Annotated in this window: 53 protein-coding genes and 1 pseudogene (2 of these 54 cut by a window edge); 27 read left to right on the forward strand and 27 right to left on the reverse strand. The window is 71.2% G+C overall.

The window, feature by feature from the left end:
- Nucleotides 1-244 carry the beginning of a sensor histidine kinase gene (locus AQJ84_RS14245; protein WP_053191703.1) on the reverse strand. The gene continues 953 nt to the left of window position 1, outside the view, so only the first 244 of its 1,197 coding nucleotides appear in the window; the start codon lies at nt 242-244; its stop codon lies off the left edge, out of view.
- 152 nt (nt 245-396) lie between these two features.
- Here AQJ84_RS14245 and AQJ84_RS14250 point away from each other — a divergent pair, with 152 nt between their 5' ends.
- Nucleotides 397-978: a hypothetical protein gene (locus AQJ84_RS14250; protein ID WP_030042667.1), complete on the forward strand. Its 582-nt coding sequence runs from the start codon at nt 397-399 to the stop codon at nt 976-978.
- On the forward strand, nt 975-1,172 hold the full coding sequence (locus tag AQJ84_RS14255; protein ID WP_030042666.1) for a DUF5708 family protein: 198 nt from the start codon (nt 975-977) through the stop codon (nt 1,170-1,172). Before AQJ84_RS14250 ends, AQJ84_RS14255 begins: the two co-directional genes overlap by 4 nt.
- 6 nt (nt 1,173-1,178) lie before the next feature.
- Here the strand turns inward: AQJ84_RS14255 and AQJ84_RS14260 are convergent, their stop codons facing one another.
- Nucleotides 1,179-1,751, reverse strand: coding sequence for a cob(I)yrinic acid a,c-diamide adenosyltransferase (locus tag AQJ84_RS14260; protein WP_030042665.1), 573 nt, complete (start codon nt 1,749-1,751; stop codon nt 1,179-1,181).
- 13 nt (nt 1,752-1,764) lie between these two features.
- A pseudogene (locus AQJ84_RS40855) lies at nt 1,765-2,003 on the reverse strand (ABC transporter permease); the annotation flags it as partial.
- A 426-nt stretch (nt 2,004-2,429) separates the two neighbouring features.
- Here AQJ84_RS40855 and AQJ84_RS14270 point away from each other — a divergent pair.
- From AQJ84_RS14270 to AQJ84_RS14280, 3 genes are all read left to right on the forward strand, one after another.
- A complete protein-coding gene (locus AQJ84_RS14270) occupies nt 2,430-3,278 on the forward strand; it encodes a 3-hydroxyacyl-CoA dehydrogenase family protein (protein WP_030042663.1) in 849 nt (282 codons plus the stop codon).
- Nucleotides 3,279-3,429: 151 nt separating this feature from the next.
- Entirely contained in the window at nt 3,430-3,753 is a 324-nt protein-coding gene (locus AQJ84_RS14275; protein ID WP_030042662.1) for an STAS domain-containing protein, read from the forward strand.
- 256 nt (nt 3,754-4,009) lie between these two features.
- Entirely contained in the window at nt 4,010-6,553 is a 2,544-nt protein-coding gene (locus AQJ84_RS14280) for an ATP-binding protein (RefSeq protein ID WP_053191701.1), read from the forward strand.
- 73 nt (nt 6,554-6,626) lie between these two features.
- On the opposite strand, the gene nucS is transcribed toward AQJ84_RS14280, so the two are convergent.
- Nucleotides 6,627-7,298: an endonuclease NucS gene (nucS, locus tag AQJ84_RS14285; protein WP_030042660.1), complete on the reverse strand. Its 672-nt coding sequence runs from the start codon at nt 7,296-7,298 to the stop codon at nt 6,627-6,629.
- A 246-nt stretch (nt 7,299-7,544) separates the two neighbouring features.
- Between nucS and AQJ84_RS14290 the strand changes: the two genes are divergently transcribed.
- Nucleotides 7,545-7,937: an SCO5389 family protein gene (locus tag AQJ84_RS14290; RefSeq protein WP_030042659.1), complete on the forward strand. Its 393-nt coding sequence runs from the start codon at nt 7,545-7,547 to the stop codon at nt 7,935-7,937.
- An 83-nt stretch (nt 7,938-8,020) separates the two neighbouring features.
- Here AQJ84_RS14290 and AQJ84_RS14295 read toward each other — a convergent pair whose 3' ends face one another.
- Nucleotides 8,021-9,049: an LLM class flavin-dependent oxidoreductase gene (locus tag AQJ84_RS14295; RefSeq protein ID WP_030042658.1), complete on the reverse strand. Its 1,029-nt coding sequence runs from the start codon at nt 9,047-9,049 to the stop codon at nt 8,021-8,023.
- Between the two features lie 222 nt (nt 9,050-9,271).
- On the opposite strand from AQJ84_RS14295, the gene AQJ84_RS14300 reads away from it, so the two are divergent.
- Nucleotides 9,272-9,613, forward strand: coding sequence for a hypothetical protein (locus AQJ84_RS14300; protein WP_053191699.1), 342 nt, complete (start codon nt 9,272-9,274; stop codon nt 9,611-9,613).
- Nucleotides 9,614-9,624: 11 nt separating this feature from the next.
- Here AQJ84_RS14300 and AQJ84_RS14305 read toward each other — a convergent pair whose 3' ends face one another.
- The 7 genes from AQJ84_RS14305 to mce form a co-directional block, all read right to left on the reverse strand.
- Nucleotides 9,625-10,494 (reverse strand): ABC-2 transporter permease, encoded by an 870-nt coding sequence (locus tag AQJ84_RS14305; RefSeq protein ID WP_030042656.1) that lies wholly within the window; start codon nt 10,492-10,494, stop codon nt 9,625-9,627.
- Nucleotides 10,491-11,822: an ABC transporter ATP-binding protein gene (locus AQJ84_RS14310; RefSeq protein ID WP_053191698.1), complete on the reverse strand. Its 1,332-nt coding sequence runs from the start codon at nt 11,820-11,822 to the stop codon at nt 10,491-10,493. The genes AQJ84_RS14305 and AQJ84_RS14310 overlap by 4 nt, the downstream gene beginning before the upstream one ends.
- A gap of 111 nt (nt 11,823-11,933) precedes the next feature.
- Nucleotides 11,934-12,704, reverse strand: a complete 771-nt coding sequence (locus AQJ84_RS14315; protein WP_030042655.1) for an ABC transporter permease — start codon at nt 12,702-12,704, stop codon at nt 11,934-11,936.
- 2 nt (nt 12,705-12,706) lie between these two features.
- Nucleotides 12,707-13,663 (reverse strand): ATP-binding cassette domain-containing protein, encoded by a 957-nt coding sequence (locus AQJ84_RS14320; protein ID WP_030042654.1) that lies wholly within the window; start codon nt 13,661-13,663, stop codon nt 12,707-12,709.
- Between the two features lie 259 nt (nt 13,664-13,922).
- Complete coding sequence (locus tag AQJ84_RS14325; RefSeq protein ID WP_030042653.1) at nt 13,923-14,858, reverse strand: coiled-coil domain-containing protein; 936 nt, start codon at nt 14,856-14,858, stop codon at nt 13,923-13,925.
- A gap of 183 nt (nt 14,859-15,041) precedes the next feature.
- On the reverse strand, nt 15,042-18,956 hold the full coding sequence (scy, locus tag AQJ84_RS14330) for a polarized growth protein Scy (RefSeq protein WP_053191696.1): 3,915 nt from the start codon (nt 18,954-18,956) through the stop codon (nt 15,042-15,044).
- A 233-nt stretch (nt 18,957-19,189) separates the two neighbouring features.
- Nucleotides 19,190-19,630 (reverse strand): methylmalonyl-CoA epimerase, encoded by a 441-nt coding sequence (gene mce, locus AQJ84_RS14335; protein ID WP_030042358.1) that lies wholly within the window; start codon nt 19,628-19,630, stop codon nt 19,190-19,192.
- 148 nt (nt 19,631-19,778) lie between these two features.
- Between mce and AQJ84_RS14340 the strand changes: the two genes are divergently transcribed.
- From AQJ84_RS14340 to AQJ84_RS14350, 3 genes are all read left to right on the forward strand, one after another.
- Nucleotides 19,779-20,981 carry an acetyl-CoA C-acetyltransferase gene (locus AQJ84_RS14340; protein ID WP_030042359.1) on the forward strand — a complete coding sequence of 401 codons (1,203 nt, stop codon included), beginning with the start codon at nt 19,779-19,781 and terminating at the stop codon, nt 20,979-20,981.
- A 38-nt stretch (nt 20,982-21,019) separates the two neighbouring features.
- Nucleotides 21,020-21,976: a methylmalonyl Co-A mutase-associated GTPase MeaB gene (meaB, locus tag AQJ84_RS14345; RefSeq protein WP_030042360.1), complete on the forward strand. Its 957-nt coding sequence runs from the start codon at nt 21,020-21,022 to the stop codon at nt 21,974-21,976.
- Between the two features lie 201 nt (nt 21,977-22,177).
- On the forward strand, nt 22,178-23,455 hold the full coding sequence (locus AQJ84_RS14350) for an MFS transporter (RefSeq protein WP_030042361.1): 1,278 nt from the start codon (nt 22,178-22,180) through the stop codon (nt 23,453-23,455).
- A gap of 57 nt (nt 23,456-23,512) precedes the next feature.
- On the opposite strand, the gene AQJ84_RS14355 is transcribed toward AQJ84_RS14350, so the two are convergent.
- Nucleotides 23,513-24,211 carry a PepSY domain-containing protein gene (locus tag AQJ84_RS14355; protein ID WP_030042362.1) on the reverse strand — a complete coding sequence of 233 codons (699 nt, stop codon included), beginning with the start codon at nt 24,209-24,211 and terminating at the stop codon, nt 23,513-23,515.
- Between the two features lie 144 nt (nt 24,212-24,355).
- Here AQJ84_RS14355 and AQJ84_RS14360 point away from each other — a divergent pair, with 144 nt between their 5' ends.
- The gene (locus AQJ84_RS14360) at nt 24,356-25,024 is read left to right on the forward strand and encodes a response regulator transcription factor (RefSeq protein WP_030042363.1); all 669 of its coding nucleotides are present in this window, start codon (nt 24,356-24,358) and stop codon (nt 25,022-25,024) included.
- Entirely contained in the window at nt 25,021-26,454 is a 1,434-nt protein-coding gene (locus AQJ84_RS14365; RefSeq protein WP_030042364.1) for a sensor histidine kinase, read from the forward strand. The genes AQJ84_RS14360 and AQJ84_RS14365 overlap by 4 nt, the downstream gene beginning before the upstream one ends.
- A gap of 42 nt (nt 26,455-26,496) precedes the next feature.
- Here the strand turns inward: AQJ84_RS14365 and AQJ84_RS14370 are convergent, their stop codons facing one another.
- The 4 genes from AQJ84_RS14370 to AQJ84_RS14385 all read right to left on the reverse strand — a co-directional run bounded on the left by AQJ84_RS14370 (nt 26,497) and on the right by AQJ84_RS14385 (nt 29,153).
- The gene (locus AQJ84_RS14370) at nt 26,497-26,973 is read right to left on the reverse strand and encodes a MarR family winged helix-turn-helix transcriptional regulator (protein ID WP_030042365.1); all 477 of its coding nucleotides are present in this window, start codon (nt 26,971-26,973) and stop codon (nt 26,497-26,499) included.
- 95 nt (nt 26,974-27,068) lie between these two features.
- The gene (locus AQJ84_RS14375) at nt 27,069-27,866 is read right to left on the reverse strand and encodes an AIM24 family protein (RefSeq protein ID WP_030042366.1); all 798 of its coding nucleotides are present in this window, start codon (nt 27,864-27,866) and stop codon (nt 27,069-27,071) included.
- A gap of 2 nt (nt 27,867-27,868) precedes the next feature.
- Nucleotides 27,869-28,519, reverse strand: coding sequence for an AIM24 family protein (locus AQJ84_RS14380; RefSeq protein ID WP_030042367.1), 651 nt, complete (start codon nt 28,517-28,519; stop codon nt 27,869-27,871).
- Nucleotide 28,520: 1 nt separating this feature from the next.
- Nucleotides 28,521-29,153, reverse strand: coding sequence for an AIM24 family protein (locus AQJ84_RS14385; RefSeq protein ID WP_030042368.1), 633 nt, complete (start codon nt 29,151-29,153; stop codon nt 28,521-28,523).
- A gap of 149 nt (nt 29,154-29,302) precedes the next feature.
- On the opposite strand from AQJ84_RS14385, the gene AQJ84_RS14390 reads away from it, so the two are divergent.
- From AQJ84_RS14390 to AQJ84_RS14410, 5 genes are all read left to right on the forward strand, one after another.
- On the forward strand, nt 29,303-29,647 hold the full coding sequence (locus AQJ84_RS14390) for a DUF3817 domain-containing protein (protein WP_030042369.1): 345 nt from the start codon (nt 29,303-29,305) through the stop codon (nt 29,645-29,647).
- A complete protein-coding gene (locus AQJ84_RS14395; protein WP_030042370.1) occupies nt 29,644-29,937 on the forward strand; it encodes an MTH1187 family thiamine-binding protein in 294 nt (97 codons plus the stop codon). The genes AQJ84_RS14390 and AQJ84_RS14395 overlap by 4 nt, the downstream gene beginning before the upstream one ends.
- 122 nt (nt 29,938-30,059) lie before the next feature.
- Entirely contained in the window at nt 30,060-30,569 is a 510-nt protein-coding gene (locus AQJ84_RS14400) for a MarR family winged helix-turn-helix transcriptional regulator (protein WP_030042371.1), read from the forward strand.
- Nucleotides 30,570-30,612: 43 nt separating this feature from the next.
- Nucleotides 30,613-30,951 (forward strand): DUF3817 domain-containing protein, encoded by a 339-nt coding sequence (locus AQJ84_RS14405; protein WP_030042372.1) that lies wholly within the window; start codon nt 30,613-30,615, stop codon nt 30,949-30,951.
- A 75-nt stretch (nt 30,952-31,026) separates the two neighbouring features.
- Entirely contained in the window at nt 31,027-32,727 is a 1,701-nt protein-coding gene (locus AQJ84_RS14410; protein ID WP_053191693.1) for an acyl-CoA mutase large subunit family protein, read from the forward strand.
- Nucleotides 32,728-32,773: 46 nt separating this feature from the next.
- Here the strand turns inward: AQJ84_RS14410 and AQJ84_RS14415 are convergent, their stop codons facing one another.
- Complete coding sequence (locus AQJ84_RS14415) at nt 32,774-33,433, reverse strand: TetR/AcrR family transcriptional regulator (protein WP_051870087.1); 660 nt, start codon at nt 33,431-33,433, stop codon at nt 32,774-32,776.
- 238 nt (nt 33,434-33,671) lie between these two features.
- Between AQJ84_RS14415 and AQJ84_RS14420 the strand changes: the two genes are divergently transcribed.
- The 5 genes from AQJ84_RS14420 to AQJ84_RS14440 all read left to right on the forward strand — a co-directional run bounded on the left by AQJ84_RS14420 (nt 33,672) and on the right by AQJ84_RS14440 (nt 38,745).
- Nucleotides 33,672-34,655 carry a tetratricopeptide repeat protein gene (locus tag AQJ84_RS14420; RefSeq protein WP_053191691.1) on the forward strand — a complete coding sequence of 328 codons (984 nt, stop codon included), beginning with the start codon at nt 33,672-33,674 and terminating at the stop codon, nt 34,653-34,655.
- A 650-nt stretch (nt 34,656-35,305) separates the two neighbouring features.
- Nucleotides 35,306-35,950: a DUF6230 family protein gene (locus AQJ84_RS14425; protein WP_030042376.1), complete on the forward strand. Its 645-nt coding sequence runs from the start codon at nt 35,306-35,308 to the stop codon at nt 35,948-35,950.
- 190 nt (nt 35,951-36,140) lie between these two features.
- On the forward strand, nt 36,141-36,737 hold the full coding sequence (locus AQJ84_RS14430; protein ID WP_030042377.1) for a DUF6114 domain-containing protein: 597 nt from the start codon (nt 36,141-36,143) through the stop codon (nt 36,735-36,737).
- Entirely contained in the window at nt 36,727-38,058 is a 1,332-nt protein-coding gene (locus tag AQJ84_RS14435) for a hypothetical protein (protein WP_030042378.1), read from the forward strand. Before AQJ84_RS14430 ends, AQJ84_RS14435 begins: the two co-directional genes overlap by 11 nt.
- Nucleotides 38,059-38,196: 138 nt before the next feature.
- Nucleotides 38,197-38,745 (forward strand): hypothetical protein, encoded by a 549-nt coding sequence (locus AQJ84_RS14440; RefSeq protein WP_053191689.1) that lies wholly within the window; start codon nt 38,197-38,199, stop codon nt 38,743-38,745.
- A gap of 107 nt (nt 38,746-38,852) precedes the next feature.
- Here the strand turns inward: AQJ84_RS14440 and pyk are convergent, their stop codons facing one another.
- The 3 genes from pyk to pta form a co-directional block, all read right to left on the reverse strand.
- Nucleotides 38,853-40,283 carry a pyruvate kinase gene (pyk, locus tag AQJ84_RS14445; protein WP_030042380.1) on the reverse strand — a complete coding sequence of 477 codons (1,431 nt, stop codon included), beginning with the start codon at nt 40,281-40,283 and terminating at the stop codon, nt 38,853-38,855.
- A gap of 73 nt (nt 40,284-40,356) precedes the next feature.
- Nucleotides 40,357-41,565, reverse strand: a complete 1,209-nt coding sequence (locus AQJ84_RS14450; RefSeq protein WP_030042381.1) for an acetate kinase — start codon at nt 41,563-41,565, stop codon at nt 40,357-40,359.
- The gene (gene pta, locus AQJ84_RS14455; RefSeq protein ID WP_030042382.1) at nt 41,562-43,664 is read right to left on the reverse strand and encodes a phosphate acetyltransferase; all 2,103 of its coding nucleotides are present in this window, start codon (nt 43,662-43,664) and stop codon (nt 41,562-41,564) included. The genes AQJ84_RS14450 and pta overlap by 4 nt, the downstream gene beginning before the upstream one ends.
- A gap of 222 nt (nt 43,665-43,886) precedes the next feature.
- Between pta and AQJ84_RS14460 the strand changes: the two genes are divergently transcribed.
- Nucleotides 43,887-44,912: an ATP-dependent 6-phosphofructokinase gene (locus AQJ84_RS14460; protein ID WP_030042383.1), complete on the forward strand. Its 1,026-nt coding sequence runs from the start codon at nt 43,887-43,889 to the stop codon at nt 44,910-44,912.
- Nucleotides 44,913-44,963: 51 nt separating this feature from the next.
- Here AQJ84_RS14460 and AQJ84_RS14465 read toward each other — a convergent pair whose 3' ends face one another.
- Complete coding sequence (locus AQJ84_RS14465; RefSeq protein WP_030042384.1) at nt 44,964-45,671, reverse strand: helix-turn-helix transcriptional regulator; 708 nt, start codon at nt 45,669-45,671, stop codon at nt 44,964-44,966.
- 186 nt (nt 45,672-45,857) lie between these two features.
- Here AQJ84_RS14465 and AQJ84_RS14470 point away from each other — a divergent pair, with 186 nt between their 5' ends.
- Nucleotides 45,858-46,307: a PPOX class F420-dependent oxidoreductase gene (locus tag AQJ84_RS14470; RefSeq protein WP_030042385.1), complete on the forward strand. Its 450-nt coding sequence runs from the start codon at nt 45,858-45,860 to the stop codon at nt 46,305-46,307.
- Nucleotides 46,308-46,448: 141 nt separating this feature from the next.
- On the opposite strand, the gene AQJ84_RS14475 is transcribed toward AQJ84_RS14470, so the two are convergent.
- A complete protein-coding gene (locus AQJ84_RS14475) occupies nt 46,449-47,150 on the reverse strand; it encodes a response regulator (RefSeq protein ID WP_030042386.1) in 702 nt (233 codons plus the stop codon).
- Nucleotides 47,147-48,910, reverse strand: coding sequence for a sensor histidine kinase (locus AQJ84_RS14480; RefSeq protein ID WP_051870088.1), 1,764 nt, complete (start codon nt 48,908-48,910; stop codon nt 47,147-47,149). Before AQJ84_RS14480 ends, AQJ84_RS14475 begins: the two co-directional genes overlap by 4 nt.
- A gap of 154 nt (nt 48,911-49,064) precedes the next feature.
- Between AQJ84_RS14480 and AQJ84_RS14485 the strand changes: the two genes are divergently transcribed.
- The gene (locus AQJ84_RS14485) at nt 49,065-50,459 is read left to right on the forward strand and encodes a cation:dicarboxylate symporter family transporter (protein WP_030042388.1); all 1,395 of its coding nucleotides are present in this window, start codon (nt 49,065-49,067) and stop codon (nt 50,457-50,459) included.
- 141 nt (nt 50,460-50,600) lie between these two features.
- Here AQJ84_RS14485 and AQJ84_RS14490 read toward each other — a convergent pair whose 3' ends face one another.
- Nucleotides 50,601-51,233: a TetR/AcrR family transcriptional regulator gene (locus AQJ84_RS14490; protein ID WP_030042389.1), complete on the reverse strand. Its 633-nt coding sequence runs from the start codon at nt 51,231-51,233 to the stop codon at nt 50,601-50,603.
- Nucleotides 51,234-51,359: 126 nt separating this feature from the next.
- Between AQJ84_RS14490 and AQJ84_RS14495 the strand changes: the two genes are divergently transcribed.
- Complete coding sequence (locus AQJ84_RS14495; RefSeq protein ID WP_030042390.1) at nt 51,360-53,036, forward strand: MFS transporter; 1,677 nt, start codon at nt 51,360-51,362, stop codon at nt 53,034-53,036.
- A 33-nt stretch (nt 53,037-53,069) separates the two neighbouring features.
- On the opposite strand, the gene AQJ84_RS14500 is transcribed toward AQJ84_RS14495, so the two are convergent.
- A complete protein-coding gene (locus AQJ84_RS14500; protein WP_030042391.1) occupies nt 53,070-53,510 on the reverse strand; it encodes a MarR family winged helix-turn-helix transcriptional regulator in 441 nt (146 codons plus the stop codon).
- Between the two features lie 89 nt (nt 53,511-53,599).
- Between AQJ84_RS14500 and AQJ84_RS14505 the strand changes: the two genes are divergently transcribed.
- Nucleotides 53,600-54,247, forward strand: a complete 648-nt coding sequence (locus AQJ84_RS14505; RefSeq protein ID WP_053191687.1) for a maleylpyruvate isomerase family mycothiol-dependent enzyme — start codon at nt 53,600-53,602, stop codon at nt 54,245-54,247.
- A gap of 81 nt (nt 54,248-54,328) precedes the next feature.
- On the opposite strand, the gene AQJ84_RS14510 is transcribed toward AQJ84_RS14505, so the two are convergent.
- Nucleotides 54,329-55,121 carry the 3' portion of an aldo/keto reductase gene (locus AQJ84_RS14510; RefSeq protein WP_030042394.1) on the reverse strand. It continues 98 nt past the right edge of the window, so 793 of the gene's 891 nt are visible here — the last part of the coding sequence; its start codon lies off the right edge, out of view; it ends in the stop codon at nt 54,329-54,331.

The raw sequence follows: 55,121 nt of genomic DNA on the forward strand, positions 1-55,121 counted from the left end.
TGTCCAGCGTCAGGGTGAGCGTGCCGACGATCAGCGCCGTGCGCGGGGCGACGCGGCGCAGCAGCTCGCAGCCCGCCATCACGAACAACGGCAGCAGGATCGGCCAGCGGCCGTCGAGCAGCACGATGGGCTCGTCGGCCGGCCGGGTGCCCAGTCCGATGCCCCACAGGAGCAGCCCACCGGACAGCCCACCTGCCGCGACGTACACGTCGAAGCGGTGCGGGCGGGGGAGTCGCAGGGCCATGACTCCATCCAACACGGCCCGCGCGCCCGACGCGTGCTTCGCGCGAACGGTCCCGAACTGCATCTTTCGATGTACCGGCACTTCGTCACCGCCGACGACGATCCCGCGGGCCCGGCACGGAAGCCTGGAAGGGTGACCGAGAGGAGCGAACCGTGATCGTCACGTTGATCATCGCCTGCGAGGTCGGCTTCTGGGTGCTGCTGGCACTGGGCCTGGCCGTCCGCTACCTGCTGAAGTGGCGCCGGACCAGTGTGGTGCTGCTGCTGTGCGAGCCCGTCCTGGAGCTGGTCCTGTTCGTCGCCACGGCGATCGACCTGAAGAACGGTGCCGAACCGGGCTGGGAGCACGGGCTGGCCGCGCTCTACATCGGCTACACCGTCGCCTTCGGCCACTACACGATCCGCTGGCTCGACGGCCACGCCGCCCACCGCCTGGGCGGCGCCCCGCCCCCGCCGAAGCCGCCCCGCTACGGCCGCGCCCGCGCGCGCCACGAGGCCCGGCTGTGGCTGCGGGCGGTGTACGGGGGCGCGGTGGCCCTGGCCCTGCTCCAGCTCGCCGTCTGGTACGTCGGAGACTCCGGCGACGTCGGTTCCCTGCGCGCCTTCCAGTGGGTGGCCCTTCGCACGGTCGGCATCTACGGCCTGATCGCCCTGTCGTACACCGTCTGGCCGCGCAAGGCCCCCACCGGACAGCCGCACCATGACGAACCCCGGAAGGAGAGCGTCAGCCGATGAGCCGCGCGTCGAGGAATCTGCTGGAAGGCGCCGCCACCTTCGGCACCGGCCTGCCGCTGTGGCTGTTCGCCGGGGGAGTGGAGGTCCCGGTGGTCACCCTCACCAAGGTCGGCGTCGTCCTGATGTGCGTCGGCGGCGCGCTCCTGGTGACGGGCCTGTACCAGGCGGCCCGCACGTCGACCGCGTCCCGCTAGGGCGCCTCAGCGCTCCCCGCCCGGCACCCACAGGACGTCCCCGACCTCCTTGTTCGCCGTGCGCGCCAGGATGAACAGCAGGTCGGACAGACGGTTGAGGTAGGTCGCGGTGAGCGGGTTCATCGTCTCGCCGTGGACCTCCATCGCCGCCCAGGTGGAGCGCTCCGCACGCCGGACGACGGTGCAGGCCTGGTGGAGCAGGGCGGCGCCCGGGGTTCCCCCCGGGAGGATGAAGGAGCGGAGCTTCTCCAGCCGCTCGTTGAAGCGGTCGCAGTCCGCCTCCAGCCTGTCGACGTAGAACTGCTCGACCCGCAGGGGCGGGAACTCCGGGTTCTCCACCACCGGCGTCGACAGGTCCGCGCCCACGTCGAACAGGTCGTTCTGCACACGGGTGAGGACCTGGACGATCTCGTCGTCCAGCCCGCCCAGCGCGATCGCCGTGCCGAGCACCGCGTTCGCCTCGTTGGCGTCGGCGTACGCGGAGATCCGCGGGTCGGTCTTGGCGACCCGGCTCATGTCGCCGAGGGCGGTGGTGCCCTGGTCGCCGGTCCTGGTGTAGATGCGCGTCAGATTGACCATGAGGCCAGCGTAATTACGCGCCGGCCGTCCGGAAGACCCGTGTGCCCACTGTCACGGACAGCGCGGTGAGGCCGACGGCCACCAGGACGCCGCAGCAGCAGGGGAGCGGTCGTGTAGGAGCCGACGTACGTCTCCCGCACCGCGTCCACCAGACAGCGGAACGGCATGAGGTGGGAGAGCACGTCCAGCCAGGCCGGGGCCAGGGTCATCGGCAGCATCAGGCCGGACAGCAGGCATGGACGGCATGTCCAGGACGCGCCGCCGCCGCGCTCCCGGCTGTGGAGCCTCCAGCAGGAGATTGGCGACCCCCTGGAGGCCACCCTGCGCGAGGAGACCGGCGCGGACCCCGCCGACGCCCTGCCGGGTCTGATCACCGGTCAGATCGCCTGGATCCGCCACACCGTCTTCGTCTCCGTCGGCTGTGAGATGGTCTCGAGGTGCAAACCGGACGAAGTGTCACGAGAGGTGCTCGTGCTTCTCGACGACATCGAGGAGCTGTTGGGCGACAGGGTGGTCAACTACGCCGTACGGGGCGAGCAGTGAGCCGTGCCGGTGTGATGTCCGTCAGATGAGACGTGACGCGCATTACTTACCGGTCACACGGCCCCTCACTGGCGCTAGGGTCCGCCGGAGAGCAGCTAAACAGGGTGTAAGGCGTTTCAAAGGGGAGTCGCAACAGTGGCACGGAAGCTTGCCGTCATCGGCGCCGGCTTGATGGGTTCCGGGATCGCCCAGGTCTCCGCGCAGGCGGGCTGGGACGTCGTCCTCAGGGACGTCACCGACGAAGCGCTCAAGCGTGGCACCGACGGCATCAAGGCCTCGTACGACAAGTTCGTCGGCAAGGGCAAGCTCGAGGCGCACGACGCCGACGCCGCCCTCGCCCGGATCACCGCGACCACCGACCTGGACGCCGTCGCCGACGCGGACATCGTCGTCGAGGCCGTCTTCGAGAAGCTCGAGATCAAGCACGAGATCTTCCGCGCCCTCGACAAGATCGTGCGGCCCGACGCCGTGCTCGCCTCCAACACCTCCGCCATCCCGATCACCAAGATCGCGGCGGTGACGGAGCACCCGGAGCGCGTGGTCGGCGCCCACTTCTTCTCCCCGGTCCCGATGATGCAGCTGTGCGAGCTGGTACGCGGCTACAAGACGAGCGACGAAACCCTCGCCACCACCCGGGAGTTCGCCGAGTCCGTCGGCAAGACCTGCATCGTCGTCAACCGGGACGTCGCCGGGTTCGTGACCACCCGTCTCATCTCGGCGCTCGTCGTCGAGGCGGCGAAGCTGTACGAGTCGGGCGTGGCCACCGCCGAGGACATCGACCTCGCCTGCAAGCTGGGCTTCGGCCACGCCATGGGCCCCCTCGCCACGGCGGACCTCACCGGCGTCGACATCCTGCTGCACGCCACCAGCAACATCTACACCGAATCCCAGGACGAGAAGTTCGCCCCTCCGGAGCTGATGCGCCGGATGGTTGACGCCGGTGACATCGGGCGCAAGAGCGGGCAGGGCTTCTACAAGCACTGAAACCGCACAGGCCCCTGGGGCATCACACCCATGGGTGAATTCGGTATCGGTTCGCTTACAGACGGCAACCTCTGACCGCCCTACGCAGTCAGAGGTTGCATCACCGGCCTTTCACTTCCGCGGAGCACGAGACGACGCACGGGGAGCGCATATGTTCATCAGGGGCGACCACGTCGAGCTGGTCGTCGGGGGCCGCCTCGACGTCCGCAGCGCGGCGGACGCCCGTACGGTCCTGCACTCGGCCGTCGACGACGGAGTCGGCGACCTCGTGCTCGACCTGTCCGAGCTCGACTCCTGGGACGCCACCGGCCTCGGGGTGATCATGGGAGCCCACCGGCGGGCCGGCCGCTGCGGCCGACGGCTCGTGCTGCGCGGCGTACCGCCGCAGATGCAGCGCCTGCTGGTCGCCACCCGGCTGCACCGGATCCTGGCGATCGAGGGCGGTATCGGGGTGGAGTCACTGCCCCGGGTGTGACACCCGGCACGGGTGGGGCGCGGGCAGTCGGGCGTTCCGTTCGCGAAGCACACGACGCGCGCAATCCTCACGAAGCTGTGACGTCTCGGACGGGTCGGGGCCCCGGGCTGTCGTAGATACTGTGCAAAGGTTTAGGGTTCGGTCGCCCGCTGCTGACAACCCTCGAGCGGGCCCGGACCAGAAGCGACAGCGCGGTGTGCAACAGGCCGGGAGGGGCCGGAGCTGGCACACGAACGCTTTTGGGGGGCTTGAACCTATGGACCCGAACAACCGGGAGCCCGGGGAGTACGGCCACGACGGTGACGGTCATGCGCCGCGCCCGCGCCCGCCCAGGGACTCCCTCACATCGGACTTCGGACAGCAGGCGCCCGCACTCGCCCGCACCGTGCAGCTCGTCGCGGGCGACTTCCTGCTCACCGTGAACCCCGTCGACGGCAGCGAGATCGAGGTGTGCCCTCCGGGCGAGCGCCCCGCCCGTCCCGAGAAGCTCGGCGCGGCCGAACGGGCGGAGATCGCCCGGGCGGCCAGACCGCCGGTCCCGCCCGGCCCGAACCGCCCCGAGCTGCCGCTCCTGGCCCGCCAGGAGGAGCGCGAGCGGCTGGTACGCCTGCTCGCCCGGGGCCGCTCCGTACGCCTCACCGGCCCGGCCGGATCCGGCCGAACCAGCCTCCTCGACGTGGTGGCCGGGGACTGCGCGGACCTCGCCCCCGACGGCGTGATCCACCTCAACGGCTTCCACCGCACCGCCGACGACCTGCTGTACGACCTGTTCTACGCCGTCCACAACGCGCCGCTGCACCGCCCGGACCGGGACGAGCTGCTCTCCCACGTCCGTGAGATCGGCGCGGTCGTCGTCCTGGACGACGTCGAGTTCGGCGGCACCGCCCTCGACGAGCTGCTGGACGCCACGCCCGAGTGCGCCTTCCTCGTCGCGGCCACACCCGACGTTCCCGCCCCGTCCGCCGACTCCGCCCTCGAGGAGGTCTTCCTCGGCGGCCTGGAGCGCGCCGACGGCGTGGAGCTCCTGGAGCGAGCCGTCGGCCGGGTCCTGACGGAGGAGGAAGCCAACTGGGCCGGCGACCTCTGGTTCGAGTCCGAGGGCCTTCCCCTGCGGTTCGTCCAGGCCGGGGCGCTGCTGCGGCAGCGCGACCGCCGGCGGGCCGGCACCAGCGCCGTCGACGAGTTCGGTGTCTTCGCGGACGCCGTGCCGGCCGACGCGGCCTTCGACCACCCGGTCGACCCGGACGACGGCGAGAGCCTGCCGCTGCCCGCGCTCGGTGAGGCCGCCGCGCCCGCCCCGCTGCTCGCCTCCCGGCTCAGCGACTCGGCCCGCGCCACCCTGCGCTTCGCCGTCGCGCTCGGCGGCGAGGTGCCGCACCAGGCGCACCTGCCCGCCCTGGTCGGCGACACCCACGCGGACGCCGCCCTGGGTGAGCTGGCCTCCTGCGGCCTGGTGACCCCGGTCGGCTCCCGCTACCGCCTCGCGGCCGGCGTCCAGACCCAGCTGGAGGCGGCCGGCTACGGCGACGGCATCGAGGCCCGCGCCCTGGCCGCCGCCCAGCACTACGCCTGGTGGGCCGGCCACCCCTCGGTCACCCCGGAGCGGGTGTGCGCCGAGGCGGACGCCCTGCTCGCCGCCCTCGGGCTGCTGGGGCCGGGCACGACACCGCCCGCAGAGGACGAGGAGAGCCCCACCGTGCAGCTGGCCCGCACGGCGGCGCCGGCGTTCGCCGCGGGCGGGCACTGGGGTGCCTGGGAGCGGGCCCTGCGCTCCGGGGCGGAGGCCTCCCGGCTCGCCGGGGACGTCTCCGAACAGGCCTACTTCCACCACGAGCTGGGCATCCTCGCGCTCTGCGGCGGTCAGCTCGACCGGGCCCGCGCCGAGCTGGAGGCCTCCATCGGCCTGCGCGGCGCCCTCGCCGACAAGCGCGGCACCGTCGCGGGCCGCCGCGCCCTGGCCCTCGTCTCCGACCGCTCGGGCACCGTGGCCGGCCTCGGCACCCTCGCCGCGACGGCGGGGGAGGAGGTGCCGGACGCCCGGTACGAGGAGTCGCAGTCGCCCCCCGGCGGCGTCCCGGTGGCGTTCCCCCAGCTCCAGCGGCCCGCCGACAGCTCCACGCTGGTGACCTATCAGACGGCGTCCCCGTCGGGCCCCGGGACGTCGCACAAGGCCCGCGGCGGCCTCAGGGGCCTCGCCCGGCGCAATCTCGTGGCGGCCGGCGCGGGCGCCCTGCTCGTGGCCGTACTCGGCACCGTTGTGACCCTCGGCGCCACCTCCGACAACGACCCCACCAACCCGTCCGACCAGGTCGGCGTCAACCCGTCCGCCAGCCAGGGCCTGAACGACGGCAGCCTCGGCGCGGACGTCCCGAAGAACGACGACGGCAACGGCGACACCGGCGCGGCCACCAGCCGGCCCACCGACCCCGGCCCGGACGGCACCTACGGCACGTCCGACGACCCGACGCCGACAGGCCCGGCCGAACCCTCCGACGACCCGAGCGGCACCCAGGGGCCGAGCAGTGGTACGTCGACCTCGCCGAAGCCGTCGGCCACGAAGCCGTCGACGTCGCCCAAGCCCTCGCAGACCTCGACCACGAAACCGCCGACGACGTCGACGAGCCCGACCCCGACGCCGACACCCACCGAGACCGAGCCGCCCACCCCGACGGACGACCCGACCCCGACGACCTCCGACTCGGCCGGCGGACCGGCCTCTTCCCCGGTGCAGACCACCAGCTCCGCCGCCCCGGCGACCAGCGAGGCCGGCTCGCCGAGCGGTGCACAGCCGGTGATCTGAACGCCCCTGCGGAAGTGACGCGGAAGGGCCCGGTCCGAACGGTCGGACCGGGCCCTCGCGCGTCGTGGTGACGTCAGAACAACCGCAGCTTGTCGTCCTCGATGCCCCGCATCGCGTTGTAGTCGAGGACCGTGCAGCCGATGCCGCGGTCCGTGGCGAGGACGCGGGCCTGCGGCTTGATCTCCTGGGCGGCGAACACACCGCGCACCGGGGCGAGATGGGGATCGCGGTTCAACAGCTCCAGGTAACGGGTGAGTTGCTCGACACCGTCGATCTCGCCGCGCCGCTTGATCTCGACCGCGACGGTCTGCCCTTCGGCGTCACGGCACAGGATGTCGACCGGCCCGATCGCCGTCATGTACTCGCGGCGGATGAGCGTGTAGCCCTCGCCGAGGGTCTCGATGCGGTCGGCGAGGAGCTCCTGAAGGTGTGCTTCCACGCCGTCCTTGATCAGGCCCGGGTCCACGCCCAGTTCGTGCGAGGAGTCGTGGAGAACTTCCTCCATCGTGATGATGAGCTTCTCGCCCGCCTTGTTGATGACGGTCCAGACGCCCTCATCCTCGCCGGAGCCCTCCTTCAGCGTGCAGGGCGGCGACATCCAGTTCAGGGGCTTGTAGGCCCGGTCGTCCGCGTGGATGGAGACGCTGCCGTCCGCCTTCACGAGGATCAGCCGGGGGGCCGAGGGGAGATGGGCGGTGAGCCGGCCCGCGTAGTCGACGGAGCATCGGGCGATGACGAGACGCATGGTCGGCAACGCTACTCGACGGGCAGAGGTGCACGCGATTCGGCCCGGAAAACCCCTGTTCGGTTGTGGCCGATTGTGTGCCTAATGAGGCCTGGCTATGTACGCATTCTCCTGGTGCCGTCACCGTCCGTTGCTTACCGTAGTAAACGGGAGGTCGCGAGTTGTGCACGCAGCGTGTTCGGTATCGCGAACTCCCTTTTCTGTCCGGCAACCCCTGACGACGTCGGGGGTGCGAGAGGAGAACCCATGTCGCTCGACGTCTCACCGGCCCTACTCGAACAGGCCGAGCGAGGCGAGGTCGACGAAGCTGCCTTCGTCGACTGCGTCCGGACCTCCCTGCCCTACGCATGGGAGATGGTCAGCTCCCTGGTGGCCCAGCTGAAGGTCGACGGCGGTCAGTTCGCCGACAACCAGACGCCCCCGCCGGACGAGCAGGCACGCGGTCAGCTGCTGCGTGCGCTTGCGAGTGACGCGATACGCGGCGCGCTGCAGCGGCACTTCGGGGTACGGCTGGCATTCCAGAACTGCCACCGGCTCGCGGTGTTCCCGTTGGACTCCTCCGTCGACGAGACGCTCGCCCGCTTCACCTCGGCACGCAACCAGCTGCTGAACCAGTCCCCGGAGCTGCGGGACTGCTGAGGCGGTGAGCCGCTTGCTTGCCGCTCCGTACGCGGGAGGTGCATCAGTACCGGGGCGGCAAGCTCCCTGCCGGACAGGGCCGTTCAGCCGAGATGCGGGAGGACCTCGGTGCCCAGCCGCCGGATGTTCTCCTCGGTGGCCGCCAGATCCCCCGAGCCCTCCGTGAGCAGGGCGAAGCGGGAGACGCCGGTCCGCTCGCTGGTCGCGGCGAGGCGGTCGGCGCACAGCCGCGGGGGTCCCACCGGGTGCAGTCCGCAGAGCAGTTCGGTGTACGCCAGCGGGTCGCGCATCCGGCGTTCCCGGCCGTCCACCGTGACGTGGGCGCCGAGCCCCTGCTTCAGCCAGCCAGGCATGGCCTTCGTCAGCGTCTCCACCGCGTCCGTACGCCGGTCCGCGATCTGGCAGACCCCGGCCGACACATGGCCGGCGTCGAGGACCTGCTCCGGCGGATGCCCGGCCGCGCGCGCGAGGCGCCGCCACAGGGCGACCATCTCGGCCTTCTCCTCGTCCCCGACATGCATCCCGAGCAGCATCGGCAGCCCGCGCTCGGCGGCCAGCCGCACACTCTGCGGGGAGGTGCAGGCGACGACGACCTCGGGGCCCGCGGTCTCCGTCAGCGACTCGGACGGCCGTGGCACGACGGGGACTTCACGGAAGGTGAAGCGCTCGCCGGAGGCCGCGACCGAGGGCTCGCGCAGCCAGCGCACCAGCAGATCGAGTGATTCCGGGTACCCCGTCTCGTACGCCTCCAGACCCGAGCCGAACACCTCCAGGTCGACCCACGGGCCGCCGCGCCCCACGCCCAGCGAGAAGCGTCCGCCGCTCGTCATGTGCAGCAGCGCGGCCTGTTCGCCGAGCGCCACCGGGTGGGTGGTGGGCAGTACGCTCACGGCGGTGCCGACCCGGATCCGGCGGGTGCGGCCCAGCAGCAACGCGGCCAGGGTGATCGCCGAGGGACACGTGCCGTACGGCACGAAGTGGTGCTCGGCCAGCCAGACCGCGTCCAGCCCGGCCTCCTCGGCCACCTCGGCCGAGCGGACCGCGCGGTGCAGCGCCTCCCCCTGGCCCTGCCCCGGGAACTGGGCCGCCAACACGAAACTACCTACGTGCATCGCTCTTCCTGCTTCCTTGGCTCCGACGCGGAGCTCCCCCACCCGGCATAACCGTCTGACACGTGCCGAGGACACGGCCTGGCGAAGGGATTTGCGGATTGTCTGCAGAATGGGTCGCAGGGGAGGGGGACTTGTGGGGGTTGGTGCCCTACGCGTACCCCTGTCCACGCCGCGTAGGCTGGACGCGGCCCGTGCTTCCTGTATAGCCCCGTGAGGTGTCCCGTGTCCCCGCGTCGCAACCGACCCAAGGGAGCTGGTTCGTCAGGCTCGTCCGGCCGGAGCGCCGAGGACGACCGTTCCGGCCGCTACGGCGGCTTCCAGTCCGCCGAGGACTGGCGGGGCGACCAGTGGAACGTGCGTCATGTGGCAGGGGCGAGCGCCCAGGGCAAGGCGTACCGCTGCCCGGGCTGCGAGCAGCTGATCCCGGACGGCGTCCCGCACGTGGTGGCCTGGCCCGACCACGCGGGCGTCGACGACCGCCGCCACTGGCACAAGGCGTGCTGGAACGCGAAGGACCGCCGCACCACGCGGGTGCAGCGGTCCCGTAACGCGCCGAGGTTCTGAGGAGCGGGGGCTTACACGTCCCGCTTCTCCAGCAGCGCGACGGCGCCGGCGAACGCGGCGGCCGTGACGCCCAGGGCGATCCACAGCGGGTCCCAGCCGGAGGGGCCCGTCTCGGTGAGCGAGTTGGAGTAGAAGACGCTGAGCTGGTTCGGGATGGAGTACTCGAACAGGGCCTCGCGCAGGTCCTCCAGCGACTCGGAGAACATGAACAGCGCGATGACCAGCGGGGCCAGCACCAGGCCGATCATGATGGTGATCGCGCCCGCCGAGTGCCGGATGATCGAGCCGACCACCAGCGAGAGCAGGCCGAGCAGCGCGACGTAGAGCGAGATGCCGAGCGTGCCCTTCAGCCATTCCTCGCCGGACGGCTCCCTCGCGCCGTCCAGCATGGCTACGTCCGCCATCGCGACGATCACGGCCGACGCCAGCGTCACCACGAACGCGACCGAGAAGAACACGATCGCCTTGGCCGCGAGGACCCGGCCGCGCGAGGGGCAGGCCACCATGGTGGTCCGGATCATCCCGGTGCCGTACTCCGAGGCGGTGGTCAGCACGCCGAGCGTGCTGACGCACATGCTGCCCAGGAGCAGCCCGAAGAAGCCGAACGACAGCGGGTTCTCGCCCGCCAGGCTCTCCGGCGCCGAGTTGGCGGCGACCAGCGCGCCGGTCGCCAGGCCGATGCCGATGACGAGCAGCACGAACACGCCGAGCGTCCACATCGTGGAGCGCACTGACCGGATCTTGGTCCACTCGGAGGCGATCGCGTGCCCGAGGTGGGTGCGCACGACCGGGATCGGCGAGGTGTACGTGGCGTTCGACGGTCCGGGCGCCGCCTGCCAGGTGGCAGCGGCCTGCGGCATCGGGGGCTGCGGGGTGCTCATCGGGCGTCCTCGGGCTTGGTCAGGTCGGAGGAGGGGGCGGCGGCCGCGGGCGCGGCGGGCTGCGCGGCCGGAGGCTGTCCCTGCGGGGCTTGCGGGGCTTGCGGGGCTTGCGGGGCTTGCGGGGCTTGCGGGGCCTGCGGGGCCTGTGGGGCCTGTGGGGCGGCGGGAGCCGGCTGGGCGTACGGGTTGGGCGCACCGGCACCCGGGGCCGGGGCGCCGTAGGGCCCGGCCGGCGGCTGTCCCTGGGCGCCGGGGTACCCCGGCGCCACCGGCGCGCCCTGCGGCGCGAACGGCTGGCCGCCCGGCTGGGGCGGCGGCGGGGCGTACCAGCCCGGCTGGCCCTGTCCGGGCACCGGCATCGGCGGCTGCGCGCCCGGCGGCAGCGGCTGCTGGAGCCCGGACTTCTGGTCGATGGTGGAGCGGTAGTCGACGGCGCCCTGCGTCATCCGCATGTACGCCTCCTCCAGCGAGGCCTGGTGCGGCGACAGCTCCCACAGCCGTACGTCGGTGTCGTGCGCGATGTCGCTGATGCGCGGCAGCGCCAGCCCCGTCACGCGCAGCGCGCCGTCCTGCTCGGGCATCACGTGCCCGCCGGCCTCGGCCAGCGCGGACGACAGCTTCTCGCGCAGCTGCGGATCGGCGTCGGGCGTACGGACCCGCGCGAAGTCGGCGGAGTTCGCCGAGATGAAGTCCTTGATGCTCATGTCGGCGAGCAGCTGGCCGCGCCCGATCACGATCAGGTGGTCGGCGGTCAGCGCCATCTCGCTCATGAGGTGGGACGAGACGAAGACCGTACGGCCCTCCGCCGCGAGCGCCTTCATGAGGTTGCGCACCCACAGGATGCCCTCGGGGTCGAGACCGTTGACCGGCTCGTCGAACAGCAGTACCTGGGGGTCGCCGAGCAGCGCGGCGGCGATGCCGAGGCGCTGGCCCATGCCGAGGGAGAAGCCCTTGGAGCGCTTTCTCGCCACGTCCTGGAGGCCGACCACACCGAGCACCTCGTCGACCCGGCGGGCCGGGATGCCGGACAGCTGGGCCAGGCTCAGCAGGTGGTTGCGGGCGGCCCGGCCGCCGTGCACGGCCTTGGCGTCGAGCAGCGCGCCGACCTGGCGGGGCGCGTTGGGCAGCTTGCGGTAGGGGTAGCCGCCGATCGTCACCTGCCCCGAGGTGGGGTTGTCCAGCCCGAGGATCATCCGCATGGTCGTCGACTTGCCCGAGCCGTTGGGCCCGAGGAAGCCGGTGACCGCGCCGGGCCGCACCTGGAAGGAAAGGTTGTACACAGCGGTCTTGTCGCCGTAGCGCTTCGTCAGGCCGACTGCCTCGATCATGCTCCGCACCCATCGCAAGGTTCAGGACAGCGGGGCACACGCCCCCCGTAAGGGTTAGGAGCTTATCCGGGCGCTGACGGTTCCGCTCAAATGAAAGCAAAGAACGGAACCCTACGCGTCCCTCTTCTTCAACAGGACATAACCGCCGAGCAGCGCGGCGACCACCCACAGCGCCATGATCCCGAGACCGCCCCAGGGGCCGTACGGAGTGTCGTCGTCGATCGGCGTGACCACTTGCATGATCTTGCTACCGGCCTGGTCGGGCAGATACCGGCCGATCTTCTTGGTGGCGTCGACGTTGCCCAGGATGTTGGAGATCAGGAAGAAGAACGGCATCAGGATGCCCAGCGACAGCATCGGTGAGCGCAGCATCGCGGCGACGCCCATCGAGAACACCGCGATGAGGGTCATGTAGACACCGCCGCCGATCACCGCGCGCAGCACCCCGGAGTCGCCGATCGACGCCTTGTGCTCGCCGAGCATCGCCTGCCCGAGGAAGAAGGCGACGAAGCTCGTGGCCATGCCGACGACGAGCGCGAGAGCGGTGGCCACCGCGATCTTGCCGGCCAGGAACGTGCCGCGCCGCGGTACGGCGGCCAGCGAGGTGCGGATCATGCCGGTGCTGTACTCGTTCGACACGACCAGCACGCCGAACACGATCATCGCGAGCTGGCCCAGGCTCATGCCGGCGAAGCTGATGAACGTCGGGTCGAAGGAGAGCCGGTCGTTGCGGCTCATGTTGTCGAACTCGTTCTTCGACAGGGCCGAGATCAGCATGCCGAGGGCGATGGTCACCACCACGGCCAGCGAGAGCGTCCACACGGTGGACGCCACCGACCGGATCTTGGTCCATTCGGACCGTACGACCTGGAGCGCCGCCATGGTCAGTTCCCCTTCCAGCCGTCGCCCCACTGCGGCTGCGGTGCGGAGGGCGTGTCGGAGTGTGCGTGGTACTCGACCGACTCCGCGGTCAGCTGCATGAACGCCTCCTCCAGGGAGGCCTGCTGGGGACTCAGCTCGTGCAGCACGATCTGGTACTGCGCGGCGAGTTCACCGATCTGCGCGGACTTGTCGCCGTCGACCTCCAGCACGCCGTTGCCGGTCTCCACGACGGTGATCCCGGCGCTGTGCAGGACGTCGAGCAGTCGCTCGCGTTGCGGAGTGCGGATACGGACGTAGGACCGCGAGTTCTGCGCGATGAAGTCGGCCATGGAGGTGTCGGCGAGCAGCCGCCCCTGTCCGATGACCACCAGGTGGTCGGCGGTCAGCGCCATCTCGCTCATCAGGTGACTGGAGACGAACACGGTCCGCCCCTGCGCCGCCAGCGACTTCATCAGGTTGCGGATCCAGTGGATGCCCTCGGGGTCGAGGCCGTTGACCGGCTCGTCGAACATCAGGATCCGCGGGTCGCCGAGCAGCGCCCCCGCGATGCCGAGCCGTTGGCCCATGCCGAGCGAGAAGCCCTTGGCCTTCTTCTTCGCGACCGCGGTCAGGCCCACCGTGTCCAGCACCTCGTGCACCCGCTGCTTCGGGATGCCGTTGCTCTGCGCCAGGCACAGCAGGTGGTTGAAGGCGCTGCGGCCACCGTGCATGGCCTTGGCGTCCAGCAGGGCGCCGATGTACTTGAGCGGGTCCGTCAACTGGTCGTAGTGCTTGCCGTCGATACGGACGTCCCCGGCGGTCGGCCGGTCGAGCCCCAGCATCATCCGCATGGTCGTCGACTTGCCGGCGCCGTTGGGCCCGAGGAAACCCGTGACGATGCCCGGTCTGACCGTGCAGGTCAGGTTGTTGACCGCCACCTTCTCGCCGTACCGCTTGGTCAGCCCCTCGAGCTCGATCATGCGACCCACGCTAGGACCCGCTTTCGGCCGATGCCACCCGAATGGGCAAACGGAGACCGACGAGAGCGGCAAGAAAGCCGAAAGCCGGCCGGCAGCGCGGCCGCGAGCCGGGGCCCGGGGCAACCACGGACAGACCGCACGGGCTGCCGGCGGAAACCCTGCTTGCCGCTGGTCACCTGAGCCAGGCACGACAAAGGCCCGCGTCCCCGGGAGGGAACGCGGGCCGCTGTCGCGCTACTTCACTCGACGACCGGGACGGTTACCGGGACTGCTGGGCCGGGACCCCGCGGGAGATCGGCTCGTCGTCGGCCGGCGTGGAGGCGGCGGCCACCGCGGCGCCCGTGAGCGTGGCGAGCATCTCGCGCACGTTCGTCAGCTGGGCGTTGATGGAGTCGCGGCGGTTGGTGAGCGCCGCCAGCTCGCGCTCGGATTCCGAACGGATGCGGTCCGCCTTGGCGTTGGCGTCGGCCACGATGTCCTCGGCCTGGCGCTGCGCCGTCTCGACGGTCTGGCGGGCGCGGCGCTCGGCGTCCGTGCGCAGCTTCTCCGCCTCCAGACGAAGCTGCTCCGCGCGGTGCTCGATCTCCGCGAGGCGCTTCTCCGCCTTCTGCTGACGGGACGCGAGGTCGCGCTCCGACTGCTCGCGACGCTTGGCGAGGTTGGTCTCGAAGTCGGCGGCGGCCTGCGCGGCCTTGGCGCGGGTCTCCTCGAAGAGGGCGTCGGCCTCCTCACGCTTCGACTGGGCGTCCTTCTGTGCCTCGGAGCGCAGCTGCGAGGCGTCACTCTTGGCCTTCTCGACGATCCGGACGCCCTCGTCCTCGGCCTTGGACTTGCGCTCCGCAGCGAACGATTCTGCGTCGTTGCGAACCTGCTGGGCCGCCGACTCGGCGAGCTCGCGGTGCTGCTCGGCCGCGCGACGGGCCTCCTCGCGCAGATCCTTGGCCTCTTCCTCGGCGAGGCGGAGGATCTTCTCGACACGCGCGCCGAGACCGGCGTACGACGGCTCGGCGTCGCTTACCTGGGCCTGGGCGTTCTGCGTCTCGAGGTGGAGCTCCTCGATGCGCTTTTCCAGAGCGGTGATGCGGGCGAGAGCGCTGTCACGATCGGAGACGAGCTTCGAGATCCGTTCGTCCACCTGAGCGCGGTCGTACCCACGCCGCACAAGCTCGAAGCCGTAGGGGGAAGTGTCGCTCATGGGGTTCCTGTCGAATGAGACCGGTGAGGTGATAGGTGGAATCCTAGGGGCCTGAGCGGTGTGTCATCGAGCGGATGCGTGTTTGATCTGGAGAATGACACCCCTTTTGGGTGGCTAACCGTCGGACTACTTGCCAAAGACTTGGTCAAAGGCCCCAGAAGACACCGGAATCCGGCGTGTCCGCTAGCCGTCCGTCGACTTGCCACCCGACCGGGGTGATCCGACGGCCGCGCCGGCCTTGACGCCACCGTCCTTGCCCGCCCCGGGGGCCTCGAAGGATTCCAACGCCTCCAGAACGTCCTGGACACGGGAGATCTCGGCGTTGATGTCCTCGCGGCGACGCACCAGGATCTCCAGCTCGCGCTTGCCCTCCTCGACCGTGCGCCTGGCCTCGCGGATCGCCTCGGCCTTGAGCTCCTCGGCCTCGCGCACGAGCGCGGCCTTCTTCTGCTCGGCCTCCTTGAGCAGCCCCTCGGCCTTCTTGACGGCGGCGATCCGCACCTTGCCGGCCTCGGAGTTGGCCTCCGACACCAGCTCCCTGGCCTTCGCCTCCGCCTTCGCGAGCTGCTCCTCGGAGGCCTTGATCAGCGCGTCGCAGCGGTCTCCGGTCGACTTCATGGTCTCGGCGGCCTCGCGGCGGGCCCGCTCGTGCAGGTTCTCGATCTCGGTGGTGATGCGGTCGCGCAGCTCCTCGGCGCGCTCCCTTATCGCGGTGGCGTCCCGGCGGGCGCCGACGAGCAGGTCGTCCGCGTCCGTACGGGCCTTCTCCACCCGCGCGTTGCCCTCGATCGTCGCCTCGGACACCAGCCGGTCGGCCTCGGTGCGGGCCGCGCCGACCATGCTGTCGGCCTGGGCCTCGGCGTCCGCGGTGGTCTGCTGCGCCTGCTGCTGCGCCTCGGTGAGCAGCTTGTCGGCCTCGGCGGTGGTCTCCGTGATGAGCTTGTCGACCTGCTCCGCCGCCTCGGAACGCCGCTTGTTGGCGTCCTTGCGGGCTTCGTCGAGGGTGCGCTCGGCCTCCTCGCGCGCGGCCGCGGTGACCCGCTCGGCCTCCGCGAGGGCGTCCGCCCGGGCCCGCTCCGACTCGCTGCGGACCCGCTCGGCGTGCTGCTGGGCCGCGCCGACCGTCTCGGCGGCCTCGGCACGCAGCCGCTCCGCGTCGCCGCCGGCCTCCGCGAGCAGCTGTTCGGCCTTGGCACGGGCCTCGGTCCTGACCCGCTCGGCCTCCGCGACCGTCTCCGACCTGAGCCGCTCCGCCTCGGCGACCGTCTCCTGGCGCAGCCGGTCGGTGTCCGTGAGCGTCTCGGTGGTGAGCCGCTCGGCCTCGTTGCGCGCCTCGGTGATGAGGGTGTCGGCCTGGGTCGCCGCGTCCGACCGGATGCGGTTGGCGTCGTCGCGGGCGTCCGCCCGGGTACGGGCCGCCGCCTGGTCGGCCTCGGCGATGGCGTCCGACGCCTCCGTGCGCACCCGCTGGGCGTGCTCGGACGCGTCCGACCTGAGGCGCTCCGCCTCGGCGATCGCCTCCGAAACAGTGCGCTCCGCGAGCGACTTGGCGGCGTCCGTCTCCTCCTGGGCCTCGCGGCGGATGCGGCTCGCGTCCTCGGCGGCCCGCTCCCGCTCGGCGTAGGCGTCGCCGCGGACCCGGTCCGACTCCTCCTGGGCCTCGCGCCGGGTACGGTCCGCCGCGTGCTCGGCGGCCGAACGCAGCCCGGTGATCTCCTCCTGGGCCTGCTCGTGCAGCCCCGCGACCGAGTCGCGTACCTGCTGGGCGTGCTGCTCGGCGGCCGACACCATCTCGGTGGCCCGCCGGTCCGCCTCCTCGACCAGCCGTACGGCCTCGGCCTGGGCGTCCTCGACGCGCTTGCGCGCCGACGCCAGCAGTTCCTCGCTCTGCTCGCGGGCCCGCTCGCGCTCCTGGTCGGCCTCCTGGCGGGCGGTGCCGAGGTACTCCTCGGCCTCGCGGCGCCGCCGGTTGGCCTCCTCCTGCGCGGCGGCCAGCGTCTCGGACGCCTCCGTCGCCAGCCGTTCGGCGGCGGCCTGCGCCTCCGCCCGGACCCGGTCGGCGCTCTCCTGGGCCTCCGTCTTCAGCCGCTCGGCCTCCGCCGCCGCCTCCGACCGCAGACGTACGGCGACGGCCTCGCCCTCCGCGCGGGAGGCGGAGGCGTCGGACGCGGCCTCGGTGCGCAGCCGTTCGGCCTCCGCCTCGGCCTGCTGCTGGAGGGTGCGGATCCGCTCGGCGGCCTCGCCGCGCAGCCGCTCGTTCTCCTCGGCCGTCTCGCGGCGGATCCGCGAGGCCTCCTCACGGGCCTCGGTCAGCGCCTGCTCGGCGGCGGTGAGGCGCTCCTCGGCCTCGGTGTGCAGCCGCGTCAGTTCCTCGGCGGCCTCCGCGCGGCGGGCCTCTATGGCCCGCTCGGTCTCCTCGTGCAGCTCCGACGCCGCCCGCTCGGCGTCGGCCCTGATGCCCTCGGACTGCTCGACGACCTCGGCGCGGTGCCGCTCGGCCTCCTTGCGGGTGCGCTCCAGGGTCTCCTCGGCCTGCCGGCGCAGGGTGGTGGCCCGCTCGATGGCCTCCGTACGGACCTTCTCGCTGTCCGTGGTGGCCTTCTGGCGCAGCTCGTCCGCGTCCTGGCGGGCCTTGCCCAGCAGTTCCTCGGCGGTCTTGGCCGCCTCCTCGATCTGCTGGACGGCCTCCTTGCGGGCCTCGGAGCGGATCTTCTCGCCCTCGGCGACCGCCTCGGAGCGCAGCTGCTCGGCCTCGCCGCGCAGCCGGCGCGCCTCCTCCTGGAGCTCGACCGTCTTGGCGCGGTACTCCTTGGTGTCGTCCTTCGCCGTGCCCTTGAGCTGCTCGGCGATGTCGTGCGCCTCGGCCCGCAGCCGGTCCGCCTCGGTCTCCGCCTCGGTGCGGATCCGCTCGGCCTCCTCGGCGGCTGCCTTGGTGGTCTTCCGCGCGTCCTCCTGCGCCCTGTTGAGGACGTCCTCGGCCGTCTTGGCCGCCTTGGACAGCTGGGTCGCGCTCTCCTCGGCCGTGAGGGTGCGAGCCTTCTCGGCGGCCTCGTCGAGGAGTTTCTCCGCCTCGGCGCGGGCGTCCGCGACGATCTGCTCGGCGTCCGACCTGGTGGCCTCGGCCTCCTTGGTGGCCTCGCTGACGAGCCGGGCGACCTGCTCCTTCGCCGTACGCGTGCGCTGCTCGTTGGTCGACTCCGCGCTCGACAGCGCCTTCTCGGCGGCCGCCTTCGCCTCGGTGACGAGCTTCTCCGCCTCGGCGCGGGCCTCGCGCAGGGCCGTGTCGGCCTCCGCGATGCGCTGCTCGGCGGTCCGGCTCAGTTCCTGCGCCTCGCGGCGGGCCGTCTCCGACTCCGTCGTGGTGGAGGTACGCAGCTGCTCGGCGTGGTCGGTGGCCTCCTGGGCCTGCGTGGAGGCGGCGTTCAGCAGCCGCTCGGCGTCCGCGCGGGCGCGGCGCAGCAGCTGCTCGGCCTCCGCCCGGGCCGACTCCGCCTCGCTCTGCAGTCGCTGCCGGGCCTCGGTGGTGATCCGCTCCGCCTCGGCGCGGGCGGCCGCCATGGCCTGCTCGGTCTCGGCGCGGGACTCCTCGAGGAGCCGGCGGGCCTGCTGCTCGGTGCGGGCGCGCAGCTGCTCGGCCCAGGCCACGTTCTCGTTGACGTGCGACTCGACGGTCTGCCGGCGCTCGGCCAGCTCCTGGTCGAGCTGCTGTCGGCGGGTGACGGCCTCCTGGTGCAGCTCCGCCTGGAGCCGGGCGGCCTGCTCGGCGTGCTCCTGGAGGATCCGCTGGGTCTGCGCCCGGGCCTGGCTGAGCTCGCGCTCGGCCTCCTGGCGCAGCTGGTCGGCCTGGACCTGCGCGTTGCGCAGCAACTGTTCGGCCTGGTAGCCGATGTCGCCGCCGTCGAAGGCGGGCCGGGACATGATGGTGCGCCGCGCCTCGTGCAACTTGGCGCGCAGCACCTCGACCTGGTAGCCGAGGTCCTCGGCGTGCTGAATCGCCTTTTCCCGCTCGGTCTTCAGCCGCTTCATCTCGGCTTCGAAACGAGTGAGGTGATCGACGTCAGCCGCCGGTTCCCGCTCCTGGCTCTCGTAGCCCCGCACTGCGCGGTCCCATCCGTCCCCTGGTCGCAAGTCTCTCCGTACGAGCCCCGTCCGTCCTCCGAACGGGGCTCCCGGGGAATGGTGTCAGATCAACGGCGGAGCACGGGCTGCTGCCCCGACGCTCGTCCCCCGAAACCCGGACCCCGGACAGGTCCCGCCGTCATGGCAGGACCGCGGTCGCCCTGGGTGGAGCGGCGACCGACCCCAACCCTACCGGCCCATATGTACGAGGGTCAGTGCTCAGGTGACTCAACGGGCGCCGAAGTGACCAGTTCTGTCAGTACGCCATGGCAATCCTTGGGGTGCAGGAAGGTGATCCGTGACCCCATGGAACCGATTCGCGGCTCTTCGTACAGAACGCGTACGCCCTTCTCGCGGATGCCGGCGGCGTCGGCGTCGACATCCGCCGTACCGAAAGCGATGTGGTGTACGCCCTCGCCGTTCTTCGCGAGCCACTTGCCCACGGCCGAGTCCTCCCGGGTCGGCTCCAGAAGCTGCAGGTACGAGGCCCCGCCGTCGGACGTATCGTTGATCTTGAGCATGGCCTCGCGCACGCCCTGCTCCTCGTTGACCTCGGAGTGGTACACCTCGAAGCCGTACGTGGCCCGGTAGAACTCGACGGTCTTGTCGAGGTCGAAACAGGCGATCCCGATGTGGTCGATTCGCGTCAGCATGGATTCAGTGCAGCGCTCCCGAGGTGGTTACGCAACGTGCGCGCGATCACACCGACGGCCCGATGACGGGGTGGAGTACCGCTCAGTACATTCGAAGTAAACCCTCGTTCACTCCTCAGCTGTGCAAGCTGAAAGGGGATCGCACCTCATGTCTGGTTCCAACAGCACTACCTCGGTGATCGTCGCGGGCGCTCGGACGCCCATGGGGCGTTTGCTGGGCTCGCTGAAGTCCTTCTCGGGAGCCGACCTCGGCGGCTTCGCGATCAAGGCCGCCCTCGACCGTGCGGGTATCGGTGGCGATCAGGTGCAGTACGTCATCATGGGCCAGGTGCTCCAGGCCGGGGCGGGGCAGATCCCGGCACGCCAGGCCGCCGTCAAGGCCGGCATCCCGATGAACGTCCCGGCGCTCACCGTCAACAAGGTGTGCCTGTCCGGCCTCGACGCCATCGCGCTGGCCGACCAGCTGATCCGCGCCGGCGAGTTCGACGTGATCGTCGCGGGCGGCCAGGAGTCCATGACCAACGCCCCCCACCTGCTGCCGAAGTCCCGAGAGGGCTTCAAGTACGGGGCGATCGAGATGCTCGACGCCATGGCGTACGACGGTCTCACCGACGCCTTCGAGAACATCGCCATGGGCGAGTCGACGGAGAAGCACAACACGCGGCTCGGCATCAAGCGCCCCGAGCAGGACGAGATCGCGGCCCAGTCCCACCAGCGCGCCGCCGCGGCCCAGAAGAACGGTCTGTTCGAGGCCGAGATCACCCCGGTCGAGATCCCGCAGCGCAAGGGCGAGCCGGTGGTCTTCAGCAAGGACGAGGGCATCCGCGGGGAGACCACCGCCGAGTCCCTGGGCAAGCTGCGCCCGGCGTTCACGAAGGACGGCACGATCACCGCGGGTTCGGCCTCGCAGATCTCCGACGGTGCCGCCGCGGTCGTGGTGATGAGCAAGGCCAAGGCCCAGGAGCTCGGCCTGGACTGGATCGCCGAGATCGGCGCCCACGGCAACGTGGCCGGTCCGGACAACTCGCTCCAGTCCCAGCCGTCGAACGCCATCCTGCACGCCCTCAAGAAGGAGGGCCTGGAGGTGTCGGACCTCGACCTCGTCGAGATCAACGAGGCCTTCGCGGCGGTCGCCGTCCAGTCCATGAAGGACCTCGGCGTGTCCCCGGAAAGGGTGAACGTCAACGGTGGTGCCATCGCCCTCGGCCACCCGATCGGCATGTCCGGTGCCCGGCTCGTCCTGCACCTGGCGCTGGAGCTGAAGCGGCGCGGCGGCGGCGTGGGCGCGGCCGCGCTGTGCGGTGGCGGCGGTCAGGGTGACGCGCTGATCGTGCGGGTACCAAAGGCCTGATCGGTCTCTTCGCCGGTTTTCTCTCGAACGGAGCTGTGATGCAGGACGTCTCCACGCTGGTCGCCCAGGCGAGGGAGGGCCGGCCGCGGGCCGTGGCCCGGCTGATCTCCCTGGTGGAGGGGGCGTCCCCGCAGCTCAGGGAGGTCATGGCGGCCCTGGCCCCGCTGACCGGCGGGGCGTACGTGGTCGGTCTCACCGGTTCGCCGGGCGTCGGCAAGTCGACGTCCACGTCCGCCCTGGTGACCGCGTACCGCAAGCAGGGCAGGCGGGTCGGCGTCCTGGCCGTCGACCCGTCGTCCCCGTTCTCCGGCGGCGCCCTGCTCGGCGACCGGGTCCGGATGTCGGAGCACGCCTCGGACCCGGGCGTCTACATCCGCTCGATGGCGACCCGCGGCCACCTCGGCGGTCTCGCCTGGGCCGCCCCCCAGGCGATCCGGGTGCTGGACGCGGCCGGCTGCGACGTGATCCTCGTCGAGACGGTCGGCGTCGGTCAGTCGGAGGTCGAGATCGCCTCCCAGGCGGACACCTCCGTGGTGCTGCTGGCGCCCGGGATGGGCGACGGCATCCAGGCGGCCAAGGCCGGGATCCTGGAGATCGGCGACGTGTACGTGGTCAACAAGGCCGACCGCGACGGCGCCGACGCCACGGCCCGTGAACTGAACCACATGCTGGGGCTCGGAGAGTCCCGGGGCCCCGGCGACTGGCGTCCGCCCATCGTCAAGACCGTCGCCGCGCGCGCCGAGGGCGTCGACGAGGTCGTCGAGGCGCTGGAGAAGCACCGCGCCTGGATGGAGGAGCGCGGTGTCCTGGCCGAGCGCCGCCGTGCCCGCGCCGCCCGCGAGGTGGAGACCATCGCCGTCACGGCCCTGCGCGAACGCATCGGCGACCTGCACGGCGACCGTCGGCTCAGCGCGCTGGCCGAGCGGATCACGGCGGGCGAGCTGGACCCGTACCGGGCGGCCGACGAACTGGTGGCAGGCCTGACGGAAGGCTGAGGCAGCCCGGCAGCGGAGCCACGGGATCCGGCCGGTCCGGATCCCGCCCGTGGTCAACTCGGCCCAGCCGCTGGTACGTTGACCGACATGTTCCTCCTCTTGGCATAGGGCCCGCCCGAGCCCGCGACCGCACCCGGCACAGGCCGTGGCCGTCGCGGCACTCCGGCGTCCCCTCCCTGCCTCCAGTAGAGGAACTCTGTCGTGTCCGCTGTGTCTCCGCGGCCCTCGTATGCCGCGGTTCTCCGCCTTCCCCATGCCCGCCGCACCTTCGCGGCCGCCCTCGCCGCCCGGCTGTCCTACGGCGTGATCCCGATCGCCGTGATGCTCTGCGTGACCCGCGCGACCGGGTCCTACGCCGTCGCGGGTGTCGTGATGGCCGCGTTCGGCGCCACGGGCGTCTTCCTGTCGCCGTACCGGGCGGCCCTGGTCGACCGTCACGGCCCGCGTCGCGCGCTGCTGCCGATGGCCCTGCTGTACGCCGGGCTGCTCTGCGCGCTGGCGGCGGCGACCTGGCGTCCCGGGGCGCCGGCGACGCTGATCGGCCTGGTCGCCGCCGTCGCGGGTGCCTGCGCGCCGCCGCTCGGCCCCACCATGCGCACGGTGTGGGGCGAACTCACCGAGAACCGGCCGATGCTGCAGCGGGCCTACAGCCTGGACGGGGTCGCGGAGGAACTCCTGTACGTCACCGGACCGCTGCTGGTCGGGGTGCTGGTCGGCTTCGCCTCGCCGGTGCTCGGCGTGCTGCTGAGCGCGCTGCTGGTGGGGGCGGGGACGGTGGTCTTCGTCATGTCACCGGCGGTCGGCGCGGTGCGCGGGAGCCGGGCCGACCGCCGGGACCGCCGGGACCGCCGGGCGACCCTGAGGCCGGGGCCGGGGCTGCTGCAACCGATCCTCGTCGCGGGCGGTGTCGGCCTGTCCCTGAGCGCCGTCGACCTTCTCGTCGTCGCCTTCGCCGGGCAGCGGCAGCTCGGGGACGACACCGTCGCCTGGGTGCTCGCCGCGCTGTCGGCGGGCAGCGCGGTGGGCGGTCTGCTCAACGGGGCGGTGGACTGGCGTACGCCGGCCCGGGTCCGGCTTCCGCTGCTCGCCACGGGCCTGGGCGCGACACTCGCCGTCGCGGCGCTCGCCGACGGCGTACTCGCCCTCGCGGGGGCGGCGGCGGTGGCGGGCCTGTTCGTCGCGCCCGCCCTGACGACGGCGTACCTGATCGCGGACGACGCCGCCCCCGCCGGCTTCCGTACGCAGGCGGGGGCGTGGGTGAACACGGCCGTCAACGCGGGGAGTTCGGCGGGGGCGGCGACGATGGGGGTACTGGTGGAGCGGCTTCCGCTGGGGGTGTGCTTCGTGGTGTCCGGCGGGGTCTCGGTGATCGCGGGGGGAGTCTCGGTGGTCGGGAGGAGCCCCGAAAAGGCGGGCGCCCCGCTTCCGGGACGCCCGCCCGTGCCCGCCGACCACCCGTCCCGGTCGGCCGCGGGCTGACCGTCGTCCTCGACGCCGGGCGGCGTCGCAGGACGGTGACGGCGCGGCTACCGCACGTCAGTCGTCGTCGCCGTCGGCGGCGTCGTCACCGGCGTCGGACCGGTCCGCCGTGACCTTGCCCGACGTCAGGTCGACCCGCCAGTCCTGCTCGGCCTTGCCGGACTTGTGGGTCTCGACCTCCCAGGCCTTCGAGGAGCCTTCCTCGTCCAGGTCCACCGACGTCACGGTGCCCTTGCCGGCCGCGGCCTCGGCAGCCTCCCGGGCCGTCACGGACGAACCCTTCAGCGCGGCCCGCACCTGGGCGGTGTCGTCCTCCTGCTCGGAGTGGGAGCCGAGCACCTTGCCGGTGGCGGGGTCGATCCGGACGCTGTGCCAGGTGCTGCCGCTTCCGAGCACGTCGACGTCCCAGACGACCGGTCCGGCGTCGTCCTGGTCGTCCAGGTCGACGGAGACAGCGGTACCAGGGGAGTGCTTCAGCGCGGCGGCGATCGCCTCGGCCGCCGTCACGTCACCGGAGACGCGGGTGGAGTCGTCGTCCCGGGCGTCGTCGGCGCGGTCGGTGTCCCGGGCGTCGTCCGCGTCGTCGGCGTCATCGGTGTCCCGGGCGTCGTCGTCGCGGACCCCGGCGCCGGCCGCCCGGACATCCGCCTGCCGCGCCGTCCCGTCGCCGTCTCCCGACACCGCGAGAGCGGAGGCCGTGCCGCCCCCGATCAGAGCGGCGGCCGTGACGGCGGCGATCACGATGTTGCGCTTCATGCGGTTCCTCCAGAGTCGTGCTGATACGTCTTGGTTCGATCGCTTCGTTTCGCTTTCGACGTGATCCAACATCGCCGACCGACGCTGAGAGGAACCTGAAGCCCCCTGAAGAGATCTTCAGCTCGGCTTTGCGAACCTTTACGCATGCGCCTGTTGATCGTGGAAGACGAGAAGCGGCTCGCCCTGTCGCTCGCCAAGGGCCTGACGGCCGAGGGCTACGCCGTGGACGTGGTCCACGACGGCCGGGAGGGGCTGCACCAGGCCTCCGAGGGGTCGTACGACCTGGTGATCCTGGACATCATGCTGCCCGGCCTCAACGGCTACCGGGTCTGCGCCGCCCTGCGCGCCGCCGGCCACGACGTGCCGATCCTGATGCTCACGGCGAAGGACGGGGAGTACGACGAGGCGGAGGGCCTGGACACCGGCGCCGACGACTATCTGACCAAGCCGTTCTCGTACGTCGTGCTCGTCGCCCGGATCAAGGCCCTGCTGCGCCGCCGCGCCCAGGGCGCCGGGGCCTCGCCCGTCCATGTGCACGGCGACCTGAAGGTCGACACGGCCGCCCGCCGGGTCTTCCTGGGGGAGGAGGAGATCGCGCTGACCGCCAAGGAGTTCTCCGTCCTGGAGCAGCTCGTGGTGCGGGCCGGCGAGGTGGTCTCCAAGTCCGAGATCCTGGAGCACGTCTGGGACTTCGCGTACGAGGGCGATCCGAACATCGTCGAGGTGTACGTCAGCGCCCTGCGCCGCAAGCTGCGGGCCGGGCTCATCGGGACGGTGCGGGGCGTCGGCTACCGACTGGAGACGGACCGGTGAGACGCCTCCTCGGCTCCGTGCGGGCCCGCGCGACCCTCGCCGCCACGCTGGTCGTCGCGGTGGCGCTGGTCGCTGCCGGGGCCGCCGTACTGCTGTCCCTGCGGTCGAACCTGATCGGCCAGGCCGGTACCCAGGCGGAGCGCACCGCGCGCTCGGTCGCCTCCGAACTGTCGGTGGGCAAGACGGCCCGGCAGCTGGACCTGGACGAGGACGAGGAGCCGGTCCAGGTCGTCGACGACGACGGGACGCTGCTCGCGGCCCACAAGGACCTCCAGCGCGTCAGCGGCACGGCCACCGACGAGGTCAGGCCGCAGGCGAAGGCGTCCGAGGCCCCCGAGGCCGACGACGACTCCCAGGACCCCTACGACTCCGACGACGGCGGGGCCGACTCCCTCGAACCGGGCGAGATCGACGACCGGACCACCTTCAGCAACGGCTCGGCGACGATCGACCACGACACCGCCGACTACCGCTTCGCCGCCGTCAAGGTGGAGACCCGCGAGCAGGGCACGCTCACCGTCTACGCGGGCGCCCCGCTGTCCGCCGAACAGAGCGCCGTGGACACCGCGACGACCGTCATGCTGATCGGCTTCCCGCTGCTGCTCACCGTCGTCGCGGCGGTGACCTGGCTGGTCACCCGGCGCGCCCTGCGCCCGGTGGAGGGCATCCGCGCGGAGATGGCCGCGATCACCGCGTCCGAGGACCTGGCCCGCCGGGTCCCGGTGCCGGACACGCACGACGAGGTGGCCCGACTGGCCCGCACCACGAACGAGACGCTGGCCGCGCTGGAGACCTCCGTGGAACGCCAGCGCCGGTTCGTCGCCGACGCCTCCCACGAGCTGCGCAGCCCGATCGCGTCCCTGCGGACCCAGCTGGAGGTGGGCGCCGCGCACCCCGAGCTGCTGGATGTGGAGGGGGCGGTCGAGGACACCGTACGACTGCAGCGCCTCGCCGCCGACCTGCTGCTGCTGGCCCGCCTGGACGCGGGGGAGCGGCCCGCCGCCGACGCCCGGCTCGACCTCGCCGCGCTGGTGCGCAAGGAGGCCGCGGGGCGGACCGGCGTGCGCGTGCGGGCGCCGGAGGGGGTGGACGTGGCCGGGTCCCGGGGACAGCTGGGGCGGGTGCTCACCAACCTGCTGGACAACGCGCGCCGGCACACCCGCTCGACGGTCGAGGTGAGCGTGCGGCGGGAGGGGGAGTGGGCCGTGCTCGGGGTCGCCGACGACGGGGACGGGGTGCCCGAGGGCGACCGGGAGCGGATCTTCGAACGGTTCGTACGACTCGACGACGCCCGCAGCCGCGACGACGGCGGCGCCGGGCTGGGGCTCGCCATCGCCCGGGACGTCGCCGTACGGCACGGCGGCACACTCACGGTCCGCGACGCGCCGACGGGCGGAGCCCTGTTCGAACTCCGCCTGCCGCTCGCCTAGGGCCCGGTCAGCCGACCGTCCGAGGGCGCGTCCGGGGACGGGTCACAGGCGCCCGCGATGTCCCCGCAGGTGTTCCGCGATGGGCTTGAGGGACTTGTCGAGTTCCGCCATGGCCTCGGGGGACAGCAGATCGATGAAGTGCCTGCGCACCGAGGACACGTGGTGCGGTGCGACCTTCTGCATCGTCTCCATGCCGTGCTCGGTGAGCACCGCGAACAGACCTCGGCGGTCCGACTCGCAGTTCTCGCGGCGCACGAGGTCCGCGTTCTCCATGCGGGTGATCTGGTGGGAGAGGCGGCTCTTGGACTGGAGGGTGGCGGACGCGAGGTCACTCATCCGCATCCGTACACCCTCCGACTCGGAGAGGTTGACCAGGATCTCGTAGTCGTTCATCGTCAGGCCGAACGGCTGCAGGTCCCTCTCGAGCTGGTACGTCAACAGCCTGTTGACCTCCAGGTGGGTGCGCCAGGCGCACTGCTCCGCATCGGTCAGCCAGCGCGTGGCCGTCTCGGTCTCCATGAATCAAGTCTACCTAAAAGGTTGAAAGGCGAACTAGTGAGGGTGGTGTGACGACGGCGCGCACACGTTCGACGTCACACTCCGCAGACTACCGCTCACAGCCCGAAGCGACGCTGGAGGTCCCCCAGCTGTCCGGGAAGGCGCGGTGCGCCCGCTTGCTGTGAGCCACCCATGGGCGCGCCGTGTCCGCCGGGTACTCCGGGCTGCTGCGGAGTCACCCCCACGGCCTGCTCCGCCATGAGCGCCTCCGACGACTGGAGCAGCACCGTGCCCGCCCCGACGAACTCGAACTGGTGCTCTTCCCCGGAGGCCCCGCCGAGGCCTGTCATCGCACGTAGACCGCCCATCAGGCCGGTCATGTAGGCGTGGTCGTAGTGGTGGCACGGCGAGGGGCAGTCGGCCCATCCGACGAGGGCCTGCGGGTCCACCCGGATCGGCGGTTCCATGAACACCACCGGACCGTTGGAGGCGGCCACGAACTTTCCGGTTCCGATCAGTGTCAGAAAACCCGGCACGATCGACTGCTTGAGGGACAGACTTGGCTGAAAAGCGAGCAGGTTGCCCGAGCGAATGGTCAGATTGCCGTCTTCCAGGTCGTACGAGTTCACGTCGAAGGCCCGGTCGGCGAGGAGCATCTTGCCCGAGCCCTCCGCCACGACCCAGTCGCTCGCGTGCAGAGGCGAATGGAAGGACGTACGGACAAGACGGTCCAGCCGGCCGTGCCCGACGCCGTTGAACTCCATCGAGCCGTAGAAGGCGATCATCTTCCCCTTCTGCAGGAACCACTGGCTCCCCTTGAGCTCCACGCAGAAGGTGCAGTTGTCGACGTTGTCGTCCGACGGCAGCGTCATGGGGTCGTAGACCGTCGGGCCGCCGCCCGGAGCCCCGTACATGCTCACAGCTTCTCCTCCGAGGCCTGGACGTACACCGCGCCGTTGCCGCTGAGCTCCAGCTGGAACGCCTCGCCGGAGCCGCGGCCCACCATGTCCCGCCAGCCCAGCGCGGTGGACAGCTTGTTGCGGACGTCGCCGTGGTGCGCGACGTACGCCTGCGGGTCGACGTGGACCGGCCGCTGCGGGGTGATGGGAACCTCGATCACCCCGCCGTGCGCCATCACCGCCACCGAGCCGTGCCCGCGCAGGGTGGTCGTGAACAGTCCCTGGCCGGTGACCTGGCCGCGGACCATGCCCATGACGCCGCCCTGGGAGCCCATGAACATGGTGCCCTGCTCCAGGGTGCCCTCGAAGGCGAGCAGCCGGTCCGCCTCGACGAACAGGGTGTCGCCGGTGAGGTTGATGACCTGGACGTGGTGGCCGCCGTGCCCGAACAGCACGGTGCCGCTGCCCTCGACGGACATCAGGGGCGCGGCCTCGCCCGCCGCCCGTCGCCCGATCATCGACATGACCCCGCCCTGCCCGCCCTGCATGTTGGGTGTGAACGACACCTCGCCCTGGTAGGCGAGCATCGCCCCGCGCTGACTGAACAGCCGCTGCCCGGGCAGGACGGTCGCCTCGACCATCTTCGAGTTGATCTCCCGGAAGGCCATGTCACACATCCCCCGCGATCGTGTTCCGCTCGCTCGGCTGGACGTAGACCAGGCCGTCCCCCTCGAAGCGGATCTGGAAGGCCTCGCCGCCGCCCTCGCCCATGAGGGTGCGGAAGGTCACACCGGACTGGAAGGACTGCTGCAGGTTCCCCTGGTGCGCGACGTAGGCGCCGGGGTCGACGGTCAGCGGGTACTGCCGGCTCACCCGCAGCACCACGGCCGGTCCGGCCGACATGATCGCGGCCTGCCCGTGCCCCTCCACCGTCGTGGTGAACAGCCCGTTGCCCTGCGAGGCCCCGCGCAGCCCGGTGAAGGACGTGCCGGTCCGCAGTCCGGAGTCGGTCGCGAGCAGGTTGCTCGACTCCACGTACAGCGTCTCCCCCTGGAGGGCCACGAGGTTGATCTCGGAGGCACGGTCCGCGAACCAGCAGGTGCCGTGCCCCTTCACCTCCATCAGTGTCATCTGCTCACCGGTGATCCGCCGCGTCACCATCCCCCGCAGCCCCTCACCCCCACCGCTGAGCTTCTTGAAGTCCATCTGCCCGTCGTACGCGACCATCGACCCGTTCTTCGCCTTCACGGCGTCCCCGGTCATGTCGACGGCGAGCACCTTGCTGCCTTGAAGTCGGAACATCGCCACGCAGCGAAAATAGCCGTCGCGAGGCCCCGCCGAACAGAGCCCGCGACCCCCCGACCGGGCGCGTCCCACGGTTTGCCACAATGGGCAATCGTTTGTGCGCGCGTTCACAAACGGTCCGTAGTCTCTCCCACCGAAGGTGACCCGTGGACATCAAGACCGCCTCCGCCATCCGCCGCCTCCGCCTGGTCTCGGGCCCCGAGGCGGTCTCGTTCCTGCTCCTGCTGGTCTGCTCGGTGCTCAAGCGGACCACGGACTTCAACGCGGTTCCCGCGATGGGCATGATCCACGGCGTCCTCTTCATCCTGTACGTGATCTTCTGGGCGGACGCCTGGAACCGTACGAAGTGGTCCCTGAAGACCGCCGCCCTCTACTTCGTCCTGTCGGTCCTGCCCACCGGCGGCTTCTTCGCGGAGCGCAGGCTCAAGCGCGAGGCCGAGGACGCGGTCATCGCCTCCCGCGCCCGCCAGGAAGGCAAGGTGACGGCGTGATCGTCGCCTTCTCCGTGACGCCCCTGGGCGTCGGCGAGGACGTGGGGGAGTACGTGGCCGACGCCGTCCGGGTGGTCCGCGAGTCGGGCCTGCCCCACCGCACCGACGCGATGTTCACGTCGATCGAGGGCGAGTGGGACGAGGTCATGGACGTGGTCAGGCGTGCGGTGGCAGCGGTGGAGGCGCGGTCACCGCGCGTCTCCCTGGTCCTCAAGGCGGACATCCGCCCCGGGGTGACCGACGGCCTCACCTCGAAGGTGGAGACGGTGGAGAGGTACCTGGCCGGCTGAGGGCGCCGGCCCGGCGTCCCGCAGTCGCGTGCTGCCCGGTCGTCCGCACCCCCTCGGGCCGCCGGGGACCGAGGGGCGAGACGGGGCTGACCACGATGTGACCGGCCGGTAAGGTCTCTGCCGTGCCGAAGCCCCTCAGTCTTCCCTTCGACCCCATCGCCCGCGCCGACGAACTCTGGAAGCAGCGCTGGGGAAACGTGCCGTCCATGGCCGCGATCACCTCGATCATGCGCGCGCACCAGATCCTGCTCGCCGAGGTCGACGCGGTGGTCAAGCCGTACGGGCTGACGTTCGCGCGCTACGAGGCGCTGGTCCTGCTCACCTTCTCCAAGGCCGGTGAGCTGACCATGTCCAAGATCGGCGAGCGTCTGATGGTGCACCCCACCTCCGTGACGAACACCGTCGACCGCCTGGTGAAGTCGGGCCTGGTGGACAGGAAGCCCAACCCGAACGACGGCCGCGGCACCCTCGCCGTCATCACCGACAAGGGCCGCGAGGTGGTCGAGGCGGCCACCCGCGACCTGATGGCGATGGACTTCGGGCTCGGGGTGTACGACTCCGAGGAGTGCGGGGAGATCTTCGCGATGCTCAGGCCGCTGCGGGTGTCGGCGCACGACTTCGACGAGGACTGACCCGGGGCAAGATCTCCCGGAGCGCGTGGTTACGCTCGTACGCATGAAAAAGTCCGTGCTGACCCGCTACCGGGTCATGGCCTACGTGACCGGTGTGCTGCTGGTCCTGCTGACCCTGGGCGTGATCGCCAAGTACCTGCTCGAGATGGACGGCGCGGACGGCTTCACCCGTGTCGTGGGCATCGCGCACGGCTGGCTGTACGTCGTCTACCTGGTCTTCGCGTTCGACCTGGGCTCGAAGGCGAAGTGGCCGGTCGCCAAGCAGATCTGGGTACTGCTGGCGGGCACGATCCCCACGGCCGCCTTCTTCGTCGAGCGCAAGGTCAGCCGCGAGCTGGAGGCGAAGGTCGCCGAGGACGCTCCGGCGGTCGCCAAGGCGTAACCCCCACCGCCGTACGGACCGCGTACGGCGGTCAGCCATCGACATTTACTAGGACGTCCTAGTAAATTCGAGGGTATGGACGCTGACGCCATCGAAGAGGGCCGCCGCCGCTGGCAGGCCCGGTACGACGCCTCACGCACGCGTGAGGCCGACTTCACCACGCTCTCCGGGGACCCCGTGGAGCCGGTGTACGGGCCACGGCCGGGGGACAGGTACGACGGCTTCGAGCGGATCGGCTGGCCGGGGGAGTACCCCTACACCCGCGGTCTGTACGCGAGCGGCTACCGGGGTCGCACCTGGACCATCCGGCAGTTCGCCGGGTTCGGGAACGCCGAGCAGACCAACGAGCGCTACAAGAAGATCCTCGCCAACGGCGGCGGCGGACTGTCCGTGGCCTTCGACATGCCGACGCTGATGGGGCGCGACTCCGACGACCCGCGCTCGCTCGGCGAGGTGGGGCACTGCGGGGTCGCCATCGACTCGGCCGCCGACATGGAGGTCCTGTTCCAGGACATCCCGCTGGGCGACGTGACGACCTCCATGACCATCAGCGGGCCGGCCGTACCCGTCTTCTGCATGTACCTCGTCGCCGCGGAGCGGCAGGGCGTCGACCCGGCCGTCCTCAACGGCACCCTGCAGACGGACATCTTCAAGGAGTACATCGCCCAGAAGGAGTGGCTCTTCCAGCCGGAGCCCCATCTGCGGCTGATCGGCGACCTGATGGAGCACTGCGCGGCCGGCATCCCCGCCTACAAGCCGCTGTCCGTCTCCGGTTACCACATCCGCGAGGCCGGCTCGACGGCCGCGCAGGAACTGGCCTACACGCTGGCCGACGGCTTCGGGTACGTGGAGCTGGGGCTCAGCCGCGGCCTGGACGTGGACGTCTTCGCGCCCGGCCTGTCCTTCTTCTTCGACGCGCACGTCGACTTCTTCGAGGAGATCGCCAAGTTCCGCGCCGCGCGCCGCATCTGGGCCCGCTGGATGCGGGACGAGTACGGGGCGCGGACCGAGAAGGCCCAGTGGCTGCGCTTCCACACGCAGACCGCGGGTGTCTCACTGACCGCGCAGCAGCCGTACAACAACGTGGTGCGTACGGCCGTCGAGGCGCTGGCCGCCGTACTGGGCGGCACCAACTCCCTGCACACCAACGCCCTGGACGAGACCCTCGCGCTGCCCTCCGAGCAGGCCGCCGAGATCGCGCTGCGCACCCAGCAGGTGCTGATGGAGGAGACCGGCGTCGCCAACGTGGCCGACCCGCTGGGTGGTTCCTGGTACGTCGAGCAGCTCACGGACCGGATCGAGGCCGACGCCGAGAAGATCTTCGAGCAGATCAGGGAACGCGGTCTGCGCGCGCACCCCGACGGACGCCACCCCATCGGGCCGATCACCTCCGGCATCCTGCGCGGCATCGAGGACGGCTGGTTCACCGGCGAGATCGCCGAGTCCGCCTTCCAGTACCAGCAGGCCCTGGAGAAGGGCGACAAGAGGGTCGTGGGCGTGAACGTCCACCACGGTTCCGTGACGGGCGACCTGGAGATCCTGCGGGTCAGCCACGAGGTGGAACGGGAGCAGGTCCGGGTGCTGGGATCCCGCAAGGGCTCGCGGGACGACGCGGCCGTGCGGGCCGCGCTGGACGCGATGCTCGCCGCCGCCCGCGACGGCTCCAACATGATCGAGCCGATGCTGGAGGCGGTACGCGCCGAGGCGACCCTCGGCGAGATCTGCGGGGTGCTGCGGGACGAGTGGGGGGTGTACACGGAACCCGCGGGGTTCTAGGTGCCGTGCTGCCTCGGGGCCGTGGTGTTCCCGGCTCCGGGGCTCCCTACGTGCGCGGCCCGCGCGGCGCCTGGGCGGCCCGCGCGTCGTCCGCCGTGCCCGCGAGGCCCAGGAGCAGTACCTGGGTGAAGGAGCGCGCCCACTCCGCGTCCACCGGTTCCGCGCTCACCAGGGTGCGGTGCACCACCGCGCCCGCGACGATGTCGAAGATGAGGTCGACCGTGCGGGCGGCTTCCTCCGCGTTCGGCTCCGGGGGGAGCTCACCGCGCCGCTCCGCCCGGCAGCGGCCCTCCAGAACCAGTCGCTTCTGGCGCTGCACGATCGACGCCCGGATGCGTTCGCGCAGTGCGTCGTCCCGGATCGACTCCGCCACCACCGACATCAGCCCGCTCCTGGCCTCCGGCCGGGCCAGGATGGCCGCGAACTGGAGGACCACGCCCTCGATGTCGGCGGCGAGGGTGCCGCTGTCGGGGAGTTCCAGCTCGTCGAAGAGTTCCGCCACCGCGTCGACCACGAGTTCGTTCTTGCCGGCCCAGCGCCGGTAGATGGTCGTTTTCGCAACCCCGGCCCTCGTGGCGACGTCTCCCAGGGTGAGTTTCGACCAGCCCAGCTCCACCAGAGCCGCCCGTGTCGCGGCCAGGATCGCGGTGTCCGCGGCGGCGCTGCGCGGACGGCCGGTACGGCCGGCGGGGGTGCGGCTCTGCATGCCCCGACCATAAACCGGCGGTTTCGTTGTGTGGCCGTGAGGGAGATCACCGGAGAGTGGTGTCGCGGAGGCACCCGGTGCCATTACGCTACGACTCGTAGCGAAAGCTCGCGACGGACGTACGCGGGCGAGGGACACGCACGGCGCGGGGTGGGGACCCGGCGCCGAACACCCGAGAAGCACGACCGGCTTTCACAACGCTTTTCACGCAGGCGCGGGTACGGGGGAGGATAGACGCATGCAGCCACGGAACATGTCCATGAGCGGAGTCGTCGACCTCGCCGCGGTGAAGGCGGCCCAGGAGGCCAAGGCGAAGGCGGAGCAGGCGCGAGCCGAAGCCGCCCGGCAGGGTGGCGGGGCCGGCGGGGTCTCCCCGGCCGACCTCGTCATCGACGTCGATGAAGCAGGGTTCGAGCGGGATGTCCTGCAGCGGTCCGCCGAGGTGCCCGTCGTCATCGACTTCTGGGCCGAGTGGTGTCAGCCCTGCAAGCAGCTGAGCCCGGTCCTCGAGCGGCTCGCCGTCGAGTACAACGGACGCATCGTCCTCGCCAAGATCGACGTCGACGCCAACCAGATGCTGATGCAGCAGTTCGGGGTCCAGGGGATCCCGGCCGTCTTCGCCGTGGTGGCGGGGCAGGCCCTGCCGCTCTTCCAGGGTGCCGCGGGCGAGGCGCAGATCCGCGAGACCCTGGACCAGCTGGTCCAGGTCGCCGAGCAGCGCTTCGGGCTCACGGGCCTGGCCGTCGACCCCGACGCCCAGCCGGGCGGCGCCGGGCAGACCGACGCCCCCGACCTGCCCGCGGGGCCCTACGACGCGCTCCTCGAAGCCGCCGTACGCGCCCTGGACGCGGGGGACTTCGGCGGCGCGGTCCAGGCGTACAAGAACGTACTGAGTGACGACCCGGGCAACACCGAGGCCAAACTCGGCCTGGCCCAGGCCGAGTTGCTCCACCGCGTGCAGGGGCTCGACCCGCAGCAGGTGCGCAAGGACGCCGCCGAGAAGCCCGCTGACGTTCAGGCACAGATCGCCGCCGCCGACCTGGATCTGGTGGGCGGTCATGTCGAGGACGCGTTCGGACGGCTCATCGATGCCGTACGACGTACCGCGGGCGACGACCGGGACGCCGCCCGCCTTCGGCTGCTGGAGCTGTTCGAGGTCGTCGGCGGCGACGACCCGCGGGTGGCGGCGGCGCGCAGGGCACTCGCGCGCGCCCTGTTCTGACCGGGCCGCGAGCCTGGTCCTGACCAGTCGCTAAACGCGAGGGCTTGTGTTGCCCGAGTGAAAAAATGGCCGACAGGAGGCCTGTGCGGCCGCGCTTTGCCAAATCTTGGCAATCGCGGCCGCTGTTACTTGGAGTAAGTCGAGGCTGTTGATCTGTCGGAATCTGTCCAACGATCAATGTCTTTGTCCGGCACCCATCCGCCACCGAGCGTCGTCGACCGAGACCAGTGGGTCGTTGTTCGGTTATACGGTCGTTACTAGCGAGTAACGAACCCCCTTGTGCGGGCGGCGAGAATGCACCACGATCGGCGACGCTCGGTCCATTCCCGTACCCCGGCAGCCGGTTGGGTCGACGGGATCCCTTGGGTCCCCACCGGGCAGAGCCGACGGCAGGTGCGTCGGTTCTTGGGCAGGGGGGTCTTCGCCGTCCGGCGAAGCCTGTCCAGCAAGGTTGTGCGTGATGCGTGTCAGGCGCGACCAGTGGTTGTCGCTCGGGGGTGATCGCCGGTGATTCGGACGCGTTTGGCGCCTCCGGGTACGGGCGCTCCCCTTCCCGAGGACGTAGCACTTCTCCCATCCCTGCCCGGCTGAGCGGTCGAGTCGACCGGAGCAGTCAGGGCCAGGAGATGTACGTCCGAGAAGGAGGAAATATGGAGTCCCAGGTGCGTGGCGGGACCAGATGGAAGCGCTTCGCTGTGGTCATGGTGCCCAGCGTCGCCGCGGCCGCATGTGTGGGTGTCGGGCTGGCGCAGGGTGCGCTGGCCGCGTCGTTCAGCGTGTCCGGCCAGGAGTTCAAGGTATCGGCCGGGCATCTGCACGGTGAGGGCTTCGCTCAGTACGGCGGTATCGACAGCGGTTACACGTCGACCGACGGCAAGACCAAGACGGTTCGCCCCGTCGCGATCTCGTCGTTCAGGACCGCCGAGATCACCAAGATGTGCCAGTCGGTCAAGACGGAGATCCCCCTCATAGGGAAGACGATCTACCTCCGTCTCGACGCCGGGCCGGACGCGGATCACAAGGTCGAGGCCAAGAACCTCTACATCGACGTCGCCCAGCTCGACGCCGACGCGACGTTCAACAACATCGACATCGGTGTTGCGGTCCAGGACCAGACCAAGGGCCCTGCCGTCAAGAAGGGCGAGAACGTCCTGCCTGGCGGCTTCGCCCAGCAGGCCGACTCGGCCGACCTGACGAAGGTCGAGCAGACGGCGTGGGCGACCACGGCCGGCACCTTCAAGCTCAGCGGCCTGAAGATGCGTCTCGGTACCGACTCCAAGATGGAGTGCTTCTGACGGCTTCGGCCGCGGGGGCGTCCTTGGACAGCTGAGCTGCCCATGGGGGCGGGGAAGTTCGTCGCTTCTCCGCCCCGTTCGCCCCGCTCGACGCCCCGCGTCGGGTACCTGCACATACTCAGACTTCCGGCTTCTCCACGCCTACGGCCGAGCCGGTACGTACATCACCGGACCCAGGGAGCTGTTTTCCATGAGTGCCGAGACTCCGGTCCAGAGCGCCGGGACGTTCGCCCGGTTGCGTCTGCGATTCCGTGACTGGCGGGGCACCCGGCCGTTCTGGGCAGGCCTCTTCACCCTGCTCGGCGGGGTGCCGATCGCCTACTTCCCGTACGCCACCCTCAAGTTGGGCACCATGTCGCTCGCCATGGCGACGACCGCGGGTGCCGGCTCCCTCATCATCGGCGTACTGCTGGTGACCCTCGGTCTGACCATGTGGTTCCAGCAGGCCACGCGCGTCTTCGCCGGAGTCGCCGCGATCGTCCTCGCCCTGGTGTCCCTGGTGGTCTCCAACATCGGCGGCTTCATCGTCGGGTTCCTGCTCGCGATGCTCGGCGGCGCGCTCGCCGTCTCGTGGGCACCGGGCAAGGCCCAGGCTGCGGGCGCCGGATCCGGCGACGCGGACCAGGGCCCCTCGGACGAGGGCGCCGTGGAGAACGACCCCCAGGCCGCCCCGGGCCAGCCGGGAACGGCGTACGGCACACCGGACGCCGAGCACGGCCAACCGGCCGACCGGACGCCCGAGGGCACCTGGGCGGACAGCGCGAACGGGGGGTACCGTGTCGGCTGACGCGAGCCACGGCGAGGGCGCCGAGGCGTTGACCCGGGCGAGAACGGGACCCCGCCACGCGGCCCCCAGGAAGCCGCTGTTCACCAGGTTCCACATGCCGGCCGGCAAGGCGATAGCCATGGCCGCGATGCCGACGGCGGTCCTCATGGGCATCGGCTTCACGCCGACGCTCGCGCTCGCCGACGAGCAGCCGGCCTCGAACAGCCTGAAGGCCGACGAGTACAAGGACTGCCTCGCGGCCCTGGAAGAGGACGGCGCGTCCGCCTCGCCCACGCCGTCGCCGTCCGCCTCGTCGAGCGACGACGCGTCGACGGACGAGGACCAGGGCGAGGCGGCGGAGCCGTCGCCCTCGGCTTCGGCGGACACCGGCTCGGGCTCCGGTTCGGGTTCGGGTGACTCCTCGTCGGATTCAGGTTCCGACGACGACGCCGAACCCACGCCGTCCGCCTCGGCCTCGCCGAGCAAGGAGGGCAACTCCTCCTCCGGTGACACCGCCACGGCGAGCCCGTCTCCCTCCGCGAGTGACGACGGCAACGTGCTGGAGGACATCGGCGACGCGATCACCGGCATCTTCACGGGCGGCAAGAAGGCCTCGGAGGACGCGAGTCCGACCCCGTCGGCCTCCCCCTCCGCCTCGGACGGCACCGACAGCGCGGACAAGGACACCTCCGACGCCGTCAAGGAGACCACCGAGAAGGTCACCGACACGGTCGACGACACCGTGAAGGACACGACCGACGCGGCGTCCGAGGCGGCCGAGGACACCTCGAAGGCGGTGGAGGAAGCGGCCGAGGAGGCCGCGGACGCCACGGCCACGCCCAGCCCCTCCGCGAGCTCCACCACGGACCCCGAGGACTGCCCGGTCGCCACCGATGAAGTGGGCGGCGTCGACAACAAGGTGCTGGTGGCGGACAAGCCCTGGTACCTGGAGGCCAGTTCGCTGACGCTCAAGGGTGCGGACTACCAGGGCATCGTCGAGGTGAAGACGGCCAGCGGCAAGACCAAGAAGGTCCTGAAGTACGTCGTCTCCGGCGGCACCGACATCGGCGACCTGCACCAGCTGGTCAAGGAGAACGACAAGACCTACCACGTGCAGGCCGCGAAGGGCTCGACGTCCACGATCACCGGCGGCGACACCGTGATGTACACGGAAAGCATCTCCGGCAACCTGCTCGGTCTGGTCCCGGTCACGTTCGATCCGGAGCACCCGCCGCCGCTGAACATCCCGCTGATCTACTTCACCAAGGTGAAGATCACCCAGGCCGCCCAGTTCGGCGGAACGCTGCACGTCCCCGGCATGCAGCAGTACGTCACCGACTAGGCGCCCCCACAGGCCCGTTCGGGAGCCGCACAGACGCTGAGGGTGCCCCCTGGCACAGGGGGCACCCTCAGCGCCGTACAGGGCCCTTCAGGGGCCGGGCGCAGGCAACCGTGTTCGAGGCAGCCGGGGGGGGTCTGGATGAGCGCTCTTTTCGACGATCTGGGCCGGCTCGACCTGGACGCGCACGTGCGTCGATGGTCGGCGCCGGAGGCGGGGCGGGCCGAGGGGGCGGTGAGCCAGTGGATGGCCGCGGCCCAGCAGTTCGCCGCGCGGGTCCAGGAGGATCCGGGCGGGGTGCCGGACGCGCGGTGGCCGGCGATAGCCCAGGCGTGGTCGGCTCTGCTCGCCGCCGCCGAGCGGGCGACCGGGGCACAGCACAACGAGTGGCTCCTGCGCGACCTGTGGCTCGGAGCGTGGCTGCTTCAGAGGCTGGGGCCGCGCGCGGATGTGCCCTTCCTGGATGCCGCTACCGTCCTCGACCGGGCCCTGGACGCCATGCCGTTGAACCCGCGGGAGGCCGCCGTGCTCGCCCCTCGGTGGCGTGAGCTGGACCGGACGCAGATCCTCGCGCTGAGGATGATCCGACGCCTGCTCGCGCCCGTGCGTCCCCTGGCACCGCTCCTCGCGGAGCACCCCCGCCACGACGAGTACGAGGCGTGGGAGCGGCTCGCCGGCGATCTGCCGTAGCCGCAGGGGCCGGAGACGGCACGAGGGCGCCCCCTGTCGCAGGGGGCGCCCTCAGCGCCGTACAAGGCCCCTCAAGGCCCGGGCCGCAAGGGCCTCGTCAAGGCCCGTCAGGTGCGGGCACCCTCGCCCAGGTGGTGGACGCGCAGCATGTTGGTCGTGCCGGCGACACCGGGGGGCGAGCCCGCGGTGATGATGCAGATGTCGCCCGGGTTGAAGCGGTTGAGCTTGGCGATCTCCTGGTCGACCAGGTCGACCATCTCGTCGGTGCTGCCCACGAACGGCACGACGTGCGACTCGACGCCCCAGCTGAGCGTCAGCTGGTTGCGGGTGGACTCGTCCGTGGTGAACGCGATGATCGGCTGGACCGCGCGGTAGCGCGAGAGGCGGCGGGCGGTGTCGCCGGACTGGGTGAAGGCCACCAGGCCCCGGCCGCCGAGGAAGTCGGCGATCTCGCAGGCGGCACGGGCGACCGAACCGCCCTGTGTACGCGGCTTCTTGCCCGGGACGAGCGGCTGCAGGCCCTTGGACATCAGCTCCTGCTCGGCCGCGGTGACGATCTTCGACATCGTCTTCACGGTCTCGATCGGATAGGCGCCCACCGAGGACTCCGCGGACAGCATGACCGCGTCCGCGCCGTCCAGGATCGCGTTGGCCACGTCGGAGGCCTCGGCGCGGGTCGGACGGGAGTTGGTGATCATCGACTCCATCATCTGGGTCGCCACGATCACCGGCTTGGCGTTGCGCCGGCACAGCTCGATCAGGCGCTTCTGCACCATGGGGACCTTCTCGAGCGGGTACTCGACGGCCAGGTCGCCACGGGCCACCATCACGGCGTCGAACGCCGCGACGACGTCCTCCATGTTCTGCACCGCCTGCGGCTTCTCCACCTTGGCGATGACGGGGACCCTGCGGCCCTCCTCGTCCATCACCTTGTGGACGTCCGCGACGTCCTTGGCGTCCCGCACGAAGGACAGGGCGACCATGTCGCAGCCCATCCGCAGCGCGAACCGCAGGTCCTCGACGTCCTTCTCGGACAGCGCCGGCACGTTCACGGCCGCGCCGGGCAGGTTGATGCCCTTGTGGTCGGAGACGACACCGCCCTCGATGACGATCGTCTTCACCCGGGGGCCCTCGACCGAGGTGACCTTCAGCTCGACGTTGCCGTCGTTGATGAGGATCTGGTCGCCCTTGTTCACGTCACCGGGCAGGCCCTTGTAGGTCGTCCCGCAGATCTGCTTGTCACCGGGGACGTCCTCGACGGTGATGACGAACTCGTCACCCCGCTCCAGCTCGACCGGGCCCTCGGCGAAGGTCTCCAGGCGGATCTTCGGGCCCTGCAGGTCGGCGAGGACACCGATGGCCCGGCCGGTCTCCTTGGACGCGGCACGGACGCGGTCGTACCGCCCCTGGTGCTCGGCGTGCGTGCCGTGGCTGAAGTTGAAGCGGGCCACGTTCATGCCGGCTTCGATCAGGGACACGAGCTGCTCGTGGGAGTCGACCGCGGGGCCGAGAGTACAGACGATTTTCGAACGGCGCATGGGGCGATCCTATCGGTTTGTTTCGCTACGGAATATTCCGTCTGGCGGAAGATACAAATGGGCGGGTGGACGCTCAGTTGTTCTTTTCGACCAGTGCATAAGTCTGGTTGGCGATTTCCAGTTCCTCGTCCGTCGGCACCACGGCGACCGCCACGCGCGCGTGGGCGGGCGAGATCAGCCGCGGCTCGTCACCGCGTACCGCGTTCAGCTCGCCGTCCACCGCCAGGCCCAGCTCCTCCAGGCCCGCCACGGCGGCTTCCCGCACCGGCGCCGCGTTCTCGCCGACCCCGGCCGTGAAGGCGATCGCGTCCACCCGGCCGAGCACCGCGTAATAGGCGCCGATGTACTTCTTCAGGCGGTGAATGTAGATGTCGAAGGCCAGTTGTGCCTGCTCGTCACCCTCGTCGACCCTGCGGCGGATCTCCCGCATGTCGTTGTCCCCGCACAGACCGATCAATCCGCTCTTCTTGTTGAGAAGAGTGTCGATCTCGTCCGTGGACATTTTGCCAACACGCATCAAATGGAAGATGACGGCCGGGTCCATGTCTCCGGAGCGCGTACCCATCACGAGCCCCTCCAAAGGCGTCAGGCCCATGGAGGTGTCCACGCACCGGCCGCCCCTGACCGCCGAGGCGGACGCCCCGTTGCCGAGGTGCAGCACGATCACGTTGACCTCCTCGGGCGACCTGCCGAGCAGCTCGGCCGTCGTCCGGGAGACGTAGGCGTGCGAGGTCCCGTGGAAGCCGTAGCGCCGGATGCGGTGCTCGTCGGCGGTCTTCACGTCGATCGCGTAGCGGGCGGCCGACTCCGGCATCGTGGTGTGGAACGCGGTGTCGAAGACGGCGACCTGGGGCAGGTCGGGCCGCAGGGTCTGCGCCGTGCGGATGCCGGTCAGGTTGGCCGGGTTGTGCAGCGGGGCCACCGGGATCAGGCGCTCGATCTCGGCGAGCACCGCGTCGTCGACGACGGTCGGCTCGGTGAAGTGCTTGCCGCCGTGCACCACGCGGTGCCCGATCGCGGCCAGTTCCGGCGAGTCCAGCCCGAGCCCGTCCCGGGCCAGTTCCTCCGCCACTGCCTTCAGGGCGGCCTCGTGGTCGGCGATCGGGCCGGTCGTCTCACGGGAGGCGCCGCCGGTCAGCGGCGTGTGCTTCAGCCGGGAGGTCTCCTCGCCGATGCGCTCGACGAGCCCCACGGCCAGCCGGCTGCCGGCCCGCATGTCGAGCAGCTGGTACTTCACCGACGACGAGCCGGAGTTGAGAACGAGGACGCGGGTGGGACTCACTGGGTGGTGGCCTTCTCGATCGGGGACGAAGCGGGGGACTGGGCCTGGATGGCCGTGATGGCGACCGTGTTCACGATGTCCTGCACGAGGGCGCCCCGGGACAGGTCGTTGACCGGCTTGCGCAGGCCCTGCAGCACCGGTCCGACGGCGATCGCGCCCGCCGAGCGCTGTACTGCCTTGTACGTGTTGTTGCCGGTGTTCAGGTCCGGGAAGATCAGCACGCTGGCCTGGCCGGCCACCTCGGAGCCCGGCAGCTTGGTCGCCGCGACCGTCGGCTCCACCGCCGCGTCGTACTGGATCGGCCCTTCGATCCGCAGGTCGGGCCGCCGCGAGCGCACCAGCCCGGTCGCCTCGCGCACCTTGTCGACGTCGGCGCCGGAGCCGGACGTGCCGGTCGAGTACGACAGCATCGCGATCCGCGCCTCGACCCCGAACTGCTGCGCGGTGGCGGCCGACTGGATGGCGATGTCGGCGAGCTGCTCGGCGTTCGGGTCCGGGTTCACCGCGCAGTCGCCGTAGACCAGGACCTTGTCGGCCAGGCACATGAAGAACACCGAGGAGACGATGTCGGCGTCCGGCTTGGTCTTGATGATCTCGAAGGCGGGCCGGATGGTCGCGGCCGTGGAGTGCACGGACCCCGACACCATGCCGTCGGCCAGGCCCTCCTGGACCATCAGCGTGCCGAAGTAGTTCACGTCGGAGACGACGTCGTAGGCCAGCTCCACGGTGACGCCCCGGTGGGCGCGCAGCGCCGCGTACTTCTCGGCGAAGGCGTCGCGCAGCTCGCTGGTGGCCGGGTCGATCAGCCGGGCGTCGCCCAGGTCGATGCCGAGGTCGGCGGCCTTCTTGCGGATCTGGTCGACGGGTCCGAGCAGGGTCAGGTCGCAGACCCCGCGGCGCAGCAGCACCTCGGCGGCGTGCAGGACGCGCGGCTCGGTGCCCTCGGGCAGCACCACGCGCCGCCGGTCCGAGCGGGCCTGCTCCAGAAGCTTGTGCTCGAACATCATCGGCGTGAGGCGGTCGCTGCTGGGCGCCGAGACCAGCTTGTTGAGCTCGACGGTGTCGGCGTACCGCTCGAAGAGGCCGAGGGCGGTCTCCGCCTTGCGCGGTGTCGCCGCGTTCAGCTTCCCCTCCAGGGAGAAGAGTTCGGCGGCGGTCGGGAAGCTGTTGCCGGGCACCGACAGGACCGGGGTGCCGGGGGCGAGGCGGGCGGCGAGGGTGAGGATGTCGTCGCCCGGCACCTCGTTCAGGGTGAGCAGCACGCCGGCTATCGGCGGGGTGCCGGCGCTGTGCGCGGCCAGTGAGCCGACCACCAGGTCGGCGCGGTCGCCGGGGGTCACGACCAGGCAGCCCGGCGTCAGGGCGCCCAGGAAGTTCGGCAGCATCGCCCCGCCGAAGACGAAGTCCAGCGCGTCCCGGGCCAGCCCCGAGTCGTCGCCGAGGACGACCCGGGCGCCGAGGGCGTGCGCGACCTGGGCGACGGTCGGCGAGGAGAGGGCGGGCTCGTCGGGCAGGACGTAGCAGGGCACCGGAAGACGGGATTCGAGCTGCTCGGCGATCTTGTCGCGGTCCTCGCGGGCGACCCGGTTGGTGACCATGGCCAGGACGTCGCAGCCCAGGCCCTCGTACGCCCGGTAGGCGTTGCGGGTCTCGGCGAGCACGGACTCGACGCTCTGGCCGCGGCCGCCGGCCACCGGGATCACGGCGGCGCCGAACTCGTTCGCCAGCCGGGCGTTGAGGGACAGCTCGTCGGGGAACTGGGTGTCGGCGTAGTCGGTGCCGAGGACGAGGACGACGTCGTAGTCCCGGGCGACCCGGTGGAAGCGGTCCACGAGCGTCGACACCAGCTCGTCGGCACCGCGCTCGGCCTGCAGGGCGGAGGCCTCGTGGTAGTCCATGCCGTAGACCGTGGCCGGGTCCTGGGTCAGCCGGTAGCGGGCGCGCAGCAGCTCGAACAGGCGATCGGGGCCGTCGTGGACGAGGGGACGGAACACGCCCACCCGGTCGACCTGACGGGTCAGGAGCTCCATCACCCCCAGCTCGACGACCTGGCGGCCGTCGCCGCGGTCGATTCCGGTCACGTACACGCTGCGCGTCACGCGTGCTCTCCGTTTCGTCGGGGGTGCGTCTTCGTCTGGGTGCGTCTTCGGGTACCTGCGGCGGTCACAAAAATCGCCCACCGAGGTGAGCAGAACCCTCTTGACAATACCTCTGGCGATAGATAAGGCGCCCGCCAGGTCTGGATGCGGCACCGCCTTGCGGGACGTGAAAGAATCGGACCTGGCTCACCGGTCTCAACAGCGAGCAGGAGACACAGCGCGATGCGTATCGGAGTTCTCACCGCAGGCGGCGACTGCCCCGGCCTGAACGCCGTGATCCGATCGGTCGTGCACCGAGCGGTCGACAACTACGGCGACGAGGTCATCGGCTTCGAGGACGGCTACGCGGGCCTGCTCGACGGCCGCTACAGGGGCCTCGACCTCAACGCGGTCAGCGGCATCCTGGCCCGCGGCGGCACCATCCTCGGCTCCTCCCGGCTGGAACGCGACCGGCTGCGCGAGGCCTGCGAGAACGCGGCCGACATCGTCACCGACTTCGGCATCGACGCCCTGATCCCGATCGGCGGCGAGGGCACCCTGACGGCGGCCCGGATGCTGTCCGACGCGGGCCTGCCGGTGGTCGGCGTCCCGAAGACCATCGACAACGACATCTCCTCCACCGACCGCACCTTCGGCTTCGACACCGCGGTCGGGGTCGCCACCGAGGCGATGGACCGGCTCAAGACCACCGCCGAGTCCCACCAGCGCGTCATGGTCGTCGAGGTCATGGGCCGGCACGCGGGCTGGATCGCGCTGGAGTCCGGCATGGCCGCCGGCGCCCACGGCATCTGCCTGCCCGAGCGGCCCTTCGACCCGGCCGACCTGGTCAAGATGGTCGAGGAGCGCTTCTCCCGCGGCAAGAAGTTCGCGGTGATCTGCGTCGCCGAGGGCGCGCACCCCGCCGACGGCACCATGGACTACGGCAAGGGCGCGATCGACCAGTTCGGCCACGAGCGCTTCCAGGGCATCGGTACGGCGCTGGCGTACGAGCTGGAGCGCCGCCTCGGCAAGGAGGCCAAGCCGGTCATCCTCGGCCACATCCAGCGTGGCGGCGTTCCGACCGCGTACGACCGGGTGCTCGCCACCCGCTTCGGCTGGCACGCGGTGGAGGCCGCGCACCGGGGCGAGTTCGGCCGGATGACCGCGCTCAGGGGCACCGACGTCGTGATGGTGCCGCTGGCGGAGGCCGTGACCGAGCTGAAGACGGTGCCGAAGGACCGGATGGACGAGGCGGAGTCGGTCTTCTAGGAGCGGGGTCCTCGGTCCCGGGTCTCCGGTCCCGGGTACCGGCCCGGTTCGCTAGCCGGTGCTGTCGCGGACCGTGTCCCAGAAGCGCTCCACGACCCTGGCGAGGAAGTCCCGGCCGGCCTCGCTGGAATGACCGCTGTCGCCGCCCCAGCTGAGGGTGGCGACCATCTGCCCCTGGTATTCCCGGTGCATCTCCTGGAGGGCGACCTCCACCACACGCCGGTCCAGCGGCACGATCTTCGCGACCGGGCGGACGTACGCCTGCCACCGCGTGGTCACGGCACTGCGCAGGAACTCGGCGAGCCGTGGCTCACGCCCCGTGACACTGACGAGGTCAGGCAGCGAGAGCTCCAGGAGGTCGGCCAGCGCGGACGACTGGCGCTCGGTGCCGCGCCACTCCTCGTGCTCCTCCATGCCGAGGTACGCGAGCAGTTCGAGCCCCACGGCACGGGCGACGTCCTCGGGTGCGAGGCCACGGCTGACGCGGTGCTCGCGCAGTGTCCTCGGTCTGCCGATGAGTTCGCCGGGCGAACACCACAGCACGCCCGCGAGAGCGGTGAGTTCGGGGCTGGTGGGGGAGCGGGCCCCGCGTTCCCAGTCGACGACGAGGTCCGGGGTGACGTAGGGGAGTCCGTAGGAGACCCGCATGCCGTAGGCGACGTGCTCGGGTCCCATGTTGAGGGCGGCACGGAGCCTGCGGGCGGCGGGAGCGTCGAAGGGTGGTCCGGGCTGGTTCGGCAGGGCTGGGGGTCGGCGCACGGGCACAACGTAGGGGCGTGAGCGAGGGCTGACTACGGTCTGTTCGGCCAGGATCACGGATTGTGGGAACGTACGGTTTCGGCCGTGGGTTCGAGGTGGCCGAAGATCGTCTGTGTCCGGCCGGGCGGCGGTGGTGAGGATCCCTCCGAGGTGCCCGAGTGGGCGCCCCGAAGGAGTGGGTCTTTCGTGTACGACGTGAATGGCAAGGTAGAGGGGCATATTCGCGAGCGGCTGCTGGCGCCGAACTTCTGGCATCTGGCCGCGGTCGGTTCGGACGGAACACCGCAGGTGTCGCCCATGTGGGCGGACATCGAAGACGAGTACGTCATGGTCAATACGGCGATCGGCCGTGTGAAGGAGGAAAACCTGCGGCGCAATCCGAACGTCTCCCTCTCCCACCACGACCCCGACAACCCCTACGACCGTGTGGAGATCCGGGGCCGGGTCGTCCGGTTCGTCGAGGGCGAGGAGGCGGAGCGGTCCATGGACCGGCTCACCCGGAAGTACATCGGGCAGGAGCGGTACCCGTGGCTGCTCCCCGGTGAGCGACGGGTGATGCTGCTCATCGAGCCGGTGCGGGTGCGCCGGGTCGTGGGGGTGGAGCCGTTCCGGCCCGGCATCCTGCCGGAGGGCTGAGCCCCGGGACGTGGCGCGGACAGTCCTGTCATCCCTCGTGAGGCCGTGCTCCGCGGGCAGGTCCACGCACGTGCGGTGGACAGCGCGTGTGGGGGCGCCGGCACGGGCCGGCGGCGGGACGTCGCCCCGACGACACCTTCCCTAGCGTCCCCGCCCCACCGCTCCGCGGACCCACCGATACACCAACTCCGGCCGCCCCACCTGCCCGTACACCGGTGCCCGCTCGGCCCGGCCCGCCTCCACCAGGTGCTCCAGGTACCGGCGGGCGGTGATCCGCGATATCCCCACCGCCTCCGCGATTCCCGCCGCCGTCAGCCCCTCCTCGGCCTCCCGCAGCGCGCCCGTCACCCGCTCCAGCGTCGGCCCGCTCAACCCCTTGGGCAGGGCCGCCGGTCCCGGCGCCCGCAGCGTGGCGAGGGCCCGGTCCACCTCGTCCTGCCCGCTCGCCTCGCCCACCGAGGCGTGGAACTCGGCGTATCTCGCCAGCCGGTCCCGGAGCGTGGCGAAGGTGAACGGCTTCAGCACGTACTGGACGACACCCAGTGACACGCCCTCCCGCACCACCGTCAGGTCCCGCGCCGACGTCACCGCTATGACGTCGGCGTGGTGACCGGCCGCCCGCAGGGAGCGGGCCAGTTGCAGGCCGTGCACGTCCGGCAGGTGCAGGTCCAGCAGCAGCAGGTCCACCGGCGTGCGGTCCAGCGCGCGCCGAGCCTCCGCGCCGGTGTGGGCCTTGCCGACGGCCGCGAAGCCGGGAACCCGGTTGACGTACATGACGTGTGCGTCGGCGGCGACGGGATCATCCTCGACGACCAGGACACGGATGGACTGCTCGGTCGTCATACGTCGCCTCCAGAAAGCGTTCTGCCCCCGGAAACCGAGCTGCCCTCGGAAACCGCCCCGTCCCCCGGAACCGCCCCGTTCCCCGCACGCGCGCTCCCGGAGGGCGCGCCGCCCAGGACGGCGGCCTCATTCTCGTCAGCGCCGCCCCTGCCCTTCGCGTCACCCCCGTTGCCCAACGGCAACCGCACCTCGAACATCGCCCCGCCCTCGGCCGCCTCCGCCACCGTCAGCGCCCCCTCGTGCCGGGTCACGGCCTGCCGCACGAGGGCGAGGCCCAGCCCCCGGCCGCCCGGCCCGGCCGGCTTGGTCGAGAAGCCCCGCTGGAAGACCGCGTCCGCGTGGGCCGGGTCGACGCCCGCGCCGGTGTCCGACACCCGCAGCACCAGCTCCCGGTCGGCGGTGTACGCCGTCACCGTCACCCGTGCCCGCGCGCTGCCCTGAGCCGCGTCCACCGCGTTGTCGATCAGGTTGCCGAGGATCGTCACCAGGTCCCGGGCGGGCAGGGTCTGGGGCAGGAGCCCGTCGTCGAGCCGGCTGTCCTCCGACACCACCAGCTCCACGCCCCGCTCGTTCGCCTGGGCCGTCTTGCCCAGCAGCAGGGCGGCCAGCACCGGCTCGCTCACCGCCGCCACCACCTGGTCGGTCAGCGCCTGGGCGAGTTCCAGTTCCGCGGTGGCGAAGTCCACCGCCTCCTCCGCGCGCCCGAGTTCGATCAGCGAGACCACGGTGTGCAGCCGGTTCGCGGCTTCGTGGGCCTGGGAGCGCAGGGCCTGGGTGAAGCCGCGCTCGGAGTCCAGCTCGCCCATCAGGGACTGGAGTTCGGTGACGTCGCGCAGGGTCACCACCGTGCCGCGGTGCTCGCCGCCGGACACCGGGGAGGTGTTGATCACCAGCACCCGGTCCGCGGTCAGGTGCACCTCGTCGACCCGCGGCTCCGAGGCCAGCAGCGCGCCCGTCAGCGGCGCCGGCAGTCCGAGATCGACGACCGATTGGCCCACCACATCGCCCGACACCCCCAGCAGTTCCTGTCCGCCGTCGTTGATCAGCGCCACACGGTACTGCCCGTCGAGCATCAGCAGCCCCTCGCGTACGGCGTGCAGCGCGGCCTGGTGGTAGTCGTGCATACGGCTGAGCTCGGCCGCGTTCATGCCGTGGGTGTGGCGGCGCAGCCGGGCGTTGACGACGTACGTGCCGACCGCGCCGAGCGCCAGCGCGCCGGCCGCCACGGCGAGCAGCGCGGTGAGCTGGCCCTGCACCCGCTTGCTGATCTCGTCGACCCTGATGCCGGCGCTGACCAGACCGACGATCTGCTTGTCGTCGTCCTCTATGGGCGTGACCGCGCGGACCGAGGGGCCGAGGGTGCCCGTGTAGGTCTCTCTGAAGGACTCGCCCTTCAGGGCCCGGGCGATGTGGCCGCGGAAGGGCTGGCCGATCTCGTTCTCGTCCGGGTGGGTCCAGCGGATGCCCCGCGGGTTCATGATCGTCACGAAGTCGACCTCGGTGTCCCGCATGACCCGCAGCGCGTAGGGCTGGAGCTCCGCCGTGGGGTCGGAGGTGCGGATCGCCTCGTGCACGGAGGGGGAGTCCGCGACCGAGCGCGCCACCGCCATGGCCTGCCGGCCCGCCGCGTCCTCGGCCTGGTTGCGGTCACTGACGTACGTGAACAGCGCGTAACCGGCGACGACGACCGCGATCAGCACGGCCTGCATCGCGAAGAGCTGGCCGGCCAGGCTGCGGGGTGTCGGGGCGGGGATGCGCATGTCGTCAGTGTGCCTCGGAGGTTAAGTGTGAACTAAATGAACGGAAGGGTGACCGCCCTCACAGGGCGGGAGATAGTCACGACATTCCCCGATAGCCACCCGGACGTGAGCCGCACGCCGGTGAAGGCCGACGACGACGTCAAGGAGGGCCGCCGTGACCAGCCCAGCCAGCCCGGCACCTGCCGCACCGAAAGCCAAGCGGGACCGCACCCACTACCTCTATATCGCGGTGATCGTCGCGGTCGCCCTCGGCATCACGGTGGGCCTGGTGGCCCCCGACTTCGCCGTCGAGCTGAAGCCCATCGGCACCGGCTTCGTGAACCTGATCAAGATGATGATCTCGCCGATCATCTTCTGCACGATCGTGCTGGGCATCGGCTCGGTCCGCAAGGCCGCCAAGGTCGGCGCGGTCGGCGGTATCGCGCTCGTCTACTTCACCATCATGTCGCTGGTCGCCCTGGGTATCGGCCTGGTCGTCGGCAACATCCTGGAGCCCGGCACGGGCCTCGCGGTGACCGACGCGATCAAGGACGCCGGTCACGCCCAGGTCGACGCGGAGGCCAAGGACACCACCGAGTTCCTGCTCGGGATCATCCCGACCACGATGGTCTCCGCCTTCACCGGCGGCGAGGTCCTGCAGACCCTGCTGATCGCCCTGCTCGCCGGGTTCGCGCTGCAGGCCATGGGTCCGGCCGGACAGCCCATCCTGCGCGGTGTCGAGCACATCCAGCGGCTCGTGTTCCGCATCCTCGCGATGGTGATGTGGGCCGCCCCGATCGGCGCCTTCGGCGCGATCGCCGCGGTCACCGGCTCCGCGGGCGTCGACGCGCTCAAGAGCCTCGCCGTCCTGATGCTCGGCTTCTACGCCACCTGCTTCCTCTTCGTCTTCATCGTGCTCGCCGCGCTGCTGCGGATCGTCGCAGGCATGAACATCTTCACGTTCTTCAAGTACCTGGGCCGTGAGTTCCTGCTGATCCTGTCGACCTCCTCCTCCGAGTCGGCGCTGCCCCGCCTCATCGCGAAGATGGAGCACCTGGGCGTCAGCAAGCCGGTGGTCGGCATCACCGTCCCGACCGGCTACTCCTTCAACCTCGACGGCACCATGATCTACATGACCATGGCGTCCCTGTTCATCGCCGACGCCATGGGTACGCCGATGTCGATCGGTGAGCAGATCCCGCTGCTGCTCTTCCTGCTGGTCGCCTCCAAGGGCGCGGCCGGTGTCACCGGCGCGGGTCTGGCCACGCTGGCCGGCGGTCTCCAGTCGCACAAGCCGGCGCTGGTCGACGGCATCGGCCTGATCGTCGGTATCGACCGCTTCATGAGCGAGGCGCGTGCCCTGACGAACTTCGCGGGCAACGCCGTCGCCACGGTCCTGATCGGCACCTGGACCAAGGAGATCGACCGCGAGCGCGTCGACGAGGTGCTCGCCGGACGGATCCCCTTCGACGAGGCCACGCTTCTCGACGACGGCCACGGCGGTGCCTCCGAAGACGTCCACGCGGAGATTCCCGAACAGGGCGGCGAGAAGGAGCTGGCCAAGGCCTGAGTGGCCCACCGGCCCTGAAGCCGGGGCCGCGAGGCCCCACGGACGGGACGGGCCCGGCGCCTGAACCCGGGCCCGCCCCACGCCTCCGGGCGGCTGAGTACTCCCCCGTAGCTCAGCCGCCCGGTCGGCTTTCCGGCCGACTCACCCGTCGGCCTTCCAGTCGTTCAGCCCGGCCACCAGGCCGGTGGCACGCGAGGCGGGTACGCCCGCCGCGGTCAGTACCGTGACCGCGGCGGCGCGGCCCGCCTCCCGCGCTGTCAGCAGCCCGTCGTTCACCGCGTCCACCAGCGCGAACAGGGTCTGCTCCGTCACGTACGCCAGCGCCGCCGGTGGCAGCGGTGAGCTGAAGACACCCTCCTCCAGGCCCCGCCGCAGCAGCTCGCCGATGTCCCGGCGCACGGGCGCGAGACGGTCGCGGATGCCCTGCATCGTGACGCTGCGCTGCGCGAGGGCGACCAGGATGCGATAGCGGTCGGCGACCTCCCAGACCGCGAGCACCGAGCGCGCCACGGCCTCCGCCGGATCCTCGACGCCGCTCCGCCCCGCCGCGTGCGCGGCCGCCACCGACTCCACGGCGTCGTCGACGAGCGTGCCGACCAGCGCCTCGCGGCTCGGGAAGTGCCCGTAGACGGTCCGTCGTACGACGCCCGCGGCGCGCGCGATCTGGTCCATGGACGCGTCGGGGTCGCGCAGCAGCTCGGTGAGGGCGACGTCGAGGATCCGGCGGCGGTTGGCGTCGGCGCGACTGGATGGAGGGGTCGTCATGGCCGACATTCTGCCTTCCCTCTCCCCTGATTTGCACACCGCTGTGCAACGGGCGTACATTGCACACGGTTGAGCAATTGCACAGTGATGTGCAATATGAATCGCGTACGTCCGCAAGGAAGGCGACCCCGAGCCATGCGACTCGTCATGAACGAACCCGTCGAGAGGATGGACCGCCCCTACGCCCGGCGCTGGTGGGCGCTGCTGGTCCTGTGCCTGAGCCTGCTGATCATCGTGATGGCCAACACGGCCCTCACCGTGGCGGCGCCGAGCATGACCCAGGACCTCGGCCTGTCCAGCTCCGACCTGCAGTGGGTCATCGACGGCTACACCGTGCCGTACGCGGCGCTGATGCTGCTGCTCGGCGCGGTCGGCGACAAGTACAGCCGCCGCGGAGCCCTCGTCCTCGGTCTGTTCGTCTTCGGCGGCGGCGCCGTGGCGGGATCACTCGTCGACAGCGCGGGCGGGGTCATCACGGCCCGCGCGGTCATGGGTGTCGGCGCGGCCATGATCATGCCGGCCACCCTCTCCCTCCTCGCCGCCACCTTCCCGCGCGCCGAACGCGCCAAGGCGATCACCCTGTGGACCGCCACGGCCGGCCTCGCGATCGCGGCCGGACCGCTGCTCGCGGGCGCCCTGCTGGAGGACCACAGCTGGAAGTCCACCTTCCTGATCAACGTGCCGATCGCCGCCCTCGCCGTCGTCGGCGCCCTCGCCCTGGTGCCGCCGTCCAAGGCGCACGGCAAGGGGCGGATCGACTACGTCGGCGGACTGCTGTCGGTCGTCTGGATCGCCGCCCTCGTCTACATGATCATCGAGGGCCCGCACTTCGGCTGGGGCGTCAAGGCGATCACCGCCGCGGTGGTCGCGGGCGCCGGGCTCGTCCTGTTCGTCGTGTGGGAGCTGCGCCACCCGCGCCCGGTCGTCGACGTACGCCGCTTCACCGAGCGCCGGTTCGCGGGCTCCAACCTCGCGGTGGCCCTGTTCTTCCTGGCCGTCTTCGGCGCCTTCTACTACCTGACCCAGCAACTGCAGTTCGTCCTCGGCTACAGCGCCCTGGAGACCGGCCTGCGCATGCTGCCCCTGGCCGGCGCGGTCTTCGTCGGCTCCGCCCTGACCGGTTACCTCACCCCGCGCGTCGGCATGAGGCTCACGGTCACCGCCGGCATGGTCGGCGGCACGGCGGCCCTCGCGCTGCTCACCCAGGTCGACGCGGGCTCGTCGTACGGCGATCTCGTCGCGCCCCTGGTCATCCTCGGCCTCGCCATCGGGCTCGCCCTCTCGCCCTGCACGGACGCGATCATGGGCGCGTTCCCGGAGTCCGAACTGGGCGTCGGCGGTGCGGTGAACGACACCTCGCTGGAGCTCGGCGGCTCGCTCGGCATCGCCGTCCTCGGCTCGCTGCTGGCCACCTCGTACCACGACCACCTCGCCGACGCGACGGCCGGCAGCGAGCTCCCCGCGTCCACCCTGGCCACCGCGCAGGACTCGGTGGGTGCCGGATACGCCGTCTCCCAGGGCATCGCCCAGCAGGCCGAGAAGGCCGCGGCGCAGGCCGCCAAGGCCACCGACCCCCAGCAGGCGGCCCAGCTCAAGGCCCAGGCCGACCAACTCGCGCAGGGCGCTCACCGGATGGCCGACGCGGTCGGTTCCTCCTTCTCCGACGCGGTCGCCCACACCAGCCTCGTCGGCGCGGTGGTCCTGGGGCTCGGCACGCTCGTGGTCGCGGTGCTGCTGCCGCGCGGGACGGGCGCGGAGCCGGCCCAGCAGCCGGCGGAGGAGGACGAACCCGTGCTCAGCGAAGTCGGCTGAGCCCCGGTCCTACCGGGCACCGCCCGCGCGAGATCACGCCCAGGGGTCGGTGATCTCGCGCAGCAGTGTCAGCGCCTCGCGCAGCTGCCTCATGCGGCGCCTGCCGAGGTGCTCCTCCCATTCCCGCTCGACCTGCGCGACCACCGCGTCCGCGACCTCCTTGGCCGCCCACGCCTTCGCCGCCCCGCGCACCAGCCGGGCCCGCCGGTCCGACGGGTCCGGTACGCGGGTGACGTAGCCGGCCTTCTCCAGCTGGTCGACCAGGAAACCGGCCGTCTGCTTGGTGATCTGGGCCTGCTCGGCGAGCTCGGTCAGGCGAGTGCCGTCGGGGCCGATGCGCTGCATGACCCGGGCCTGGGCGGGCGTGAAGTCGTCGAAGCCCGCCTCGGCGAGGGCGGCGAAGACACGGTTCTCCAGGGCCCGGTAAGGAAGGAACATGAGCACGCCCGTGTTGGGCTCGCTCTCCGCCACCATGGCCGACGCCTCCTGCACACTGCTTGACATTGGTCAGATTCCCTGACTACTTTGGTCAGAGAAGCTTACCATTTGAGTGGGTGATTCCCATGGGTGTCGTACTGGGGACCGACGAGCGCTGGCAGATCGTCGACCGGGAGCGGACGAGCCTGGCCGACCTGCTGGAGGGGCTGAGCCCTGAGGAGTGGCAGACGCCCACCCGGTGCGGTGACTGGCGGGTGCGGGACGTCGCCGCGCATCTGACCGTCGCCGCCCGCTTCAGCTACGGGACCGTCTTCAAGGAGTTCGTCCGCGCCCGCGGGAACAGCGACCGGATGATCCACGACTCCGCGGTCCGCGAGGCGCGGCTGCCCGTCGCCGAGATCGTCGCCAACCTCCGCTCCACCGTCGGCTCGCGCCGTCTCGCCCCCACCACCACACGCCGCGAACCGCTGCTCGACATCCTCGTCCACGGCCAGGACATCGCCCTGGCCCTCGGCCGTCGGCGCAAGATGCCCCCGGCGGCCGCCCGCGACGCCGCCGACCGGGCCTGGACCATGCGCGTGCCGCCCCGCCCCTGGCCCCTGCCCGGCGCCCGGCTCGTCGCCACCGACATCGAGTGGACGCGCGGGGCGGGCGAGGAGATCCGCGGTCCCGTCGCCGTGCTGCTCCTGCTCGTGACCGGACGTCCGGAGGCCGCGCGCGAGTGGTGCGAGCTGGCCGGCGTCGACGCCCTTCGCCGACCTCCGTCGCTCTGAGGCCTCCGGTCGCGGCAGTCGGCCACGGTCGAACGCGCAGGGGCACGCACCGGGCCCTGCTCGCCCTCTCGGTCCGGCCGCCTACGGGCGGGCCGAGTCGTTCAGCTCGGCCAGTTCCTCCATGGTCAGCGTCAGGTCCGCCGCGAGAGCGGAGTCGCGGATGGTCTGCGGACGGCTGGCTCCCGGGATCGGGATCACGGTCGGTGACTTCGCCATCAGCCAGGCGAGGCAGACCTGTTGGGGACTGACGCCGTGCCGCTCCGCCACGGCGTGGAAGGCCCCGAACCTCCTGTGGCCCTCGACCCGCGCGGGCCCGTCCAGGGAGCTGCGGGTGATGCCGCCGAGCGGGCTCCAGGGGAGGAACGCCAGCCCCAGCTCGGTGCAGAGGGCTAGCTCCGCCTCGCTGTCCCGTACGGCCGGCGAGTACTGGTTCTGTACCGAGACCAGCCGCTCGCCGAGCATGGCGCGGGCCGTGCGGATCTGGTCGGCGTCCGTGTTGGACACCCCGGCCAGCCGGATCTTCCCCTCGTCGAGCAGCTCGCGCAGCACGCCCACCGACTCCTCGAAGGGCACGGACGGGTCGGGCTTGTGCAGCTGGTAGAGGCCGATGGCGTCCACGCCGAGCCGCTTGAGGGAGGCCTCGGCGGCCGACCTCAGGTGCCGTGCGCCGCCCCGCACCGACCAGCTGCCGTCGGCAGGCCGGCCCCGGCCGCCCTTCGTGGCGATCAGCACGTCGGCCGTGTCACCGCCGTACGCGGCGAGCGCGCGGGCCAGCAGCAGTTCGTTGTGGCCGGGTTCGGCGCCGGGCAGGTGGTAGGAGTCTGCCGTGTCCAGGAGGGTCACGCCCGCGTCCAGCGCCGCGTGCGCGGTGGCC

This window comes from Streptomyces resistomycificus (assembly GCF_001514265.1).
GTDB classification, from domain to species: Bacteria; Actinomycetota; Actinomycetes; order Streptomycetales; family Streptomycetaceae; genus Streptomyces; species Streptomyces resistomycificus.

What these genes read in the sequence shown, in the direction of transcription:
- AQJ84_RS14260 (WP_030042665.1), bottom strand. Translation starts at nt 1,751, where the DNA reads ATGGTCAATCTGACGCGCATCTACACCAGGACCGGCGACCAGGGCACC.
- AQJ84_RS14360 (WP_030042363.1), top strand. Translation starts at nt 24,356, where the DNA reads ATGCGCCTGTTGATCGTGGAAGACGAGAAGCGGCTCGCCCTGTCGCTC.
- AQJ84_RS14505 (WP_053191687.1), top strand. Translation starts at nt 53,600, where the DNA reads ATGGGTGTCGTACTGGGGACCGACGAGCGCTGGCAGATCGTCGACCGG.
- AQJ84_RS14295 (WP_030042658.1), bottom strand. Translation starts at nt 9,049, where the DNA reads ATGCACGTAGGTAGTTTCGTGTTGGCGGCCCAGTTCCCGGGGCAGGGC.
- AQJ84_RS14315 (WP_030042655.1), bottom strand. Translation starts at nt 12,704, where the DNA reads ATGGCGGCGCTCCAGGTCGTACGGTCCGAATGGACCAAGATCCGGTCG.
- AQJ84_RS14320 (WP_030042654.1), bottom strand. Translation starts at nt 13,663, where the DNA reads ATGATCGAGCTCGAGGGGCTGACCAAGCGGTACGGCGAGAAGGTGGCG.
- AQJ84_RS14375 (WP_030042366.1), bottom strand. Translation starts at nt 27,866, where the DNA reads ATGTACGGGGCTCCGGGCGGCGGCCCGACGGTCTACGACCCCATGACG.
- AQJ84_RS14340 (WP_030042359.1), top strand. Translation starts at nt 19,779, where the DNA reads ATGTCTGGTTCCAACAGCACTACCTCGGTGATCGTCGCGGGCGCTCGG.
- AQJ84_RS14410 (WP_053191693.1), top strand. Translation starts at nt 31,027, where the DNA reads ATGGACGCTGACGCCATCGAAGAGGGCCGCCGCCGCTGGCAGGCCCGG.
- AQJ84_RS14280 (WP_053191701.1), top strand. Translation starts at nt 4,010, where the DNA reads ATGGACCCGAACAACCGGGAGCCCGGGGAGTACGGCCACGACGGTGAC.
- AQJ84_RS14370 (WP_030042365.1), bottom strand. Translation starts at nt 26,973, where the DNA reads ATGGAGACCGAGACGGCCACGCGCTGGCTGACCGATGCGGAGCAGTGC.
- AQJ84_RS14310 (WP_053191698.1), bottom strand. Translation starts at nt 11,822, where the DNA reads ATGATCGAGGCAGTCGGCCTGACGAAGCGCTACGGCGACAAGACCGCT.
- AQJ84_RS14405 (WP_030042372.1), top strand. Translation starts at nt 30,613, where the DNA reads ATGAAAAAGTCCGTGCTGACCCGCTACCGGGTCATGGCCTACGTGACC.
- AQJ84_RS14380 (WP_030042367.1), bottom strand. Translation starts at nt 28,519, where the DNA reads ATGGCCTTCCGGGAGATCAACTCGAAGATGGTCGAGGCGACCGTCCTG.
- nucS (WP_030042660.1), bottom strand. Translation starts at nt 7,298, where the DNA reads ATGCGTCTCGTCATCGCCCGATGCTCCGTCGACTACGCGGGCCGGCTC.
- AQJ84_RS14255 (WP_030042666.1), top strand. Translation starts at nt 975, where the DNA reads ATGAGCCGCGCGTCGAGGAATCTGCTGGAAGGCGCCGCCACCTTCGGC.
- AQJ84_RS14325 (WP_030042653.1), bottom strand. Translation starts at nt 14,858, where the DNA reads ATGAGCGACACTTCCCCCTACGGCTTCGAGCTTGTGCGGCGTGGGTAC.
- AQJ84_RS14385 (WP_030042368.1), bottom strand. Translation starts at nt 29,153, where the DNA reads ATGTTCCGACTTCAAGGCAGCAAGGTGCTCGCCGTCGACATGACCGGG.
- AQJ84_RS14490 (WP_030042389.1), bottom strand. Translation starts at nt 51,233, where the DNA reads ATGTCGGCCATGACGACCCCTCCATCCAGTCGCGCCGACGCCAACCGC.
- AQJ84_RS14420 (WP_053191691.1), top strand. Translation starts at nt 33,672, where the DNA reads ATGCAGCCACGGAACATGTCCATGAGCGGAGTCGTCGACCTCGCCGCG.
- pyk (WP_030042380.1), bottom strand. Translation starts at nt 40,283, where the DNA reads ATGCGCCGTTCGAAAATCGTCTGTACTCTCGGCCCCGCGGTCGACTCC.
- AQJ84_RS14480 (WP_051870088.1), bottom strand. Translation starts at nt 48,910, where the DNA reads ATGCGCATCCCCGCCCCGACACCCCGCAGCCTGGCCGGCCAGCTCTTC.
- AQJ84_RS14290 (WP_030042659.1), top strand. Translation starts at nt 7,545, where the DNA reads ATGTCGCTCGACGTCTCACCGGCCCTACTCGAACAGGCCGAGCGAGGC.
- AQJ84_RS14415 (WP_051870087.1), bottom strand. Translation starts at nt 33,433, where the DNA reads ATGCAGAGCCGCACCCCCGCCGGCCGTACCGGCCGTCCGCGCAGCGCC.
- AQJ84_RS14425 (WP_030042376.1), top strand. Translation starts at nt 35,306, where the DNA reads ATGGAGTCCCAGGTGCGTGGCGGGACCAGATGGAAGCGCTTCGCTGTG.
- AQJ84_RS14475 (WP_030042386.1), bottom strand. Translation starts at nt 47,150, where the DNA reads ATGACGACCGAGCAGTCCATCCGTGTCCTGGTCGTCGAGGATGATCCC.
- AQJ84_RS14495 (WP_030042390.1), top strand. Translation starts at nt 51,360, where the DNA reads ATGCGACTCGTCATGAACGAACCCGTCGAGAGGATGGACCGCCCCTAC.
- AQJ84_RS14500 (WP_030042391.1), bottom strand. Translation starts at nt 53,510, where the DNA reads ATGGTGGCGGAGAGCGAGCCCAACACGGGCGTGCTCATGTTCCTTCCT.
- AQJ84_RS14440 (WP_053191689.1), top strand. Translation starts at nt 38,197, where the DNA reads ATGAGCGCTCTTTTCGACGATCTGGGCCGGCTCGACCTGGACGCGCAC.
- meaB (WP_030042360.1), top strand. Translation starts at nt 21,020, where the DNA reads ATGCAGGACGTCTCCACGCTGGTCGCCCAGGCGAGGGAGGGCCGGCCG.
- AQJ84_RS14460 (WP_030042383.1), top strand. Translation starts at nt 43,887, where the DNA reads ATGCGTATCGGAGTTCTCACCGCAGGCGGCGACTGCCCCGGCCTGAAC.
- mce (WP_030042358.1), bottom strand. Translation starts at nt 19,630, where the DNA reads ATGCTGACGCGAATCGACCACATCGGGATCGCCTGTTTCGACCTCGAC.
- AQJ84_RS14275 (WP_030042662.1), top strand. Translation starts at nt 3,430, where the DNA reads ATGTTCATCAGGGGCGACCACGTCGAGCTGGTCGTCGGGGGCCGCCTC.
- AQJ84_RS14430 (WP_030042377.1), top strand. Translation starts at nt 36,141, where the DNA reads ATGAGTGCCGAGACTCCGGTCCAGAGCGCCGGGACGTTCGCCCGGTTG.
- AQJ84_RS14305 (WP_030042656.1), bottom strand. Translation starts at nt 10,494, where the DNA reads ATGAGCACCCCGCAGCCCCCGATGCCGCAGGCCGCTGCCACCTGGCAG.
- AQJ84_RS14355 (WP_030042362.1), bottom strand. Translation starts at nt 24,211, where the DNA reads ATGAAGCGCAACATCGTGATCGCCGCCGTCACGGCCGCCGCTCTGATC.